A 57671-nucleotide genomic window follows, 5' to 3' on the forward strand; every position below is an offset into this window, starting at 1 on the left:
GGGAAGGATTCGAACCTTCGAAGTCTGTGACGGCAGATTTACAGTCTGCTCCCTTTGGCCGCTCGGGAACCCCACCACTGGCCTTGCTTGCGAAACGTCTGTCTCGGTAAGCGGGGCGCATCATATCAAATGAAGCGCGCGTGTAAAGTATTGAAATGAAGAAAATGAATCGTTTGCCGATTTTTTACCCTTGGCGGTGCATCCCTGAACGAAAGGCACCGCTTTATTGAGCAATTACAGAATAACCGTCCGGTTGCCGTATACAAATACGCGCTGCGCCAACACGTGGTAAAGCGCACGGCTAAGCGCGTTTTTCTCAACGTCACGTCCGGCGCGCATCATATCTTCGGCAGAGTAGGTGTGATCGACGTGGATCACGTCCTGCATGATGATCGGGCCTTCATCCAGATTATCGTTAACGTAGTGCGCCGTGGCGCCGATGATTTTAACGCCGCGCTCGTAAGCCTGATGATAAGGCCTTGCGCCGATAAAGGCCGGCAGGAAGGAGTGGTGAATATTGATTACCTGGTTCGGGTAGTGCTGTACGAATGCTGGCGTCAATACGCGCATATATTTGGCCAGTACCACGTAGTCCGGTTGGTATTGGTCGATCTGGGCCATCATTTTCTGATCGTGCTGATCGCGAGTCAGGCCTTCATGGCTGACCAGATGGAATGGGATGTCGAAACGTTCTACCAGCGTTTGCAGCGTATCGTGGTTGCCGATAACCGCCGCGATCTCCACGTCCAGGCCACCGTAGGCGCTTTTCATCAGCAGGTCGCCCAGGCAATGTGCTTCTTTGGTCACCAGCACGACAATGCGGCGGCGGCCGGAGTTATGCAGTTCACGAACCGAGCCTGCCGGCAGCGCGCTGTCGAGATCCGCCAACAACGTGGTGTCGTTGAAAATGCCTTCCAACTCGGTACGCATAAAGAAACGACCGGTGCGGTGATCGACGAACTCGTTGTTCTGAACAATGTTGAGCTCATGCTTGTAGCAAATATTGGTGATCTTGGCGATCAGGCCTTTGGCATCCGGGCAAATGGTGCGCAAAACTTTTCTTTGTACATTTTGGTGTGGCATGGGGATGAGGATCCTGTCTGATACGGTATGTCCTGTCTGCGCAGGCGAGAATTTTATCGCTTTCATTTTCAGGCCATCGCCTGAAATCTCTTGAGCACGGTGACTGCCGGCTAACGCCCGCAGCACTTTTTATATTTTTTTCCTGAGCCGCATGGGCAAATGGCATTTCTGCCAGGCTGAGGTTTGGTTCCGTCAATATAATACCAGCGTTGGCCAAGCTGAAGGAAGCGCGAGCGTTCGTGCATCGCCCTTTGTTCACCGGTGCTGCCGTCGATGAAGCGGGCAATGAATTCGACAAAACCTTCACTGGCCTCATGGCCGGGTTTTTCTTCCACCACCGTCAGGCCGAGCCATTCGGTGTCTTTGAAACTGTCGACGATGCCATTGCGCCATTCTGCCGCGTGGCAGTCGGGGTGCCAGGTAGCAATCAGATAATCCACGTTGTGTTTTACGTAAGCGCTAAAGCGCGAACGCATTAACTGTCCGGGGGTCGATGGCGTTTGGCTACCGTTGATGTAGGGCTCGCAGCATGCGCTATACTCCACTCCGCCGCCGCAGGGGCATAATTCGGACAAGGTGACTCCTAAAATGGCCGGAACCTAAGGAACGGGCCGATGCCGAAAGAAATTTAGCGCATATGTTACCTAACATTATTCGATCGTGACAATCTACGCTGACAGCGTCATTGATACAATTCACCGTGCAAAAGGCGGAAACTATGCGAAAAATAAAGATTGGATTGGCATTGGGCGCGGGTTCGGCGAAAGGGTGGGCACATATCGGTGTGATCAACGCGCTAAAGAAGTTGGGCGTTGAGGTCGATATAGTAGCTGGCTGCTCGGTGGGTGCCCTGGTGGGGGCCGCTTTTGCCAGCCATCGTTTGCCCGCCATGGAAACCTGGGTGCGTTCGTTCAGCTATTGGGACGTGATCCGATTGATGGACTTGTCCTGGCAACGGGGCGGGCTGCTACGCGGTGAACGGGTTTTCAACGCGGTGGGACAATTGCTGAAGATCGATGATATCGCCGAGTGCTCACTCAAATTCGGCGCTGTGGCAACCAATCTCAGTACCGGGCGTGAGCTGTGGTTGACGGAAGGCGATATTCATCAGGCGGTGCGTGCGTCGTGCAGCATGCCGGGCCTGTTGGCACCTGTCTGGTTTGATGGCTATTGGCTGGTGGATGGCGCAGTGGTGAATCCTGTGCCTATTTCATTGACCCGTGCATTGGGCGCCGACATCGTCATTGCCGTCGATTTGCAGCATGATGCTCATTTAATGCAGCAGGACCTATTCTCGGTGCGCAATCACGATGTAGAGGCGCCGCAAGATCTTCCTGCGCGCAACTGGCGAGGGCGTTTAAGAGAACGAATCAGCAAAATGACGACCAGAAAGCCTAATTTCACCCCAACTGCGATGGAAATCATGGGGACGTCGATCCAGGTTCTGGAAAATCGCCTGAAACGTAACCGCATGGCCGGCGACCCGCCAGATGTGTTGATTCAGCCTTATTGCCCTCAGATTTCGACGCTGGATTTCCATCGCGCCGAGGAGGCGATTGCCGCTGGAAAACTGGCGGTGGAAAAACAGATCGATATGCTGTTGCCGTTGATAAAAAACAAATAACTACCGGTTTGCGGGAAAATACTCCACCGTTGGAAAAATTTCCGGCAAGCATAAATGGCCTTTTTGAGCCACTATTACACTATGGAAAGGGAAGAGGCACGGCTGATGGCATTACCATTGACTCACAAGCGCATTTTGGTGGTTGAGGACGAACTGGTTTTTCGTTCGGTGCTTGTTGGCTATTTGAAATCGTTGGGAGCAGAAACCAGTGAGGCGCCCAATGGTTTGCTGGCCTTGAGTCTGGTGGATGACGTTCATCCGGATTTAATCCTGTGCGATCTGGCGATGCCGGAAATGGACGGGATAGAGTTTGTCGAACATCTGCGCCTGCAGGGCGTGCAAATTCCGGTGTTGGTGATATCGGCAACCGATAAAATGGCCGATATCGCCAAAATGCTGCGGTTAGGCGTACAGGACGTACTGTTAAAGCCGGTGACCGATCTGAACCGCCTGCGTGAAGCTGTGTTGGGCTGTCTGTATCCCAACATGTTTACCTCCCCTGCGATCGAGGAAGTAGAGCTGCTGCAGGACTGGGACGCGCTGAGTAAAAACCCCTCCGAAGCGGTGAAGCTACTCAAACAGTTACAGCCTCCGGTGCAGCAGACCGTTGCCCATTGCCGGATCAATTATCGGCAATTAACCACCGGTGAAAACCCCGGACTGGTACTGGATATTGCGGCGCTGTCGGATAAGGATTTGGCTTTCTATTGTCTGGATGTGACGCGTGCAGGGGATAATGGCGTATTGGCGGCGCTACTGTTGCGAGCTTTATTTAATGGGTTACTGCAAGATCATTTAGCGAATCAGCGTCAAAGGCTGCCGCAAATGAGCGCATTGTTAAAGCAAGTTAATCAATTATTACGCCAAGGCAAGTTGGAAGGGCAATTTCCATTGCTGGTTGGTTATTATCACGCCGAATATAAAAACCTGATTCTGGTCTCCGCCGGTTTGCATGCCAATGTGAATACCGGTGACAATCAAATTCAATTGAGCAACGGTGTGCCGCTCGGCACGCTGGGTGCCACCTACATGAATCAGATCAGCCAACACTGTGCCGCCTGGCAGTGCCAGGTTTGGGGTTCTGGCGGGCGACTGCGTTTGATGCTGAGTGCTGAATAAACCTACCGGGACTTATAGTATTTGAAATTTAGCTATTTGACGTACTTGGTTTCACTTTAAGTGACCCATTAGGTGATTGTCTTAATTTTTTTCTATATCGTGCTGCGATTAATGTCAGAGACACATAAGCTGGTATACTCCGGTGGTTTTGTATAGCAGATAAAGCTCATAAAATGAGCGCTATTAAGAGAGGAAATAATGCCTGCTGTAAATCGTAAAGTCAGAAAGGCTGTGATCCCGGTTGCAGGCTTGGGAACACGGATGTTACCGGCGACAAAAGCCATTCCAAAAGAAATGCTGCCGCTGGTCGACAAACCCTTGATCCAATACGTAGTCAACGAATGTATTGCGGCGGGGATTAACGAGATTGTGCTGGTTACCCATTCCTCCAAGAATTCGATCGAAAACCATTTCGATACCAGCTTTGAATTGGAAGCGATGCTTGAAAAGCGCGTTAAGCGTCAGTTGCTGGACGAAGTGCAGTCCATCTGTCCGAAGGGCGTGACCGTGATGCAGGTACGTCAGGGCGTTGCCAAAGGGCTTGGGCATGCCATTATGTGTGCCTATCCGTTGGTGGGTGACGAGCCGGTGGCCGTGATTTTGCCTGACGTGATCCTTGATGAGTACAGCGCGGATCTTAAAAAAGACAACTTGCACGAAATGCTGCAGCGGTTTGAGCAAACCGGCATCAGCCAGATCATGGTTGAACCGGTTCCGCATAAAGATGTTGGTAATTACGGCGTGGCTGATTGCAAAGGCTATGCACTGCAGCCGGGTGAAAGTGCTCCGATGGTCAGCGTCGTCGAGAAGCCATCACCGGACGAAGCACCTTCCAATCTGGCGATTGTAGGACGCTATGTGCTTTCTGCGGATATTTGGCCGCTGCTGTCGAAAACCCCTCCGGGCGCTGGCAATGAAATCCAGCTTACCGACAGCATCGAAATGCTGATGCAGCAAGAAACGGTAGAAGCCTATCATCTGAAAGGGATCAGCCATGATTGCGGCAATAAGCTCGGCTATATGCAAGCCTTTGTCGAATACGGCATGCGCCATCCTGGGCTGGGCAAAGATTTTACTCAGTGGTTGAATCAGCTGCTGACCGCGGATAAGCAGTGATTTTTTTATCTTTCACCTTAATTTGAAAAACTAGGATTTTCACATGAAAGTGACAGTTTTTGGTATTGGCTATGTTGGCCTGGTGCAGGCTGCAGTGTTGGCTGAGGTCGGTCACGACGTTATGTGCATTGATATAGACGAATGCAAAGTCGAAAACCTGAAGAAAGGGAATATCCCTATTTTTGAGCCAGGATTAACGCCGCTGGTGCAACAAAACTATGAAGCCGGTCGTCTGCATTTTACTACCGATGCCAAGGCTGGGGTTGCGCATGGATCTATCCAGTTTATTGCTGTAGGTACGCCACCGGATGAGGACGGTTCTGCCGACCTGAAATATGTGACTGCCGTTGCGCGTACCATCGCGGAGCACATGACTGAACACAAGGTAGTGGTCGACAAGTCTACCGTGCCGGTCGGTACCGCAGACAAAGTGCGTCAGGTTATGGAAGAAACCTTGCAAAAGCGCGGCAGTAAAGTGCCTTTCGATGTGGTTTCCAACCCCGAGTTCCTGAAGGAAGGGGCAGCGGTAGCAGACTGCATGCGTCCTGAGCGCATCGTAATCGGCACCGATAACAAAGATGTGATCGAGCCTATTCGTGAACTGTACGAGCCGTTTAACCGCAATCATGATCGCATGATCATGATGGATATTCGCAGTGCAGAGTTGACCAAATATGCCGCCAACTGCATGCTGGCGACCAAAATCAGCTTTATGAACGAAATGTCCAACCTGGCCGAAATGCTGGGTGCGGATATTGAGAAAGTGCGCCAGGGTATCGGTTCAGACTCCCGTATTGGTTATCACTTTATCTATCCAGGCTGCGGCTACGGCGGCTCCTGTTTCCCGAAAGACGTTCAAGCGCTGATCCGCACTGCGGAACATATTGGCTACCAGCCAAAACTGTTGCAGGCCGTAGAGCAGGTTAACTACCAGCAGAAATATAAGTTAACCAAGTTCATCAAACACCACTTTGGTGAAGATCTGAAAGGTAAAACCTTTGCGCTTTGGGGGCTGGCTTTCAAGCCGAATACCGATGATATGCGCGAAGCCTCCAGCCGGGTGCTGATGGAGCAACTGTGGGAAGCGGGCGCTATCGTTCAGGCTTACGATCCGGAAGCGATGAATGAAGTGCAACGTATTTACGGTCAACGTGACGATCTGAAGCTGGTAGGGACCAAAGAAGCGGCGCTGCATGGGGCTGATGCGTTGGTTATCTGTACTGAGTGGCAGAACTTCCGTGCGCCGGACTTCGATGTGATTAAGGGCGCGCTGAAGCAGCCGGTGATCTTTGATGGTCGCAACCTGTTTGATCCAGAGCGTCTGGAAAGCCGCGGCTTTACTTATTATGCGATTGGACGCGGTGCGTCCATTCAGCCGGTTATTTAAGGGATACCTATGAAATTCCTGGTTACAGGCGCGGCAGGTTTTATTGGTTATCATACTGCTGAGCGTTTGTTGGCCGCCGGTCATCAGGTTGTCGGTATCGATAACCTGAATGATTATTACGATGTGGGCCTGAAAATGGCCCGTCTTGATCTGCTGGCGGATAAGCCAGCGTTCCAGTTTATTAAGCTGGATTTGGCCGATCGAGAGGGGATGGCGCAGTTATTCGCAGAGCACCAATTCCAACGAGTGATCCATCTGGGCGCGCAAGCTGGCGTGCGCTATTCGCTGGAGAATCCGTTGGCGTATGCGGACTCGAATCTTATCGGGCATTTAAACGTGCTGGAAGGCTGCCGACACAATAAAGTTGAGCATCTGTTATATGCTTCTTCCAGCTCGGTATATGGTCTGAATCGAAAGCTGCCATTTGCGACTGAAGATTCGGTCGACCACCCGATATCATTGTATGCGGCAACCAAGAAAGCCAATGAGTTGATGTCGCACAGCTATTCTCACCTGTATGGTCTCCCAACCACCGGCCTGCGTTTCTTTACCGTCTATGGTCCGTGGGGGCGTCCAGATATGGCGCTGTTCAAATTCACCAAGGCCATATTGGCGGGTGACAGTATCGATGTATATAACCACGGCGAGATGCACCGTGACTTTACCTACATCGACGATATTGCCGAGTCTATTGTCCGCTTGCAGGCGGTTATTCCCCAGCCAAATGCGGACTGGACGGTAGAGCAGGGATCGCCGGCGACCAGTTCTGCTCCATACCATGTTTATAATATCGGCAATAGCAGCCCGGTGAAGCTGATGAAATATATCAGTGCACTGGAGCAGGCGTTGGGGATTGAAGCGCGTAAAAATATGTTGCCTATGCAACCAGGCGATGTGTTGGATACCAGTGCCGATACTGCCGAGCTTTATCGCGTGATTGGATTTAAACCGGAAACCAGCGTTGAAGAAGGTGTGAAACGCTTTGTTGAATGGTATAAGTCGTTTTATAAAGCTCAGTAATTGAGCGATGCGGTAATGCTATAAGGGGCTCCGGCCCCTTTTTTTATGCCTTGTAAAAGAGAGGGGCGTGGTCGTTCGCCAACGGATAAACCGGGTCATCCATTAGGATTATTACGTAAAGGCTGATTGGCGCTCTAAAAAATCTGAAAAATAAGCATAACAAAAAGGCTCCCAAGGGAGCCTTTTTAACATGCAACGGAATGCTATTACAGCAGGAAATCGTCCAGAGATTTACCTTGCTCTTCGATAGCTTTCTTAATCACTGCTGGGGTACGGCCCTGGCCAGTCCAGGTTTTCAGTTCACCGTTTTCGTCTTTATATTGGTATTTAGCCGGACGTGCTGCACGTTTAGCTTTACCTGCGGCTTTAGTTGCAGCCATAGTTTGCAGCAGTTCATTTGGATCAATACCGTCAGCAATCAGCATTTCACGATATTGTTGCAGTTTACGAGTGCGTTCTTCAACTTCTGCTTGAGCCTGGCTGTCTTCTTCGCGACGTTCGTTCACAACAACTTCCAGTTTTTCAAGCATCTCTTCCAGCGTTTCCAGGCTGCATTCTCTGGCCTGAGCGCGTAGAGTACGGATGTTGTTCAAAATCTTTAATGCTTCGCTCATTGTCCTAGTCTCAAATTATATTGGTGGGGGGCGTCTGGATAATAATAGAGTGCTCTTTTCTTTTCTGCAATAGCCAAATTGAAAGGAACACTCAAATTTACCTTTAAAAGACCTAATCGGAACTCTCTGGTTAATATAGGCGGGGGAGATAAGTATTACAACCTCCATTTTTAAGTCAAATTTTCAACAGCGGCGGTATGTTTACTATGCCAGAATGGCATTCATGGCTAAGTTATAATTGTGTTTTATATCAATATTACGCCGAATTCTGTGGGTTAAATCACGCGATTTGTCTGCCAACACTGTAAACAATAGGGGTATATCAGTAAAGGTAACGTCAAGAACTGTACCCTTGGCTGCTTTATGTCATTAAATACTCTGGTATGGAGGCCAAGTGGTGTTAATAGATATAATCTTGCGTCAGCCCGCTGTTGTGGGGCGCTTCACTTCATTGGCATAACCATTAATGCCGGACGCTAATCATTAGTAGTAATTAAATGTGACGGCAGGCAGAAAGCATCTTGTAAATAGATGCAAAAGCTTAACGGGAGCAGACCGAAAAGTTTCATTTGAAAGTCTGGTATTGCTTTGTCCGCGGTATTGATTAATCCGAAGGTGTGAGCCGACGGGCGCCTTATGTTACACTTGGCTTCTGAATCAACCGCTGAATATTTCTTATACCATTGGAGTTGCTGGCCCATGGCTCAACTTTATTTTTATTACTCTGCTATGAATGCAGGGAAATCTACTGCGTTGTTGCAATCTTCATATAATTATCAAGAACGTGGTATGCGTACGCTGGTGTTTACCGCCGAAATAGATCACCGTTTTGGCGTGGGTAAGGTGAGTTCGCGGATCGGCCTGTCTTCCCAGGCACAGCTCTACAATAATGACTCTATGCTATTTGCGATGATTGCCCAAGAACATCAGCAGCAGCCTGTACATTGCGTTCTGCTCGATGAAAGCCAGTTCCTGACCAAACAGCAGGTTGAGCAATTGTGCGATGTTGTCGATCAGTTGGATATTCCGGTGTTGTGCTACGGTTTGCGTACTGATTTCCTGGGGGAACTATTTATTGGCAGTCAATATTTGCTGGCTTGGGCGGACAAACTGGTGGAGTTGAAAACCATTTGTCATTGCGGGCGTAAGGCGAATATGGTGCTGCGGCTCGATGAGAACGGGCAGGCGATGCATGCTGGCGAACAGGTGGTGATTGGCGGGAACGAAAGCTACGTCTCCGTCTGCCGTAAGCATTACAAAGAGGCTATACAGGCCTTGGAATGATTGCCTGAGCGCTACAGAGCGCCTTCTGGCGCGTTTGGGGGCTATTGAACAGACATGGCGGCTTGACCAATGATTTCGCCGCATAAAAAAACCGCCTTTCGGCGGTTTTTTGTTGGCTCATTCAATGAACCGTTATTTTTTGGTCTTCTTTACCGTCTTGGCGACAGCGACAACCGGTGCGGCCAGAACCTCTTCATCAACCGCTTCGCTGAATTTACGTCCGTAGAAGGTATCCAGCATGATTTGCTTGAGTTCAGCAATCAGCGGATAACGTGGGTTAGCACCGGTACATTGGTCGTCAAAGGCGTCTTCAGACAGCTTGTCTACTCTCGCCAGGAAATCGGCTTCCAGCACGCCGGCTTCGCGGATTGAAGCAGGGATGCCTAGTTCGGCCTTGATCTCGTCCAGCCAGGTCAGCAGCTTCTCGATTTTCTGTGCGGTACGGTCACCCGGTGCGCTCAGGCCGAGATGGTCAGCGATTTCAGCGTAGCGGCGACGCGCTTGTGGGCGGTCGTACTGGCTGAAAGCCGTTTGCTTGGTCGGGTTGTCGTTCGCGTTATAGCGAATGACGTTGGAAATCAGCATGGCGTTGGCCAAACCGTGTGGGATATGGAACTCGGAGCCCAGTTTGTGGGCCATTGAGTGGCAAACCCCGAGGAAGGCGTTGGCGAACGCGATACCGGCGATGGTCGCAGCATTGTGCACGCGCTCACGGGCTACCGGGTTCTTGGCACCTTCTTTATAGCTGGTTGGCAGATACTCTTTCAGCAGTTTCAACGCTTGCAGCGCCTGACCGTCGGAGTATTCGTTCGCCAGGACTGAAACATAAGCTTCCAGCGCGTGAGTTACCGCATCCAGGCCACCGAAGGCGCACAGGGATTTCGGCATGTTCATGACCAGGTTGGCGTCAACAATCGCCATGTCTGGTGTCAATGCGTAATCCGCCAGAGGATATTTCTGGCCGGTTACGTCGTCGGTCACTACTGCAAACGGCGTAACTTCTGAACCGGTGCCTGAAGTGGTGGTGACGGCAATCATTTTTGCCTTCACGCCCATTTTCGGGAACTTGTAGATACGCTTACGGATATCCATAAAGCGCAGCGCCAGGTCTTCGAAGTGGGTTTCAGGGTGTTCGTACAGCACCCACATGATCTTTGCAGCATCCATCGGTGAACCGCCGCCAAGCGCGATGATCACGTCTGGCTTGAAGGAGTTCATCTGTTCAGCGCCTTTACGCACGATGGACAGCGTTGGATCCGCTTCAACTTCAAAGAATACTTCTGTTTCAATGCCGTGCGATTTCAGAACGGAGGTGATCTGGTCTGCATAGCCGTTGTTGAACAGGTAGCGGTCGGTCACAATGAAGGCGCGTTTTGCCCCGTCGGTCGCTACTTCTTCCAGCGCGATTGGCAGTGAGCCACGGCGGAAGTAGATTGATTTCGGAAGTTTATGCCACAACATGTTTTCTGCTCGCTTCGCTACAGTTTTCTTGTTGATCAGGTGTTTTGGACCGACGTTTTCAGAGATGGAGTTACCGCCCCAGGAACCGCAGCCCAGCGTCAGAGACGGAGCGAGTTTGAAGTTGTACAGGTCACCGATCCCACCCTGAGAAGCAGGGGTGTTGATCAGGATACGCGCGGTTTTCATCTTGTCGCCGAAGAAGGCTACGCGTTCCGGCTGGTTATCCTGGTCGGTGTACAGACAAGAGGTGTGACCGATACCGCCCATGGCGACCAGTTTTTCCGCTTTGCTGACGGCGTCTTCAAAGTCTTTGGCGCGATACATAGCCAGCGTTGGCGACAGTTTTTCGTGAGCGAAAGGTTCTGACTCATCGACCAGCTTCACTTCACCGATCAGCACTTTAGTGCTTGCCGGGACTTTGATGCCTGCCATTTCAGCGATTTTCGGTGCTGACTGACCGACGATAGCCGCATTGAGGCCACCGTTTTTCAGGATGATGTCCTGTACGGCTTTCAGCTCTTTACCCTGCAGCATGTAGCCGCCATGGGAAGCGAAACGTTCGCGCACTGCGTCATAGATGGAGTCAACCACGATGACGGATTGCTCAGAGGCGCAAATCACACCGCTGTCGAAGGTTTTAGACATCAGAATAGAGGCCACGACGCGTTTGATATCCGCCGTTTCGTCAACCACTACCGGGGTATTACCCGCACCCACGCCGATGGCCGGTTTGCCGGAGCTGTAGGCTGCTTTCACCATGCCTGGGCCACCGGTGGCCAGGATCAGGTTGATGTCAGGGTGGTGCATCAGCTGGTTGGAGAGTTCAACGGTAGGTTGATCGATCCAGCCGACGATGTCTTTTGGCGCACCGGCGGCAATCGCTGCCTGCAGCACGATATCAGCCGCTTTGTTGGTGGCGTTTTTCGCACGTGGGTGCGGAGAGAAGATGATGCCGTTACGGGTTTTCAGGCTGATTAACGCTTTGAAAATGGCCGTCGAAGTTGGGTTGGTGGTGGGTACGATACCGCAAATCAGGCCGATAGGTTCGGCGATGGTGATGGTACCGAAAGTATCGTCTTCAGACAGGATACCGCAGGTTTTTTCATCTTTATAGGCGTTATAGATAAACTCTGATGCGAAGTGGTTCTTGATCACTTTATCTTCAACGATACCCATACCGGATTCTTCAACGGCCATTTTAGCCAGAGGAATACGGGCATCGGCAGCGGCGAGGGCAGCAGCGCGGAAAATTTTATCAACTTGCTCTTGAGTGAAGTTGGCATATTCGCGCTGGGCTTTTTTGACACGTGCAACTAGCTCGTTCAGTTCAGCGACATTTGTTACAGCCATAATGCTCTCCTGATAATGTTAAACTCTTTCAGTAAATCAGCCGTGCGAGCAACTAGTATAGACAGATCGGTGGAAAATGCTGTTTTAAAAACAAAGGTTTCCCATCTTTTTGTGCTGCATGTTGCTGATTTGCTTAAAGAGCTTTACCCGATGCCTCAGCAGGAGAAGACAGCGGGCCGAACAGAGATGCCACTTTTTCCTTAACCTGTTCTACTCCCTGACTACGACTAAGAGCTTAACTACTCTTGGGTAGTGATTATGTGATTTAAATCAAAAAAATCGCATGCTGACACCATTCAGCCATGGGTTTTGAGAATCATTCTTAATAACTGCGATGTCAGGCACTTTTTTCAACATAAAAAATCATAAACCGTACATTACGTTAACAATGGTGATTTGCTTTATCAATACACGTATTAATAGATAAAAATCCTGCTGATGACCAATGGATAACCTGTGGCAATTCCATTACATTAGCGCGCGTAGGCAGTGTCACTTTTAAAGCTATTAAAGCGGAGTCATTTGTGGGCCAATCTCTGTTGGATTTTTCCGGCTACATTAAATTTTTTGTCGGCCTGTTTGCGCTGGTGAACCCGGTGGGCATTTTGCCGGTATTTATCAGCATGACCAGCTACCAGGCAGCTGCCGGGCGCAACAAAACCAACCTGACCGCCAATCTGTCGGTCGCCATTATCCTGTGGACCTCGCTATTTTTGGGGGAAGGGATTTTGCGCATGTTCGGCATCTCAATCGATTCCTTCCGCATTGCCGGTGGCATCCTGGTGGTTACCATTGCAATGTCGATGATCAGCGGCAAACTGGGGGAAGACAAACAGAACAAACAGGAAAAATCAGAAAGCGCGATCCGCGAAAGCATTGGCGTTGTGCCACTGGCACTACCGCTTATGGCCGGGCCGGGTGCGATCAGCTCCACCATCGTTTGGAGTTCCCGCTACCATAGCTGGCAGAACCTGTTGGGCTTTACTCTGGCTATCGCGTTGTTTGCCTTTTGCTGTTGGCTGTTGTTCCGGGCTGCGCCTTTGTTGGTGCGTTTATTGGGGCAAACCGGCATTAACGTCATCACCCGAATCATGGGTTTATTGCTGATGGCTTTAGGTATCGAATTTATCGTTACCGGTATTAAGGCCATATTCCCGGGGCTGTTGTAATCCGGCGAGGGAGTCGTGAATAGGGCGATTCGCGACTCAAATTAATTTTAAAAATTAAAATCAATTATTGGTTCGCATTAATATAGTGCGCAATATGAATGAATTTTATTCACTTGCACCAGGATGTGGCATAAATCTCAATTTGTTGCTCAATAAAAACGCTAAGCGTTGTTTTTACCCCTTATCCTCCCCAGTTTTTGCCCTTTTTCTGCCTCCTAACATCAAATCCGCTGTTAATTTAATCACATCATTCTGTAGGGCTTGTCTCGCTTTCATCCAGGTGTTATTAGTGATTAACCGCACATAAGCAGGTGTTTGTTCTTTGAACGGTCGGTTTGTTAACTGAATGTTTCTTTGTCTGTTTTGCCAGTTTGCTTCGTGCCGTCAGGATAAGGCTTGCTTTATTTTATCTAATTAAAATCAATTGGTTATGTTGTGTGACTGTCACCCTCGTCCGGGGGGTACAGATCGGGCTTGATGCAATAAAAGAGAATTGCTTAACATTTCTGTAAAAATTATTGGCTATGGAATTTGCCTTCTGCTAATTTCCGAGCAACTTTCTACGCGCAATTAACGCGATTGCGTCGTCAAAGTGGGAATGATTTTTGCTGGTGTCTGTTTATTTAGAATTCTTATAAATACTTCACGAATATCGATAAGCAATGCTTGTTGGTGAAAAGGAGCCTCGACCATGCAGCAAACCCGAAAGCGTACTCCATTGGCTATGTTCATTGCCGGCTTGCTGAGTATCAGCGCCGTATATTCTGCTCAGGCGGCCGACGTTCCGGCCGGAGTGCAATTGGCTCAGCAGCAGAACATTGTAATTAACAACGGCACGGAAGTGGCTTCGTTGGATCCGCATAAGGTCGAGGGGATACCGGAAAGTAATATTATTCTTAACCTGTTGGAAGGGCTGGTCAGCACCGATGCCAATGGGCATGTGGTACCGGCGGCGGCAGCCCAATGGGAAAATCAGGATTTCAAAACCTGGACTTTCCACCTGCGTCCGGACGCGGTGTGGAGCGACGGCTCCCCGGTTACCGCACAGGACTTCGTTTATAGCTGGCAGCGCCTGGCCGATCCGAAAACCGGCTCGCCTTACGCCAGCTATCTGCAGTACGCCAAAATTGAAAATATCGACGACATCCTGACCGGCAAGAAAACGCCGCAAAGCCTGGGTATTAAAGCCATCGATGATAAAACGCTGCAGGTCACGCTGAGCGAACCGGTACCTTACTTCATTAGCATGCTGAGCCACACCTCGCTGAAGCCGGTAAAACGTTCGGTGATCGAGAAGTTTGGCGAGAAATGGACGCTGCCGGCGAACTATGTCGGCAATGGAGCCTATCGCTTGAAAGAGTGGGTGGTGAATGAGCGTATTGTGCTTGAACGCAGCCCGAGCTATTGGAACAACAAGAAAACGGTGATCGATAAGGCGACGTTCTTGCCGATCGCCTCCGAGGTCAGTGACGTTAACCGCTTCCGCAGTGGTGAAATTGATATCACCAACAGCGCCATCCCGCCGAACCTGTTCGCGAAGATGAAGAAAGAGATCCCTGAGCAACTGCACGTTAACCCTTATCTGTGCACCTTTTATTACGAGATTAACAACCAGCGTGCGCCCTTTACCGATCCGCGAGTGCGCGCTGCCGTGAAACTTACGCTGGACCGCGACATTATCGCCAACAAAATCATGGGCCAGGGTCAGATCCCGGCGTTCAGTTTCACCCCAACCTTTACTGAGGGCGCCAAATTCACCGCGCCGGCGTGGGCGAGTTGGAGCCAGGAACAGCGCAATGCCGAGGCCAGGAAGCTGCTGGAGCAAGCCGGTTTCAGCGCCGCCAAACCGCTTAAGTTCACGCTGCTGTACAACACCTCCGACCAAAATAAGCAGCAGGCCATCGCCGCCGCTTCGATGTGGAAGAAAAACCTCGGCGCTGAGGTGACACTGCGTAATCAAGAATGGAAAACCTCGCTTGAAAGCCGCCATCAGGGGCAGTACGACATAGCGCGTGCCACCTGGTGCGGTGACTATAACGAGCCGAGCGCATTCCTCAATCTGGTGCTTTCCAACAGCAGCATCAACACCATTTTTTACAAGAGCCCGGCGTTTGACGCCCTGATGGCCAGCACGCTAAAAGCGCCGGACGAGGCTGCACGCGCCGCCCTTTATCAGCAGGCAGAAGCTCAGTTAGATAAAGATTCGGCGTTGATTCCGGTGTATTACCGCGTCAGTGCCCGCCTGATCAGACCGTCGGTGGGGGGCTTTACCGGTAAAGATCCGCTGGACTACACCGATGTGAAAAATCTGTACATCATCAAGCAGTAACGAGGGGTATTACGCCACGCCATCAGCGGTGGAGTAATACAGGGAAGGCCGCCTGCCGTATTCGTTCAGCGGCAGCCGGTATAACAAGGTCCGCTCACGGGCAACGCAGGCTCCACGATGAGCCTGTGATAATAAAAACTGGAGTATACACATGACCAACATCACGAAAAAAACCATCCTTGCGGCCGGCATTATTGCCGCGCTGGGTATCACAGCAACCGGAAGTGCTTTTGCGGCCGACGTGCCGGCGGGCGTGCAACTGGCGGACAAACAAGAGATCGTTAAGAACAACGGTTCGGAAGTGCAATCGCTCGACCCGCATAAAATCGAAGGCGTGCCTGAAAACAACGTAACGCGCGATCTGATGGAAGGCCTGGCCAACAACGGCCTGGATGGTTCCATTGTCCCGGGCGTAGCGGAAAGCTGGGATAACAAAGATTTTAAAGTCTGGACCTTCCATCTGCGTAAAGACGCAAAATGGTCGAACGGCAAGCCGGTCACGGCGCAAGATTTCGTGTATAGCTGGCAGCGCGTGGTGGATCCGAAAACCGCATCACCTTATGCCAGCTACCTGCAATATGCCCACGTAGAAAACGTGGATGACGTCATCGCCGGCAAGAAAGATAAGTCTACCCTGGGCGTGAAAGCCATTGATGACCATACCTTCCAGGTGACTCTGACCGAGCCGGTGCCATACCTGGTTGAAATGACGCCGCACTATGCGATGAAGCCCGTATATAAAGAAGCGGTCGAGAAGTTTGGCGAGAAGTGGACCTTACCGGCCAACTACGTCAGCAACGGCGCTTACAAACTGAAAGATTGGGTGGTTAACGAACGTATTGTGCTGGAACGTAACCCGGAATATTGGGATAACGCGAAAACCATCATCAACAAAGTGACCTTCCTGCCAATATCTTCGGAAGTGACCGACGTTAACCGTTACCGCACCGGCGAAATCGACATGACCTATAACAACATGCCGATCGAACTGTTCCAGAAGTTGAAAAAAGAGATCCCGAAAGAGGTTCACGTAGATCCTTATCTGTGTACCTACTACTACGAAATCAACAACCAGAAAGCGCCATTTACCGACGCACGCGTGCGTGAAGCGCTGAAATTGGGTCTGGATCGCGACATCATCACCAATAAAGTGAAAAACCAGGGCGATCTGCCGGCTTACAGCTTCACACCACCATACACCGACGGCGCCAAACTGACTCCGCCTGAGTGGTTCAGCTGGACGCAAGAAAAACGCAATGAAGTGGCGAAAAAGCTGCTGGCCGATGCAGGCTATGGCCCAGGCAAACCGCTGACTTTCTCCCTGTTGTACAACACTTCAGATCTGCATAAGAAGCTGGCGATTGCCGCAGCCTCCATCTGGAAGAAAAACCTGGGTGTGGATGTGAAGTTGGTGAACCAGGAGTGGAAAACCTTCCTGGATACCCGCCATCAGGGGACCTACGACGTTGCGCGTGCCGGCTGGTGTGCAGACTACAACGAACCTAGCTCGTTCCTGAACATGATGCTGTCTGACAGCAGCAGTAACACCCCGCACTATAAGAGCGCCGAATTCGATAAGCTGATGGCCAATGTGCTGACGGCGAAAACCAAAGAAGAACGTGCCGAGCTGTATCAGAAAGCCGAAGTTCAGCTGGATAAAGATTCTGCCATCGTTCCGGTTTATTACTACGTGAATGCCCGTCTGGTGAAACCTTATGTTGGGGGTTATACCGGTAAAGACCCGCTTGATAACGTGTACGATAAAAACCTGTACATCATCAAGCATTGATACGGTAAGTGCCGGCGGTGTTAACCGCCGGCCCATGTTGTGAATAATAAGCCGTTATCAGGCTGCAACACAGGGTTAGGGCAATGCTTAAATTTATATTTCGTCGCTTATTGGAAGCGATCCCGACGCTTTTTATTCTGATCACCATCTCCTTCTTTATGATGCGCCTGGCGCCCGGCAGCCCATTTACCGGCGAACGCGCGTTGCCGCCGGAAGTGATGGCCAACATTGAAGCCAAATATCATTTGAACGATCCTATCTGGAAACAGTACGGCCATTATCTGGCCCAGCTGTCGCAGGGCGATTTTGGTCCTTCATTCAAATATAAAGATTATTCGGTCAACGATCTGGTGGCTGCTTCATTCCCGGTCTCTGCCAAACTGGGCCTGGCCGCATTTTTGCTGGCGGTGATCCTGGGGGTTAGCGCCGGTGTGGTGGCTGCGCTGAATCAAAATACCAAATGGGACTATACGGTGATGGGTTTTGCCATGACCGGGGTGGTGATCCCCAGTTTCGTGGTGGCGCCGTTACTGGTACTGATCTTCGCCATCACGCTGAAATGGCTGCCGGGTGGGGGCTGGAACGGCGGGGCACCGAAATTTATCATCTTGCCAATGGTGGCGCTGTCGTTGGCCTATATCGCCAGTATCGCCCGTATCACGCGTGGCTCGATGATTGAAGTGCTGCATTCAAACTTTATCCGTACCGCGCGCGCCAAGGGTTTGCCTATGCGCCGCATTATATTGCGCCATGCGTTGAAGCCTGCGTTATTGCCCGTGCTTTCCTATATGGGCCCGGCGTTTGTCGGCATCATCACGGGGTCAATGGTTATCGAAACCATTTACGGCCTGCCGGGTATCGGCCAGCTGTTTGTTAACGGCGCGCTTAACCGCGACTACTCTTTGGTATTGAGTCTGACCATTCTGGTTGGCGCTCTGACTATCCTGTTTAACGCGATCGTGGACGTGCTGTACGCCGTTATCGATCCAAAAATTCGTTATTAAGCTGGAGCACGCAAATGATGTTGACGAAAAAGAACAGCGAGGCTCTGGAGAACTTCAGCGAGAAGCTCGAAGTGGAAGGACGCAGCCTGTGGCAGGATGCCCGTCGCCGCTTTGTGCACAACCGGGCGGCGCTCAGCAGCCTGTTCGTATTGGCTTTGATTACTCTGTTTGTGATTGCGGCGCCGTGGCTGTCGCACTTTGCCTATGACGATACCGATTGGGCGATGATGTCGGCCGCACCAAGTCTCGAATCGGCGCACTACTTCGGTACGGACTCGTCGGGGCGCGATCTGCTGGTGCGCGTGGCAATTGGCGGGCGTATCTCGCTGATGGTTGGCGTGTCGGCTGCGCTGGTGGCGGTGATTGTCGGCACCCTGTACGGCGCAATGTCGGGTTACCTGGGCGGTAAAATCGACTCGGTGATGATGCGTCTGCTGGAGATCCTCAACTCCTTCCCGTTCATGTTCTTCGTGATCCTGCTGGTGACCTTCTTCGGGCAGAATATCCTGCTGATCTTTGTCGCTATCGGCATGGTGTCGTGGCTGGATATGGCGCGTATCGTGCGTGGCCAAACTCTGAGCCTGAAGCGTAAAGAATTTATCGAAGCGGCGTTGGTGTGCGGAGTTTCGAGCCGCAACATCGTGCTGCGCCATATCGTGCCGAACGTGCTGGGTGTGGTGGTGGTTTACGCCTCGCTGCTGGTACCGAGCATGATCTTGTTCGAATCTTTCCTCAGCTTCCTGGGGCTGGGTACGCAAGAGCCGTTAAGCAGCTGGGGTGCATTGCTGAGCGATGGCGCCAACTCGATGGAAGTTTCACCGTGGTTGCTGCTGTTCCCGGCGGGTTTCCTGGTTGTCACTCTGTTTTGTTTCAACTTTATCGGCGATGGCCTGCGTGACGCCCTCGACCCGAAAGATCGTTAAGGAGTGCAATCATGAGCACCATTGAAAATCCGCAGTTGCAAACCGCCGGCAGCGTGAAGTCGTCGCTGTTGCTGGATGTAAAAGATCTGCGCGTGACCTTCGGCACCCCGGACGGTGACGTGACGGCAGTGAACGATCTGAATTTTGATCTGCGCGCCGGTGAAACGCTGGGCATCGTGGGCGAATCCGGTTCCGGCAAATCCCAGACCGCCTTCGCGTTGATGGGACTGCTGGCCAGCAATGGCCGCATTGGCGGTTCGGCCAAATTTAACGGTCGTGAAATCCTCAACCTGCCGGAAAAACAGCTCAACAAGCTGCGGGCAGAAGAAATTTCGATGATTTTCCAGGACCCGATGACCTCGCTCAACCCTTATATGCGCGTTGGTGAGCAGCTGATGGAAGTGCTGATGCTGCATAAAAACATGAGCAAAAGCGAAGCTTTCGAAGAGTCGGTTCGCATGTTAGATGCGGTCAAAATGCCGGAAGCGCGCAAGCGCATGCGCATGTACCCGCATGAGTTTTCCGGCGGCATGCGCCAGCGCGTGATGATCGCCATGGCACTGCTGTGCCGGCCCAAGCTGCTGATTGCCGATGAGCCGACCACCGCATTGGATGTGACGGTGCAGGCGCAGATCATGACGCTGCTGAACGAGCTGAAGCGCGAGTTCAATACCGCGATCATCATGATCACCCACGACCTGGGCGTTGTGGCAGGTATCTGTAATAAGGTCTTGGTGATGTATGCCGGGCGTACCATGGAGTACGGTAGTGCGCGGGATGTGTTCTATCACCCGAGCCATCCTTATTCTATTGGTTTGTTGAATGCGGTACCGCGTCTGGACGCCGAAGGCGAAGCGCTGATGACCATTCCCGGCAACCCGCCGAATCTGCTGCGCCTGCCGAAGGGCTGTCCGTTCCAACCGCGTTGTGCGTACGCGATGGCGCAATGTTCGAGCGCTCCGCCATTGGAGCAGTTTGGTGAAGGGCGCCTGCGCGCCTGCTTTAAACCGGTGGAGGCGTTGGTATGACTGCGGTAACCGACAAGAAAGTGCTGCTCGAAGTGGCCGATTTGAAAGTGCACTTCGACATTCATGATGACAAACAGTGGTTCTGGCAGCCGCCAAAAACGCTCAAGGCCGTTGATGGCGTGACGCTGCGCCTGTTCGAAGGGGAAACCCTGGGCGTGGTGGGCGAGTCAGGTTGTGGCAAATCGACGTTCGCCCGCGCCATTATCGGCCTGGTGAAGGCTACCAGCGGCCGCGTGGCCTGGTTGGGTAAAGACCTGCTTGGCATGAGCGACGTCGACTGGCGCAAAACCCGCAGTGATATCCAGATGATCTTCCAGGATCCACTGGCTTCGCTGAACCCACGCATGACCATCGGTGAAATTATCGCGGAACCGCTGCGCACCTATTACCCAAAAATGCCGCGTCAGGAAGTGAAAGACAAGGTAAAGGCGATGATGCTGAAGGTTGGTCTGTTGCCTAACCTGATCAACCGCTATCCGCATGAGTTCTCTGGCGGTCAGTGCCAGCGTATCGGCATTGCGCGCGCCTTGATCCTCGAACCTAAGTTGGTGATCTGCGATGAGCCGGTCTCGGCGTTAGACGTGTCGATTCAGGCACAGGTGGTGAACCTGCTGCAGCAACTGCAGCGTGAAATGGGTCTGTCGCTGATCTTTATCGCCCACGATCTGGCGGTGGTCAAACACATCTCCGACCGTGTGTTGGTGATGTATCTGGGCCATGCGGTGGAGCTGGGTACGTATGATGAGGTGTACCACAATCCACAGCATCCTTACACCAAAGCGTTGATGTCGGCGGTGCCGATCCCGGATCCGGACAAGGAGAAGGAAAAGCAGATCCAGTTACTGGAAGGGGAACTGCCTTCGCCGATCAACCCGCCATCTGGCTGCGTGTTCCGCACCCGCTGCCCGATCGCCGGGCCGGAATGTGCCAAGACGCGTCCGCTGCTGGAAGGTAGCTTCCGCCATGCCGTGTCCTGTCTGAAGGTCGATCCGCTGTAAACGGCCATTTCATTCCATTTTGTTGCCTGAAGGGTTCATGTTTGCATGAACCCTTTTTTTATGGCATTCCCGCCACAAGGTAAAACCAACAAAAACCACAAATAACTCACGCGGCTAAAAATGAAGTTCATCGTATTTATTTAAAATAATAAATAAAATTCAATGGGTAATTCTATTTCTCTATGATTTTTGCTGTCCCCTTTGCGATTTTAAAGTGTGGCTTTGATGTTGTAATGGTGTGGTTTATGTGGTTTTATTATCACATGTTTCGTGGTGAGAAAACGCGTATGACACAGCTAAATGAAAATGTTGATGTGGTAGTTATCGGAGGCGGCGTAGTGGGATGCGCCGTTTTCCGACGTTTCACCCTGATGGGCGCGAAAACGTTATTGCTGGAGCGTGGCGGCGATATCTTGTCCGGCGCCAGCAAGGCCAACAGCGCGATCCTCCATACCGGTTTTGATGCGCCAACGGGAAGCCTGGAGCTGCAATGCATGCAGGCGGGTTACGACGAGTATTTGGCGATCAGAGAAAAGATGAACCTTCCGCTGTTGCAGACCACGGCCATCGTGGTGGCCTGGAACGAAGAACAACTCGCGGCGCTGCCTGGCATAGTGAAACAGGCACATGAAAATGGGGTGACAGACGTGGCGCAGATTTCTGCCGCCGAAGTTTACCAGAGAGAGCCAAAATTAGCGGAGGGCGTGCTGGGTGGGGTATTAGTCCCCGGTGAATATGTCATCGATCCCTGGAGTGCGCCGCTCGCTTACGTTACGCAGGCCGTGATGCACGGTGGGGCTTACCGTTTTAACTGTGAAGTGACCAAGGTGACGCGCGATGAGCATGGTTGGTTATTGCAGACTAGCCAAGGCAGCGTGCGTACTAAGTTGGTGATCAACTGTGCGGGTAACCATGGCGATTTGATCGATGGCCTGTGGCGGAAACCAGATTATGAAATCCGCCCAAGGAAAGGGCAGTTTCTGGTCTATGACAAAGCCGCCGCGGCGGATATCAATGCCATCATCCTGCCGGTTCCGACGCCCACCACCAAAGGCGTTCTGCTGTGTCGAACCATTTTCGGCAATATGATCCTGGGCCCGACGGCTGAAGAGCAAACCGACCGTAACCGGGCCGATGTCGATGAATCGGTGCTCAAAGGGCTGATTGAAAAAGGCAGCCGGATGTTGCCGACATTGACGCAATACGGCGTGACCGCCACCTACGCCGGACTACGGCCGGCAACGGAAAAGAAAGAGTACCGAATTTATCACTATCCGCAGGAAAATTGGATCAGCGTTGGCGGGATCCGTTCCACCGGGCTGACGGCTGCGTTGGGGATTGCCGCTCATGTAGAAACACTTTATCGCGACCATTTTAATCCGCTCTTTACCGATCAACCGCCTGCTGAGCTCCAGTGGCCGGTGATGCCGATGCTGTCTGATTATCAGCCACGTGATTATGCCTGTTCGGGCAATGGCGGCATTGTCTGTCACTGCGAATTGGTTACGCGGCGTGAGCTGGAGGCGGCATTCCACTCGGCGGTACCGCCTGAATGTATCGGTGGTTTGCGTCGCCGTACCCGCGTCATGATGGGACGCTGCAACGGCTTTTTCTGCAGTAATCAGGTTGCCGAAATCGTGGGCGATCGTCTGGACAACACGCTGGTCGTTGGGAGGGTGGAATGAGTCAGTCATATGACGTGATTATTATTGGCGCCGGGCCGGCCGGTTTGGCCGCCGCCCGCGCTTTATGGGATGAAGGCGTAAATCGCGTTCTGCTGTTGGAAAGAGAAAAACAGGCGGGTGGCGTACCGCGCCATTGCCGTCACCCTACGTTCGGCATGCAGACGTTCTACCGGCCGATGAAAGGGCACCTCTGGGCCAAGCGCATTTTGAATCTGGTGCAAAACAATTGTGAAATCAGAACCGGCACCACGGTGGTAAATATCAAGCCCGGCGGCGAGGTAATCATCTCTGACGATCGGGGCCTTGAAACCTTGCGTGCCAAACGCGTGATTATTGCCACGGGCGTGCGCGAAACGCCACGCCATGCCAGGCTGGTCAGCGGCGTAAGGCCGCAGGGGGTTCTGACCGCAGGGGCGTTACAGCAGTTTATCTATCTGAAAAAACTCAAGCCGGGCATTAAGCCGGTGATCGTCGGGTCTGAGCTGGTCAGCTTTTCCACTATCTGGACGCTGCGCAATGCGGGCATCAAGGCGCTGGCTCTGATTGATGAAAACACCCGGCCAACGGCGTTTCGCGTGGCTGCGTTATATGCCCGCCTTATGGGCGTTAAGCTCTATCTGGGTGCGCATATCACTCAAATCAATGGCGGCGAGCGGGTGGAAAGTATCGAATTTACCGCCGCGGACGGCAGCTCACAACAATTGGCCTGCGACAGCATTATTTTTACCGGCCGCTTTACCGGCGAGTATACGCTGATCCGTAACAGCCATTTGGCCTATGAGCCTGAGACTGGCCGCCCATGGTTCGACCAGCACGGTCGCTGTTCCGATCCGGCCTATTATGTTGCAGGTAATATGACGCACCCCGCCGATATGGGCGATCAGTGTTACCAGGAAGGGTTGCGCGTAGGTCGGCAAGTTGCCCGAACTCTGCAACAGGATGACGCCGTGCGATTTGAGATTCCTATTCAACTGGACGAGGTATTCCGTCTTGCTGCGCCAAATCGGGTTTCCGTGTCAGCACCGGCCGCCGATCGCGTCACGCTCAATGTCCGTGTTAACCGTTACCATAAAGGCGAAATCATCGTACGCGACGGTGAAAAAGAGCTTTACCGCGGAAAGCACCGCTGCTTGCCTGAACGTCGCATTCTTCTTAAAAATATCGATATTTCCGGTCTCACACCGAACAGTCACTTGACCGTTATCGCCCGATAGCGATTTTCCCCACTCAGCACAATGAAAAAGCCTGCATATGCAGGCTTAGTTTATTCTGATGCCCAGAAAGCTATTTGAATTCGTGTTCAACCTCTGACCACAGACTTACGCGTTGATTGCGCGATTGATAGAACTCAATCTCTCGTTTAATGCCTGCGCTTTGATCCCAACCGGGAAGGTCCAAAATAATCAACTCTTCCATCATGGCTAAAAACAGCGCATCCACCGGCGCCCACATTTTGCCAATCTCTGCTTTATCGGTGTTTTGCAACTGCAAATTAATTGGGTGCGACATGGTGACCTGGCTGAAAACCGCATGACCGGCCTCGATGATGTTGGCTGCCACTTTATTGCAGGCGTGAAATCGCTCCTGCACCACGTTCTCATCGGCATGGCTGTAGGGGCAGGCAAGGAATATCTTACGCATGGTGAACCTCATAGGATTACATAAAGAAAGCAGTGCCTGGTTGCCAGGCACTGCTGGGGAATTAAGCGGGAAATTAAACGGCCAGGGGAACGGTTGGCCGATCGTTTTGCGCTGCCGCCTCTTCGCGTGCGTCGCGCTGCTCCATCCGTTGCGCCTCCGGGACGGAAATAAAGATTGCGATGGTCACGGCAATGGCACCGGCAAGGAATTTACCGACCATAATCGGCAGGACCAGGGTGGGCTGGAAGTTGGCGGTAAAGGCCAAATGGTCGCCTAAGGTCGCTTGGGCACAGATGCCAAAGGCCACGCACAGCACTTTGTCACGGGCGCGCATATCTTTGAACAGGTGATAAACGGCAATGATGTTGGCCAGCACCATGACCATGCCAATGGCCCCGGCATCCGTGAGCCGAAGTTGTCGGCCGATAAACTTCATCGGGCGCTGGCAGTACTTCTGGAACAGGTAGCAAATCGGGAAGGTACCCGCCAGCATGATGCCGATATAGCCGGCAATCTCAATCGCCCGGTAAAGTTCTTTTTCGTCGGCGAAAAGAGGATCGAACACCCAACCGCCAAAGACTTTGCTAAAGACCCCGGTGAAGTGCTGAATAATACAGGCGGCCAGCACCATTTTGATAAAGGCATCCATAATCTTGCCAAAGAACAGAAAGCATTTGACCATCCATAGGGTTCGGTATTTCAGCCCTAACGCCAGCAGGATGCAAAAAACGAACAGGGGAGAAAGCAGTTGCAAGGCATTGAAGAAGTCGATGCTTAAATAGTGGTTGGCGGGGGATGCCGTGGAGATGATATCCCGTACCGGAATATTATTAAGCGTGATGATCATCAATGAAATCAGTACGCCAAACGGAATGCTGATTAAGCCTGCCATGGCGCCCAGCGCCAGATATTTGTGGTCTTTTTGCTGTAGCATGACCAGGCCGACCGGAATTAAATAGACGATACTGGCACCGGAGGTGTAGCCAACCAACATGGCTGTGATCCATTGATCACGATTAGCCGCGATCGCGTCTGCCAACTGATAGCCACCCATATCAACGGCGATAATCGACAGGGCGGCAATGGATGCATCCGATCCCATTGATTGGAACAGAGGGCCGACGGTGTAGGTAATAGCGTAAGAAAGAATCGGGATCGCCGCCATAATACCGGCCTGGGCCAGAAATACCGGGCCAATGGAATGAATACCATTGACGAATTCTTTGCCCAATCCGCTTTCGGGTTTGATCACCGAAGCCATGGCGCCGAGCAGGGTCCCGGCCATAATGATATAGATAATGATGTTGCCAATCTCAGACATAATTGCCTCCGTTTTCTTATTATTTATTCGCCGCGCAGGTTGCGGGAACGGGAAATAATGTCCTTATATTTTGCAAAATAAGGAGACAGATCGCGTTCTGCAGGCTCAGTGGTAACGTGTTGTGTTCTGACGTTCATCGGGTGGGTGTTGCCTAAGCCCTTGCGAGCCAGCAAAGCGACACCCTGCGCGGTAATTTCCCGGTTGGCAGGGGTAACGATGCGTTTTTGGATCAGGCTGGCAAGGAACTGCTTAAAGTAGAGGTTGGCCGATAAGCCACCGTCCACCGAAATGGTGTCGCCAATGGGCCGAACTTTGTCCATGGCGTAGATCACCTCGGCCGAGCGCATGGCGATCCCTTCAAGAATGGACTGCAGCATGTCTTTGCGCTCGGTTTCCAGCGACAGCCCAGCCCATAAGCCGGCTGCCGAGCGATCCCAATAGGGGCAACCCAAGCCGGAGAGTGCAGGGATAAAAGCCAAGCCGCGAGCGATGGCCGGTTCATCCGGGAAATCGGAGAACTCCTCGATATCGCTGTACAAGCCGATCTTTTTGGCCCAGTTAATGGCTGATGCCGCGTTATAGACGCCGCCATCCAGGCCGTAGAGCGGAGGCTCGCTCGGTAATTTCCAGCATAATGTCGGGAGCAGCCCTGAGCCTTGCGCGTCGGGAACCTTGGGACCGGTAATCGATTGCAAAAACGCGCCGGTGCCGAAAGTGATTTTCATCTGACCGGGCTGCAGGCAGCCATGACCATAAGTGCCGGCAAATTGATCGACGATGCAGGCCGTCAGCGGCGTGGTATTGCCAGCATAGGTCACGTCGCCAAAATGGCCGGTATTGTCGCGAATGTTTGGCAATGCTTCGATTGGAACGCCAAATAACCGACACAGTTCTTCGTCCCATTGCAGGGTATGAATATTGAATAACGAGGTTCGGGAAGCCGAGTTGTAATCGGTGATGTGTGTCCCGCACAGGTGGAACATGAAAAAACTGTCCATCGTACCGAGTCGCAAATGGCCGCGGCGTGAAAGCTCACGGGACCGGGCACATTGCGCATGATCCATCCCAGCTTGCTTCCGGAAAAATACGTATCCAGTGGCAGGCCGGTCTTCGCCCTGATGGTCTCTTCAAAACCTTCATTGCGCAGTTGACGGATAACGGATTCGGTACGCTGGTCTTGCCAAATAATGGCGTTATAGAGCGGCAGGCCGCTCTGGGCATCCCAGGCGACGACGCTTTCGCCCTGATGCGCCAGGCCAATGGCATCCACCACCCCACACTGGCTAAGACAGGTGCGAATATTGCGCAGGATCTCCATGGGATCATGTTCCACCCAACCAGGATTGGGCGTTAATTGTTTGTGCGCGATGGCGGCGGGGGAAAAATGTTTTCCGTCCTCGCCGAACACCACGACGCGTGTTCCTGTTGTTCCTTGGTCAATGGCTGCATAGCGTTGGTTCAGCATAAAGCCCTCAGGTCTATTTTGTGGTTTATATGTTGTCATTGTGCCCGTTTATATTATTTAGTATCATCACTACACATTAAATCAACATCAAACTCACAATTTTCGATTTAATTGTGACCAACATCTTGGTTTTGGCTTCTGGCAGTGTGGTTATGCTGTGGTTTTAGCCCTGTGAAAAGTGAAATGGGCAGTTGCTTCACGTGAGGAGTTGGTAAACAATTGTCGACCAAGCAATAAAACGCCCTGCAAACCCACACTTTTTATAATGTTAAAAACAGCATAATGGATCAGAAGATGGATTACTCAAACGCATTAGAACGAAGGAACATCATTCTCGATAAGTTGAAAAATAGTGGGCAGGTGTTCGTCAATGAATTGGCTGATGACTTTAATGTTTCTCAGGAAACCATTCGCAGAGATCTGAATAAGCTTGAAGAGCTGAAACACATCAAGAAAATCCATGGTGGGGCGGTTATCGCTCAGTTTGGGTTTGAGCTGGAATTTAATCAGCGGGCCAAATTGGCTGAAGACGACAAAAAGGCCATTGCCATTAAGGCGGCCGAATTGATCAAGCCCGGGGACTCGCTGTTTATCGACTTCGGGACTACGACGCTGGAGTTTGCCAAGCAGATTGCCGGTATTAATCAGCTTACCGTCATCACCAATTCTCCGGTGATCGCCAATCTGTTCCATGACAATTCAACGATTAACCTGATCCTGATTGGTGGCCAATTTGGCCTGTCGAAAATGGAGTGCATTGGCCCGGTGGCATTGCAGGGGATCAGCGCTTTCTATGCGGATTACGCGGTCATCGGTGCTGGGGCGGTGAGCCCAAAGGCAGGGGTGATGGATCAGGATTTGAACGAGGCCGCCATTGCCCGTCAGATGATCAAAAACAGCAACAAAACCATTGTCCTTGCCGATGGGCACAAGTTGAATAGCCATGCGACAGGGCTGGTGGCAGAGTTAAAAGATATCTCGTGGTTGGTGACCAGCGATCCGGAGAAAAAACTGAAGAACTTGGTTTTCCCGGCGAATCTTCAGGTGATTGTGGCCTGAGGAGGGTAAGCAACCCTGCCGGTCGCGATGACCGACAGGGTTATATGAGTATCAGAAGGTTACTCTTTCCACAGGATGTGGCAAAGCTTGTGGTCTTTCTCGCGGCACAGCAGCACGCGGGCAAAAACGTCGTTGATTGGCTCGCCATCGCTGTTTGCCAGACCAATCACTACCTCGGCAAAGAAATCCGGGTTCAGGTCAAAATCCACATGTTCCGACCAGTCTTCCGCAGGGTCATACAGTTCTGCGCCACCGCGCTCCTCAAACTGCAGATTGAACAGCAGAATATCCGCCGGATCCAGATTGTCGCCGGCCAGTTCCAGAAAGATGTCGTAAGCCTGTTCCAGCGTTTCGTCTTCAGTAAGGCGGTTATTCAAATCCATAATTAAATCCTGATCACAAATGATTTGGCGTTATTAAACCATGCCCGCTACGGCATTTATAGCAGCGGGCTGAAAAAGTAGAACAGGCGCTCGACAATCCGATGCCAGAACGGCCGTTTCTGCCACTCCTGGGCGTTCAGCAACTGCGAACGCGCAATGTAATCATCCTGCACACAGGCCAGATCGCTGCCGAAACCGTCATCGTCGATCACCAGCGTGATTTCGAAGTTCAGCCACAGGCTGCGCATGTCCAGGTTCACCGTACCCACCAGGCTGAGCTGACCGTCGACCAACACGCTCTTGGTATGCAGCAGACCGCCTTCGAACTGATAAATCCGCACGCCCGCTTCCAGCAGTTCGGAGAAGAAGGAGCGGCTGGCCCAGCGTACCATCGTCGAGTCGTTCTCGCGTGGGACAATAATGCTGACCTCCACCCCGCGCAGGGCAGCGGTGCAGATAGCATGCAGCAGGTCGTCGCTTGGCACAAAGTAAGGCGTGGTCATGATCAGCTGTTCGCGCGCAGAGTAAACGGCCGTCAGCAGCGCCTGGTGGATCATCTCTTCAGGGAAGCCGGGGCCGGAGGCGATAACCTGGATCGTGTGGCCGCTTTCCTGTTCGAACGGCATGATATTGACGTCTGGCGGCGGCGGCAGGATACGTTTGCCGGTTTCAATTTCCCAATCGCAGGCATAAACGATCCCCATGGTGCTGGCGACCGGGCCCTCCATGCGTGCCATCAAATCGATCCATTGGCCGACGCCGGCATCCTGTTTGAAATAGCGCGGGTCCACCATGTTCATGCTGCCGGTGTAGGCAATATAGTTGTCGATCAGTACCACTTTACGGTGTTGGCGCAAATCCATTCGACGAAGGAATACACGGAACAGGTTGACCTTGAGTGCTTCCACGACTTCGATACCGGCATTACGCATCATGCCGGGATAGGGACTACGGAAGAATTGCAGGCTACCGGCAGAATCCAGCATCAGGCGGCAGTGTACGCCCCGGCGCGCAGCGGCCATCAGCGACTCGGCGACCTGATCCACCAGTCCGCCGGGCTGCCAGATATAAAACACCATCTCTATATTATGGCGAGCCAGCTCAATATCGCGGATAAGCGCTTCCAGCGTTGAATCCGTCGTGGTCAGCAGCTGAAGTTGGTTGCCTTTGACACCATCAATCCCCTGACGGCGATCGCAAAGTTGGAACAAAGGTCTGGCTACCTCGCTGTACTCCGTAGCGAAGATCCGCTGGCTCTCTTTTAATTCGCTCAGCCAGCGTGCGGTAGATGGCCACATGGCCTTGGCGCGTTCGGCCCGGCGTTTGCCCAGGTGCAATTCGCCAAAAGATAAATAAGCCACAATACCAAACAGCGGCAGAATGTAGATAACCAGCAGCCAGGCCATCGCTGACGGTACGGCACGGCGTTTCATCAGAATACGCAGGGTCACACCGGCGATAAGCAGCCAGTAACCGAACACCATGAGCCAACTGATTACGGTATAAAATGTTGTCATAAAGGCGAAAAATCCCGTTCGCAAACCACCAACGATGAGTGTACGCACAGAATGGTAAAGGGGAAACCTTTTCTCCGCGCTTATGTTGCAAAAATATGATTGTCTTAAGGCACTTGCTGTAAACGAAAAGGACATTTTGGGCTAACTGCCGCGTTGTCGGGGCAGAGTAAAATACGAAAAACTGTGGCTTGGATCGCACGGTGAAAGGGCTATAATGCCCGCCGTTGGCTTTTGACGAATGAGTGACGAAACGATGAGACGCAGTAGAAACGAAGTGGGCCGCTGGCGGATGTTGCGGCAGAGCCAGCGCCGCAGGCATCGCTGGTTGGAACGCCAGTCATGCAGCAATCGGCATATCATTCGGGTGCGGCGTCGCCTGGACGATCAGCACCGACGTTCGTTGCTGTTTGTGGTGTCATACGAGTGGTAAAACGAAAACAGTCCCTGAGGGGACTGTTTTGTTAGCGGAGACTGGGGGTTATTTACCCAGATAGGCGTTAAGCATCCACACCTGTTTTTCCTGCTCTTTGATGTAGTCGCTCATCAGGGAAGCAGTCCCTTCATCACCGGCATCGGCAGCCAGCGTCAGCAGTTCACGCTGTTGTTGCAGCAGCACCGAATAGCCGTGCAACAAACCGCTTAGCGTGCCTTTATCGTCGGTGACGTTGGTGTCTTCCTTGATGTCGGAAGTTTTCAGGTAATCGCTAAAAGCATGACGCGGTTGTGAACCCAGGGTCAAAATACGCTCTGCCAATTCATCGACTTTGGTCAGCAGGTCGTTATAGGTTTCTTCAAATTTGACGTGCAGCTCGAAGAAGTGCGGGCCTGAAATGTTCCAGTGGTAGCCGCGTACGTTCATATACAGCACCTGATAATTCGCCAGCAGCGCATTCAAGGCTTCCGAGAGTTTTGCCGATTGTTTGCTGTCCAGGCCGATATGGTTTTTTGCTGCTTTCTTCGTCGTTGCCATAATAATCTTCTCCTGATTATTTGATTCGATGATTTACACAATATCCATAACAAACACAGTAACCGGATTTATCGCAGGGTTAAAGACGTTCAAAAGCATCAATGCAATCGTCAAAACCAATATCGATAAATCCGCGAAGCAAATTGCCAAATCAGTTTAAGCAGAATGCGTTAACAACAACAGCAGCTTTCGACCATTACTTGCGCAATGCCATTTTTGCCACGCCGGCGCCCAGTGCCATCAGCGTAGCGGCTGCAATCAGCACGACGATAAATGCGCGGTCGAATGCCAGGCGCGCCAGCTGTTTAAGCTGTTCAGCCTGATCGGCTGCCAGATTGGCGGCCAGCCTCAACGCCTCGTCGATGCTGTCGTAGGCGATATCACTTACCGGCAGGCTGTCAGGCAGAGCCAGGCTGTGGCTATAGATGGCGGTCATCAATCCGCCAAGTAAGGTGATGCCCAGAACCCCGCCCAGTTCATAGGAAACGTCTTCGATCGACGCTGCCATACCTGACTTCTCTTCCGGCGCGTTAAGCATGATGGCGGTTGAGGCTGCTGTGATCACGGCGCCAAGACCAAAACCGGCGATGAACAGGCAAATCAGCTGCAACACCAGGCTACTTTGGTAAAGCAGAGCCAGGCCTGCGATACCCAAGCCGGTCAGAGTAAATCCGCCGAGTATCATGCTGCGCTCACCGAAGCGCGGCAGCAGTAAGCCGGTTAACGGGCCTGCCAGCGCTGACGCCAGCGGGATCGGCAGAATAAACAGCGCGGCCTGCAAAGGGGTAAGTTCAAGCACCAGCTGCAGCCGTTGAGTCAGTACCAGCTCTACGCCGACTAACGCAATCATCGACACTAACGCTACCCCGACGCCACCGGCAAACAGACGATTCTGGAACAATGAGAAGTCGATCATCGGATAGCGTGCCCGCCGTTGGCGGCGAACAAACAGCCAGAGCGAGACAACGCCGATCGCGGCGGCAATCGCCAACGCGGTAAAGGAGGGTGCCGCTTTGCTTAGTTCCTTTAACGCATAGATACAACCAACCAGACCGGCCATGATCTGTACCGAGCCGATGATATCGTAAGGGCTTTTGTTTTCGCCGCCGCAGTGTGGAATCAAACGCCATGCAAACGGCAGTACTGCCAACACCACAGGGACGTTGATCAAAAACACCGAGCCCCACCAGAAATATTCCAGCAGCACGCCGCCAACCACCGGTCCAATAGCCGCCCCGCCAGAGGCCACCGCTGCCCAGATGCCTATGGCCAAGGCGCGTTCACGCTCATCAGTAAAGACATGACGGACAATGGAAAGGGTAGCCGGCATCATCATCGCGGCACCTACCGCAAGGAATACCCGGGCGGCGATCAGCCATTCGGCCGACGGGGAAAAGGCCGCGCAAAGCGAGGCGACGGCAAACACCGGCAACCCGGCTATAAACAATCGTTTATGACCAATGCGATCGCTCAACATGCCTGCACCAGGCAGTAAACCCGCTACAACCAGTGGATAGGCATTTACGATCCATAATTTTTGCGAAGCGCTGGCATCCAGCGCCAGGGTCAGCCGTGGCAAAGCGGTGTAAAGTACCGTCATGTCGATAATAATCAAAAATAGCGCGCTGGAAATCATTGCCAGGATCAACCAGCGGTTGTTTACGTGCATAATATTATTCCAAAAAAACAAGCTACGCGGGGGCGTAGCTATAAGATCGTCACCACTCAGGATTGCCGGGTGGTATACTGGCGTAATATATATCCATACGTATGTATTGAAAAGAGGGTTTCTCAATGGGACGTCAACGCAGCATCGATCGTGACAAGGTTCTGGACGTGGCGGAAGAGATTGTCGCCACGCAGGGTGCCGCCGGGCTGACCATTGATTCTGTTGCCAGAGCGATGGGGATTTCAAAAGGTGGCGTGCAATATTGCTTTGGCAGCAAAGACGCGATGATCGATGCGATGTTCGATCGCTGGGGTAAAGCCTATGAACGAGTATTCGATGAGATTGCCGGCGAAAACCCCTCGGCCACGACGAGTGTGCAAGCGCATCTGCAGGCAACCAGAAGCTCCGATCAGGCCTCCAGCGCCAAGGCTGCCGGACTGATGGCGACCCTGATCCAAACCCCGGAGCATCTGGACAGTACGCGTGAATGGTACCGCAGCCGGATTGCCGGACTGGATTTAACCACTGAGGAAGGCAAGCGTGCGCGGCTGGCGTTTTTGGCCACCGAAGGAGCATTTATGCTGCGCTACTTTGGCTTGATGGAGATTGATTCGGCGGAGTGGGATGCCATGTTTGCGGATATGCAGACATTGATTTTGCAAAATGCGCAGAGTCGCTGAAGATTTTTAGTGGTTCAGGATTAACGCGGCCCGAGTCACCGCCGCGTTAATACGCCATTTGAGTATTCAGGCGTTATTTGTAGGCCACGGCATTGATGGTTTCGAAGGAGGTTTTCCCTTCGCGACCGATAATCACATAGTATTTCCCGCCTTTTTCATCGACCGCTTTAGACAATCTTGCGTGATCGATGCCCACGGTATCATCACCATCTTGTGAGATGGTCACCGGACCAATTTCGGTGTGTTTTGCGGCTTCTTCCTTGGTGATTTCAATGGCCGCCATGGAAGAGAAGGAGGCGAATGCCAGTACAGCCAACAGATATTTAGTTGCTTTCATCACTATTCCTTTTACGTAGAGAACGAATGGATAAGTTCGAACATGACTACGGCTTAAGTGTAGGTCGCAGCTGTAGGTTTTCCATGCAGTGGTAAAAATAAGCGGTACAGGCGGTGCCTATCGCACCGATAGATGGCGAATTCAGCGGGGAAGGGAGTATGTTTATCGAACAAGATATTCCCTCGAAGAACCCTTTAGCCAGCCACTCCGTGCTGGCTTTTTTTTGTCCGCAACGAAAAGCCGCGATCCTCCGCGGCTGTTGTCGGTGTTAAGTTTTTATACCTGACGCATATAAACATCGGTAATACGCAGGTCGAAGTTACTTTTCATTTTTGACACATCAATCAGTAGAAAAGCATGAGTTGCCCAGTCAGGAGCGCGTTCAAAGTTGGGCGGCTGAGTGGTGTAACCTTGCATTTGGCCAGGTATAGTCACGGTTTTCAGTTCAGATTCAACGCCACTGAAATTAAAGGTGTACGAGTGACCTGTCTGCTGCAGCAGTATTTGGGGCTCTCTATCTTGCTGTGCACCAAATTCGTTCAGTTTTGCCCATACAATTTTTACCTGGCAGCTTTGTCCATCACCAGCGAAAGTATTGGCGCGAAGATGATGAATGACGCTGCCGTAGCCTTTTAGCTTTATTGTCCCTAACACGGCTTGAAACACGCCGCTGCCTGCGGAGACGTTACGCCCCAGTGAGACAAAGTCGGCCTGCCGGATGAGGCTAAAATTGGTGCTGCTTGCGGTTCCCCAGCCGTAACGAGATTTGCGCACGCTGTTAATCCCTCCTGGCGGAAGAACCCAAACCTCCTCGGTCCATTTCTCATTGCCAGTGCCACTGGTATAGGTTGTGCTGTCGAGCCAGTTGTCCTGAATACCGCTATCGGTACGAACCTGTGTCAGCAAATAGGGCCAGGCAATAGGCAATTGAGTATCATGTAATGATGCCGAGCCGCCGCCATCAATCCAACCGCTGACGTTCGCATCCCCACCTTGCTGCATCTGTCCAATATTAACCTTCTCAAACACGACACGGGCCAGGTTGCCAAAATAAAATGGATTACTCGTGGTGGGATAGGTAGATGGGCTACCTCCTGCTTTAAAGGTGAACAGACCGCCAATAAAGTTAACCTTGCAGCTTTTATTATCCGGAATGTTGACGATGTAATTCTGTGGGCCATAGCCTTCAACGTGGCAATCGCGGAAAATGTGCTGTCCGCCTTCAATATGAATATATTTCCCCAGGCTGTCCGTCGATGTCTGCTGCCCATTTTTTCCGTAGATATAATCAAAGGAACAGTTGAAGAAATAGCTATACCCTCCCTGAAGATTCACGCCGCAGTTACTTTGCGCGAAGACACAGCTGTGAAAGTTCATCTCTTCACCGGAGTCTGTAGTGTTGTTTGGGAAGAAGTAACAGATGTCGCAATGATTGAAGGTAAAAGCATACATGCGTAGGAAATAGAAATTAGTGGTGCCTGTCAGGCCATGGGCGAACCCCTCAAGACCACCACCGGTGAACGTTAGAGAATTACGTGGGTAACTTTTCGAAAGCGAAGTGGAAAATGTCATCCCATCGACAAAAGTGTCAGCCCCAGGACCCAGCATACGCAGATTTTTAACACTAAGATTGCCTTGAGCATAGCCGGCATCATTTTGCCATCCGATGGCGGTATTACGCTTATCTTGGCTGCCGTGAGCCATATCCGTGAAATCCAGCAATGCGCCGGAAAAATCATAGTCGACGGTTTTGGTGTCAAAGATCAGTTTCTTTGTACACTTGAAACGGCCATTGCCAAAAATTAGGTTACCGTTTTTCAACACGCGGGAGCCACTGGCACTGGCCAACGAACTGGCATAGTCATGCGCTTTTTGGATCGCATCCGTATCGTCAGCAAGACCATCGCCTTTAGCACCGTACAGATAAGGTGAAACTGTACCTGCCACCTCCAATATACGCAGCCAAACCCACGACGAGTTAGGGCGAATAAACATGCCACCGTCGTCTGCCGGTGTCGATTGTGCTTTAGCGACAAAGATGCCACCGCCTGCAGGTTGGCCGTTACTGCTGCTCCAGCTTGAATCATAGGCGGTTACTGCGATCAGCTCACCGGCAAGGGTAGGTACGGTGCTTCTCAATGTGGCAATATCAGGGCAGGTGTTCATCATTTGATCCTCATAGGGAAAATTGGAGTTACTGTATTTATATACAGCACTCAGAGTCTATGAGCGCATCGCATCATGCACAATAGCGTGAAAGGTGAAGGACGTTGTGCCAGTCAAGGCTAAACCAAGAAGGAGATATATACGTAAGGCCAATCGTCGGCGTAGCCGGCCATGCTTTGTGGTCACAACCCACTGAGGGGGAGTTCAGTGGGCTGTCTTCGCGCTAGAACACCTGTTTGAACGGTTTGACCGTTACGTCACCATAAACGCCAGCTGCGACGTAGGGATCTTGTTCAGCCCAGGCTTGTGCGTCTGCCAGTGAAGCAAATTCCGCAATGACCGTAGATCCACTGAAACCTGCGCTACCCGGATCGTTACTGTCGATGGCGGGGTTGGGGCCGGCAACCACCAAACGGCCCGCATCACGCAGTGCCTGCAGGCGCGCCAGGTGCGCGGGGCGTACTGACAGGCGGTTTTCCAATGAGTTGGGGACGTCTTGCGCGTAGATCAGATAAAGCATGTTTCACCTTTAAAATCATTGCTATAGAACGGTAAATTTAAAGTAGCGCAAAAGACGAGACAAGGGAATGCCCGCCCGCTGGAATTTAGCCATGGCTGGCGCTTATGCCTTGAAGCCGCTAGTGTTTATTCGTATAGTGCGGCCGCGCGATTCATCGGACAAGGTTTGTGAGGTAGAGAAATGACGGAACTGGTTAGAGAGAAACTCAACTTGCCCGAGGGCAAAAGCAAACTGCTGCTGCACTCCTGCTGTGCTCCCTGTTCCGGTGAGGTGATGGAAGCCATTCAAGCCTCCGGCATCGAGTACGCCATTTTCTTCTATAACCCGAACATCCATCCGCAAAAGGAATACCTGCTGCGTAAAGACGAGAACATCCGTTTTGCCGAGCAGCATGGCGTACCCATTATTGACGCCGATTACGATACCGATAACTGGTTTGCTCGCGCCAAAGGGATGGAGCATGAACCCGAGCGCGGCATCCGTTGCACGATGTGCTTCGACATGCGTTTCGAACGTACCGCGCTGTATGCGCACGAAAATGGCTACGATACCATTTCCAGTTCGCTGGGCATCTCCCGCTGGAAGAACATGCAGCAAATCACCGACTGCGGCGTGCGTGCGGCAGAAAAATACCCGGATCTTGAGTACTGGGATTACAACTGGCGTAAAAAAGGCGGTGCCTCGCGGATGATCGACATCAGCAAGCGCGAGCGCTTCTATCAACAGGAGTACTGCGGTTGCGTTTATTCACTTCGTGACACCAACCTGCACCGCAAAGCACAGGGCCGGCCGTTGATCAAACTGGGCGTGCTGTATTACGGCGATGAAGAATAACGCCACATTGATAACGAATAACCCGCTACGGCGGGTTTTTTGCTTCTTGGCGGCGGTAAATCAGGTTAATGAAGCGTGTAAAAGCCTCGGTGAAAAGGCAAATGAAAGGTTAATATCCCCATGAGTTTGCAGGTTTTAGCGATGAATAACGACGATTAGAGCGATAGTTTGCCATTCGTTATTGAATATGATTGCTATTTGCATTTAAACTTGGCGAACCAGAGGAAACAGAATCATTATGCCGCTAAAAAAGATGTTCCTTAATCGCCGTTTGTCCGTGCCGATTGTCCTGTCCGTTGGCTTACATAGCGCCCTGGTGGCGGGTCTGCTCTATGCTTCTGTCAAAGAAGTGATGGAGTTGCCGAAACCTGAAGATGCGCCAATCAGCGTCATGATGGTCAATACCGCCGCGATGGCGGAGCCGCCACCTCCTGCGCCGGCCGAGCCGGAGCCAGAACCGCAGGTGGAGCCTGAACCCGAGCCGGAACCAGAACCGATCCCGGAGCCGCCGCCGAAGGCAATACTGAAACCTGAGCCGGTAAAACCCAAACCGAAGCCAAAACCTAAGCCGAAGGTCGAAAAAACGGTCAAGCGTGAACCGCAGAAAACTGAGCCGCGTGAGCCTTCGCCGTTTGAAAATAACCAGCCGGCCAAGCCTATCGACAAAGCGCCAGTTAAGCAGGCACCGTCAGCCCCGGTGTCGGGTAATTCGCGTGATGTGGCACCGAGGGCGCTCAGCCGTGTCGATCCGATTTATCCGCCGCGTGCCAGAGCATTGCAGATTGAAGGCAATGTACGGGTACAGTTCGATATCGACAGCGACGGCCGTGTGAGCAACGTGCGTATTCTGTCTGCGGAACCGCGCAATATGTTCGAGCGTGAAGTGAAGCAGGCAATGCGTAAGTGGCGTTATGAAGCCAAAGAAGCGAAAGATCGTACCGTGAATATTCGCTTTAAAATTAACGGCACCACGGAAATGAACTGACCGACAGGTTAGGGTTAATTAAAGACAAGGGTCGCTTCGGCGGCCCTTTTTGCTGCCTGAAATTCGCTATGCGTTGCCTTAATCCTGCAATACGTTTTATTGAAGCTAAATGGTGTAACGATAAACCTTTATAAGTCCTGCTATAGAAAACCTGCCTCACTGCGCCTGACAGTGAAACACGCACCTAAACCTGATTTATTGAACAAAAGCCGATCGCTCTCTCACTTCACGCAACATTAACGCTCATTTAACTTAATTGTGAACCCGATCACTTCAACTTTTCGGCGCATAAAACAAAATGAAATGGTGTAACGTTAAACCTTTTCGGGGAAAACCATGAGTTCTTACCAAGCCAGCTTACTGTCTGTCTCATTTATGACCTATATGGTGATGGCGGGTCTCCTCACTCAGATAGGCATTGTTATTAAACCGATGTCAGTTTATCTGGGTATGGGCATCACGGACGCCGCGGCGATGTTTTCTTACCTGACCGGCGGCACGCTTTTGGGAACGTTCATCTCGATGGCGGTGTATTCCCGATTTGAGATCCGTCACATCCTGCGCGTCACCTATGCCATTTTCCTGGTTGTTCTGGCCGCATTGGTGTTTCTGGATGTCAGAAATCCGTTTGTTGTTTCGTTCTATCTTTTTGTTTTGGGCACCTGCTGCGGCACCGGTTTGTCGGGCGGCGCAGTGCTTATCTCCAAAGTTTTCAACGAAAACAAACGTGCTTCTGCCTTTATCGCCACTGATTGTGCATTTAGCGCTTCCGGTTTTATCTTTCCCTCGATGGCGACAATGATCATTGCGGCCAATATGCAATGGACTACCGCCTACGGACTGGCGGGCGTGATTGCCGCGCTGGTGTTTATCAGTACCTTTATATTGAAATATCCGAAAGGGGATTTGGCCGAAGCCGATAAAGCAAACACCCCAGGCGCCAGGTTTAACTGGAAAGAGGTGATGACCCCCAGAGTGGTTTTAATGGGGTTTGCGCTCGGTGTTTACCTGTTTGCTCAGAGTACTTTCCTGACCTGGTCGCCCAGTTACTTGCAGCAGACGTTTGGTTTATCCGCGGTGGAATCGGGTGCGGCAGTGGGCAACTATTGGGGGCCATCCGTGTTTGGTTTGATCACCGCGGCCGTCTTGGTTAACAGGATCCCGGCGCGAAAAATGCTGGTGGCAGTCTCTATCATCGCCATTGTGCTGACCTTTTACTTAAGCATGACCCCCAATCCGAAAGTTTTCCTGAGCCTCACACTCGGCTTCGGTTTCCTGACCTCGTGCGTCTATAAATTAGGCATTTCCGTTGGCTCTCAACAGGTGAAAAATTCTCCGGCCGTGCTGGTTACCTTTTTACTGACGTGCGGAACCGTGGGCAGCACGATTTCTCCGGCTTTGTCTGCCGCCATCGTTGATCGGTTCGGGGTGGCCAGCGCGATGGTCATGACGGTCCTGGGCTTTACCGCCGTCTGTATCGCCATTGTTGCCTGTCTGATACTTGAGAAGATTGAAAACACCAAATCCACAAAGGAAATATATTCATGAAGAGAAAAGTCATTTTTGATACGGATCCCGGCATTGACGACAGCATGGCGATGCTGCTGGCACATGCCAGTTCCGAGATAGAGCTGATGGGGATTACCACCGTTTTTGGCAATGCGACTATCGAGAATGCCACCAGAAATGCGCTGTATATCAAGCAGCGGTTTGGTCTGACTGCGGATGTTGCGATGGGTGCAGATACCCCGCTGGTCGTCGCGGCGGGTGAGCCAACCACTTTTGTCCATGGGTTAAATGGATTGGGGGATATAGATATTCCTGCGGGGGAGTATCACGGCATCGATAAGCGAGCGGCTCATGACTACATTATCGATAGCGTAAAAGCCCATCCGGGCGAGATTACCTTAATCGCCGTCGGCAGGTTAACCAATCTGGCTTTGGCGGTTGAAAAGGATCCCAGCATTGCCGGCCTGGTCAAAGAAGTGATTGTGATGGGCGGAGCATTTGGCCATAACGGCCATACGGGCAATGTGACTCCCTTCGCGGAAGCCAATATCATCGGCGACCCGCATGCGGCCGACAGGGTGATGACCGCTGACTGGCCGGTGACTGTCGTTGGGCTGGACGTTACTCAGCAAACGGTAATGACCGGCGAATATATTGATCGACTACGTCTGGATTCAGCCCGATACGGTGAGTTCATTTATCGCATAACGCGCTTTTATGCGGACTTTCATCAACGGGAAGTGGGTATGGAAGGGTTTTATGTGCACGACTCTTCGGCCATTGCCTATGCGATTGCCCCTGAGCTGTTCGACGTCAAAGTCGGCGCTATACGGGTGATTACTGAAGGGCCGGCCATCGGGCATACCCTGCTTAAAGAGGGGGGGAAACGTTACCCGATTGATGAGTGGAGCGGGAAACCGAAGCAACGTGTTTGCGTTCAGGTTGATCACCAGGGGGTGCTTGACCTCTATATGGCGACCATGGTGGAGAAGGCGACGGTTTAGTTTCTGAACGTCATTTTCCGAAATCGACGGGTTCACTGACCGATCCCCGGACGACCAGACTAGGTGTTATTGATATTATGGCTTTACTCCCTGGATGAGACATTTTCATGGTCAGGCCTTCCAGGGCTTGGTAAGCAATGTCGTCCAAAGGAATTCTAACCGTGGAGAGTGACGGGAAAGACAATTTGGACATTTCTATATCATCGTAACCCATGACTGAAAGCTCCCTGGGGATCTTCAAGCCCAGTTCATTCGCCGCATTCTGTACGCCAATGGCCATTAAATCGTTATGACAGATAATGGCCGTTGGTAACGCTGCGGAGGAGAAAAGTTGATACATGGCGTCAACGCCGCTCTGATAGGTGTAGTTTCCTTCGATATAGTCGACGGAGTCTTCAGGCAGGTTAAATTCCCCCAGTGCTTTTTTCAGACCCGCGATACGGTTTGTTGTGGTCTTTAACGCTTTGGGCCCGGTCACACAGGCAATTTTTTTGTGCCCTTTGGACAGCAAGAACCGTCCTGCTATATAGCCGCCAGTCTCATTATGTAAATTGAACTCTGTACCCCCGCACAAACTCATCACATCACCGATATCGAAAGCGATAGCCACCACCGGCACCGCATGGATCTGTTTGATTACGGTATCAATTTTGTCGCGCTTCAACGATATGAGGATGATGCCGTCCACGCGGCCCGACATTAAATTAATGTAGGTATGCAAATCCTCTTTATCGGCATGGCGGAAGCAGGAGATAACGGTAAAGTCCTGCTTGAAGCATTCATTTTCCAGCTTGAAAAACAGCTCGGAGAAAAAGGGGTTTTGGTCGACGATAGAAATGATGCCAATGCTTTTTAAACTGGCAGAGTTTTTCTTGAGTGAGGCGGCCAAGGCATTGTGTCGGTAGCCGGTAGCCTGAATGGCTTCCAGAATGCTCTGCCGGGTATCATCTTTTAGCTTTTTTTTATTATTAATAAAGTTAGATACGGTTGTTACAGAGACACCGGCATGGCGTGCAACGTCTTTAAGGGTAGCCATTCTCTACTTATAACCTCAGTTTTATGCCACAAGATGAATTGATAGGCGGAGCACTGACCAAGATAGCGATAGGCCGACTCTGGCGTCCCACGTCGTGAGGGTACCCGGTTGATTATACACAAGCAAAATCAAGATACAGGCCTTTAACCGCCAAAAGGCGTTATTGAAACGCGTTGATTAACCTGCAGCAATAAAAAAGCCCGATGGGGTGCATCGGGCTAATTGAAAACGAATTTTGTCGCTACGGCTTATTCATCGAAACCTACACGGAAATTCATTTTTCCGTCGGGCAGGGCCCGTGAGTTGCCCTCATCGTCCACCGCGACATAGGTAAATACTGCCTCGGTTGCGCGATAACGCTGGCCTATCGGGGCGGAGGACACTTTCTTGACCCACACTTCGATATTGATGGTGATAGAACTGCGCCCGGTACGGATACAGTGCGCATAGCAACATACCACATCACCCACGGCGACAGGTTTCAGGAAGGTCATACCATCGACGCGTACTGTTACTACGCGTCCCTCGGCAATTTCTTTTGCCTGAATAGCGCCGCCGATGTCCATCTGCGACATCAGCCAGCCGCCAAAAATATCACCGTTGGCGTTGGTATCAGCCGGCATCGCCAGCGTGCGCAGCACCATTTCGCCACTGGGTAAAGGTCGTTGTTGAGTCATAGCTGTCTGCTTATCAAAGAAGGGATTTCACTATACTGCCCGTAGCAAGGACTACGGGCATTAACAATTTTGTAACTATTTTTTCTGTTCTTCCGGCATGTGCCGATAAATATAAATACCGCTTAGCAGGGTAAATACCAGCGTCAGCGCGGTCAGGCCGAACACCTTAAAATTGACCCAAACGCTTTGAGGCAGCCAGAAAGCGACGTAGATGTTCGCCAGGCCGCAGACCAGGAAGAAAACCGCCCAGGCCAGATTGAGGTTGTTCCAGACTTTATCCGGCAGCGTCAGCTCTTTCCCCAGCATGCGCTGCACCAACGGCTTCTTGAGCACCAGTTGGCTGATCAGCAGCGCCAGCGCGAACAGCGTGTAGATGATGGTCACTTTCCATTTGATAAACAAATCGTTATGGAACACCAACGTCAGGGTGCCGAACACCAGCACCATCAGGAAGGTGATCAGCGTCATCTTCTCGATTTTGCGGTACTTGAACCAGGTGAACACCAGTGCCAGGGCGGTGGCGACAATCAGCGCGCCAGAGGCCACGTAAATATCGTAGAGCTTATAAAAGGCGAAAAAGACAATTAGCGGGAGGAAATCAAGAAACTGCTTCATAAATCAATCCATCATCTGTTCATCGGCCGACTATACCGGATTTGGCGGGTTCTGTGTACCGCTGGGAAGCGCTGATTATCGGCGTTTGGCCAACGGATTTCCGCCATGAAAGCAGGAATTTGCATAAACTTACGATTGAAGTCGCGAGTTCGCAGCGTGTGGATTGCCAGCGCGGCATTGGCATCGCATGATACGCCCAATAATAGCCGGATAATTTATAACGGAAAACAGGTTATGCAGTGGAAATCTCTCCAGGCGCTAACGCCCGGTTTGACGCATTTATTAGGGTATCAACGCAGTTGGCTTAAACCGGACATTCGTGCCGGCCTTTCCGTTGCCGCCGTTGCCTTGCCGGTGGCAATTGCCTATGCCGAATTGGCCGGGGTTAGTCCGGTGGTGGGGCTTTATTCCTGTATTTTGCCGATGGTTGCCTATGCCTTCTTCGGTTCCTCACGCCAGCTCATTGTCGGGCCGGATGCTGCAACCTGTGCGGTCATTGCCGCGGTGGTGACGCCGCTGGCGGCGGGCAACATGGAACGCCACTGGCAGCTTACCATCATGATGACGGCGATGATGGGCGCCTGGTGTCTGTTAGCCAGCCGTTTCAAGCTGGGCGCGCTTGCTGACTTGCTCTCCAGACCGATACTCAGCGGGCTGCTCAACGGGGTGGCTATTACCATCATGGTCGATCAGATTGGCAAGGTACTGGGTTTCGGCATGCATCCGGCGCAGTTGATCGAGCGAATCTACGCTTTACCGGGCAATCTGATGCACAGCGATGTATTGACCATGGCGGTTTCGCTGCTGACCCTGGTTACGCTGATCGGGTTCAAAAAATGGCGGCCTAACTGGCCAGCTCCGCTGTTTGCCATCGTTTTGGCGGCCTTTGTTACCTGGGCCGGTGGGCTGCAGCAGCACGGCGTAGTGACGGTTGGCGGTTTTAGCGACGTATTGCCGATCGTGCAGTGGCCGGATTTTCAGCCAGGCTTGCTGCGCGATATGGTGATCCCGGCGCTTAACCTGGCGGTCGTGAGCTTCGTCAGCATGATGCTGACCGCCCGCAGCTTTGCGGCCAAGAACGGCTATGAGGTTAATGCGGACGCGGAGTTTCGCGCACTGGGGCTGGTGAACATCGTCTCGGCGTTATCGCAGGGTTTCGCCATCAGCGGGGCGGATTCGCGCACGGCTGTCAATGACGCCAACGGTGGCAAGAGCCAACTGGTGTCGATCATTGCGGCAGGGGTGATTGCCTTCGTGTTGCTGTTTCTGATGGCTCCATTGCAGTTTATTCCGGTGGCAGGTCTGGGGGTGGTACTGATGTATGCCGCCTGGTCGCTGTTGGATATTCGCGGTATCTGGATCATGCGGCGCCGCAATGCGCAGGCCTTCAGGTTGGCGATGTTTACCTTCCTTTGTGTACTGCTGGTGGGGGTAATCAGCGGTATTGGCCTGGCGGTATTACTGGGGTTGATGCAGTTCTTGCGCACGGTATTCCGCCCGACGGAGCAGCTGTTGGGCGTCAATGACGAAGGCATGATCCACTCGATGGGCAACAATAACGGCATTAAGCCGGTGCCTGGGGTGATGATGTATCGCTTCAACTCGCCGTTGACCTATTTCAACGTGGCGTATTTCAAACGACGGATCCTGAACCTGGTGGATAGCACGCCGTTTCAACCGCGCTGGGTGGTGGTGGACGCCGTGGCCAGCTTTACCCATGCCGATATCAGCGTCCTGGCGGCAATTGATGAGTTGAAACGTGATTTGTTACAGCGTAACGTTAAATTGGTGTTGGCAGGGCGACGCACCGAATTGACGCGCTGGTTCCGCATCAACCGGGTAGGACGCGATCGGGAATTAATACTGGTACCGGATTTGTACCTGGCACTGAAGCTGATTCAAAGCAAGGAGCAGGCGGAACCAGCCGCGGCCTCATAAGCAAAAAGGCACGCAGAAGCGTGCCTTTTTTGCATCCTGTCGCAAGATCAGCTGCGCAGCAGCATATACAGGCGGAACAGGTAAATCAGCAACAGGGCGGAAACCAGGTTGCTCAGAGCCGTCAGAACCACGCTGGCGACGTTCGGGGTCAGCACCGACAGGTGGCTCACCATAAACAGCACCAGCAGCTTGGCTGCCAGCCACAGCATCATTGCCGGAACAATCACGCGCGCATTGGCGAAAGCCAGTTTGCAGCTCAGTTTGATCGACGCGAACACGCCTTTCTTGTCGGCGGTGGTGATTACCGGGGCCAGCGAGAAGGCGATCGCCATAATCACACCCGGCACGACAAACAGCGTCAGCCCCAGTTGGATCAGCAGCGTGCAAATAAACAGCAGCAGCAGCAAGCGCGGCAGTTCCGGCGCGGAAGCCCCGATAGCGCGCAGGGCGCTCAGGCGTTGCCCCTGAGAAACCAGGCGAACCAGCGTCAACATCCCGCCTACCAGCAGCACGTTACCCACTAACGCAGAGAAAGTGGCGGCGGCTGAGACCTTCAATAACACCATCTGCTGTTCAGGCGTCATTTGTTGAATGATTTCCTGGATCCCCATACCGGCGGACGCAGCAAAGTCACCTTCCGTTGCGCTCAGAATCTTCAACTGCTCGATGTCAGGGCTGAAAACCTGATTGAGCATCACAGAGATGAACGCAGTCAACAGCGCCAGTATCAGAATACTGGCCAGTTGGTTACGGAAAAAATTAAAACTGTCACGGTACAACGTGTTGGCCGTGATAGGCATGCAGACTCCTTGGCATCGAGAAACAGAGATAAATCAAAATCAGTGGGCGATTGTACCCTGTTCCACGTCGCTGTGGCACCCCGCGAATTGCACTACGGCTATTTCTTCGTCGATCTTGGCGATCGGTAAAGAAAGTGGCAACGGAACCGGCAATGGCGGCAGGCCATAACGTTCGCGAGCGCGGTCGCACGCTTCGTTACGCAGGCCATTCTCTCCCGACTGATCGAACTCACGGCAGGGGCTGGGGCGATTAAGATAAATAGAACAGGAAACCGCTTTGCCGATTTCGCCGTCGAGTGCGGTGCAGCGTGGGGACTTGCTGTTGGTCCCCTGCATACAGCGCAGGAAGGGGGTTAACGGCTCTGTTAGGGATAAAGGAACCACGCCGCCGCCATCTTCCGCTTCGGCCCAATAGAATGACACTCGAAAATAGCCGCAGCATGCGCCGCAACTGACACAGGGATTTTGAATTTCGCTCATCTTGATTGCCCGCCGACTCCTTACGACACCAACCAAAACCAACACGGAAGATGAAATTACGCAGCGGCGTTTTTTTTAGCAACTGATATTTGAACATGTAAATAATTTGCAACAAAAAGCGTTTTTTGATTCAGATCAATTCTCGATTTATTAGTCTCTTAGGTAACCTTGTTTTTAGTAGGAATTAAAATTTTTACACATAAGATGTGATCTCGATGGGATCATAAATACCCGTAAGTAGGTATATTCCCCTTGGATGATAACCACACAAATGGAATGGATAATGAAAAAGACAACTCTGGTGGTATTGGCGGCGATGATGGCCCCTATGTTGGCAAGTGCGCATCAGGCAGGCGATTTTCTTTTCCGTGCAGGTTCTGCGACCGTACGACCAAATGCCGGATCGGATGATGTACTTGGGCAGGGCTCATTCAGCGCCAATAATAACACCCAGCTTGGCCTGACCTTCGGCTATATGGTTACGGACAATATTGGTGTCGAACTGCTGGCCGCAACGCCGTTTCGCCACAAGGTGGGCTTGAACGGTTCCGCCGTGAACGGTGATATCGCTACGGTGCACGACTTGCCGCCGAGCCTGATGGCGCAGTATTACTTTGGCGACAAGCAGGACAAACTGCGTCCGTATCTGGGCGTGGGCGTGAACTACACCACCTTCTTCGATGAAAAATTCAACGACAACGGCAAAGATGCCGGGTTGAGCAACCTGAGTTTGAAAGACTCCTGGGGTGTGGCCGCGCAGGCGGGCCTGGATTACAACCTGGATGAGCACTGGATGCTGAACATGTCAGTCTGGTGGATGAACATCGAAACCAAAACACGCTTTGACGATGCGGCCGGTAATCATCACAGCATAGATACGCGTTTGGATCCGTGGGTATTTATGTTCGGGGCAGGTTATCGTTTCTGATAGCGGTGGAACAGGGAGGCGCATACAGCGCCTCCGTTTTATTTTTACTTGATCTGCATGACGTTCTCGACGGATTTCACACCCGCTACGCCACGAGTTACCTGCACCGCACGGTTGGCATCGGCGCTCGAAGTGACAAAGCCACTCAATTGCACACGACCTTTAAAGGTCTCGACGCTGATTTCGGTAGATTTGATGGTTTTATCCGCCAGCAGCGCTGACTTCACCTTGGTCGTCACTACCGTGTCATCAATATAACCGCCAGTCCCTTCAGATTTCGCTGTTGGCGCGCAGGCACTCACTGCGAATGCCACAACGGCAGCCATGCATAAGACTGAAAGGGTTTTAAATAGCTTCATAAATTACTCTCCATGCAATGTTATTGTTGAAACTACATTCGGGTTTTCACCTGAAGACGTAGTGCACCCCTAAAAATAAAGAAATGCCCGACGCGCAACGCTAAGTGTGAGACAAGAATTGGGTTTGTTCAAACTTTAGATGTAAAAAAAATCGCACAACTTTGAGGGTAAACAAGATGTTATCGGCAGGCGCAATCTTCTGCACCCGCCGTTGAAGCCTTATGCCCGGGTAGCCGCTTTCATTTCACGCGTAAAACTCGCCAGTTTCGTCAGCATTTCTGTCGGATTAGCTTGATTCTGCTCGATAATTTTAACGATAGCCGAACCGGATATCGCCCCGGCAGCACCGGCCTGCAGCGCATCGCGTACCTGCGCCGGTTCGGAAATGCCAAACCCTTGCAGCGGCGGTGCCGCATGATATTCGCGCAATTTATTCACCAGGTGATGAAGTGGCAATTCAGCGCGACTTTCGGTGCCGGTGACGCCCGCACGAGACAACAGGTAGGTGTAGCCACGGCCGTGTGAGGATATTTCACGCAGTAAATCGTCGTCTGCATTGGGTGGGCAGATAAAGATAGGTGCAATGCCATGGCGCGTTGCTGCAGCACGGAATGGCGCGGACTCTTCATATGGCACGTCGGCAATCAGTACCGAATCAACGCCGACTTCGGCACAGCGTTGGTAAAACGCATCGATGCCTTTATGGAACACCAGGTTGGCGTACATCAGCAGACCGATAGGAATGCTCGGGTGTTTCTGGCGGATCGCCGCCAGCATTTCGAAGCACTGGGTTGGCGTCACGCCTGAGGCGAAGGCGCGCAGCGCAGCACTTTGAATCGTTGGGCCATCGGCCAGCGGATCGGAGAACGGAATGCCCAGTTCCAGCGCGTCGGCACCGGCTTCCACCAGGGTATCGACGATCTGCAACGAAAGCGCCGGGTTCGGATCGCCGAGGGTAACGAACGGGACGAACGCGCCTTCTTTCTTATCTGCCAGACGGTTGAACAGTTGTTGGTAACGTTCCATCAGATTTCTCCCCGAGCTTTCAGAATGTCGTGAACGGTAAATATGTCTTTGTCGCCGCGGCCGGACAGGTTAACCACCAGAATCTGTTCTTTTTGCGGCGTTTCACGGATCATTTTCAGTGCGTGCGCCAGAGCATGGGAAGACTCCAGCGCCGGGATAATCCCTTCGCTACGCGACAGCGCTTTGAAAGCGTCCAGCGCTTCGTCATCGGTAATAGACACGTATTCAGCCCGACCGATGCTGTTCAGATAGGCGTGTTGCGGCCCGACTGAAGGGAAGTCCAAGCCGGCGGAAATCGAGTAGGACTCTTCGATCTGGCCTTCGGAAGTCTGCATCATCGGCGCCTTCATGCCGAAATAGATGCCCACGTGACCGTGTTTGAGCGGTGCGCCGTGCTGGCCGGTTTCAATCCCTAAACCTGCAGGTTCAACGCCGATCAACCCAACGCTGGTATCGTCGATAAAGTCGGCAAACATACCGATGGCGTTCGAGCCACCGCCAACGCAGGCCAGTACGGCATCCGGCAGACGGCCTTCACGTTCCAGCATTTGTGCTTTGGTTTCTTCGCCGATCATGCGCTGGAATTCACGCACAATCGTCGGATACGGGTGCGGACCTGCAGCGGTACCCAGCATATAGTGGGCGGTTTTGTAGCTGCCGGACCAGTCGCGCAGCGCTTCGTTACAGGCATCTTTCAGCGTGGAGGAACCGCTGTGCACCGGGATCACTTCTGCTCCCATCAGGCGCATGCGGAAGACGTTGGGTGACTGGCGCTCGATATCTTTGGCGCCCATATAAATGCGGCACTTCAGGCCGAGCAGAGCACAGGCCAGTGCGGAGGCAACGCCGTGTTGACCGGCACCGGTCTCGGCGATGATTTCGGTTTTGCCCATGCGCTTGGCCAACAGCGCCTGACCCAATACCTGGTTAGTTTTGTGCGCGCCACCGTGCAGCAGATCTTCACGCTTCAGATATAGCTTGGTTTTGGTACCGGCAGTGAGGTTTTTGCACAGCGTCAAAGCCGTCGGGCGACCGGCGTAGTTTTTCAACAGGTCGATAAATTCAGCCTGGAATTCTGGATCGCGCTGGGCGCTGACAAAGGCTTCTTCCAGTTGTTTTAAGGCCGGCATCAGAATCTGCGGCACATATTGGCCACCAAATTCGCCGAAGTAGGGGTTAAGCAGCGTCATTTTAGTTCCCGTTATTATCCGTTAATCATAATTAGTAAGCGCGCAGGGTCTGGAACACCGCCGCCAGGCGGGCAGGATCCTTAATGCCGGGCTGGCTCTCTACGCCGGAGTTAAAGTCCAACCCGGCACAGCCGAGTTTGGCTGCGTCAACGCAGTTGTCTGCGCTCAGGCCACCGGCCAGCATCACGTTTTCCAGGTTTTCGCCGTGCAGTACCGACCAGTCGAAACGCTGCCCGGTGCCACCCGCGCCGTTATCCAGCAGATAACGGTCAACGTGCTGCAAATCGCGCTGCGGTAAATGGTCTTTTACGCTCAAGGCTTTCCAAATCTGGCACTCGGCAGGCAGTTCGGCGCGCAGGGCGCTGATATAGGCCTGATCTTCCGAACCGTGCAGTTGCACCGCTTTCAGCCCCAGGCGTTCGACGGTTTTAACCAGGGTCTCTACCTGCGCGTCGCAGAATACGCCGACATATTTCAGGGGGGCACTCGAGATAACTTCACGGGCGCGGTTGATATCAACATAGCGCGGTGAACGCCCGACGAAAATCAGTCCGCCATACACCGCACCTGCCTGATAGGCCGCGCTGGCATCCTGCGGACGGGTCAGCCCGCAGACTTTGTTGTCGCCCAGGATCACCCGGCGAACGGCGGCACGGAGATCGGTTTCCGACATTAATGCGCTGCCAATCAGGAAACCGTTGGCAAAGTGGCTCAGTTCGCGGATCTGACCGTAATTGTTGATGCCGGATTCGCTGATCACCGTCACCCCGTGTGGGACGCGAGGCGCCAACTGGCGAGTGCGATCCAGATCGATACTCAGGTCACGCAGATCGCGGTTATTGATACCGACCACGCGCGCTTCCAAAGCAATGGCCCGTTGCAGCTCTTCTTCGCTGATCACTTCGGTCAGCACGCCCATGTTCAGGCTGTGCGCAACCGCAGCCAATTGACGGTACTGATCGTCGTTCAGCACGGACAGCATCAGCAGAATGGCGTCGGCCTGATAGAAGCGCGCCAGATAGATCTGATACGGGTCGATAATAAAGTCTTTGCACAGCACCGGCTGTGTCACCGTCTTGCTGACCAGCGGCAGGAAGTCGAAGCTGCCCTGGAAGTATTTTTCATCGGTCAACACCGAGATCGCCGAGGCGAAATCTTTGTAGACCGAAGCAATTTCCACGGGATCGAAATTCTCGCGGATTAATCCTTTGGAAGGGGATGCCTTTTTACATTCAAGAATAAACGCCGTTCTGGCACCCTGCAGCGCGTGATAAAAGCCACGCTCGCTGGGGACGATTTCATTTTGAAAACTGGCCAGTGGCTGTTGTTGCTGTCGTGCTGCGACCCATTGCGCTTTATCACGAACAATCTTGTTGAGCACGGTTTCCTGCATCATTTATCCTCTTGCTGCCAGTGCGGTTACGCGCTCGTAAGCTTTCCCGCTGTGAATCATGTCCAGTGCCTGCTGCGCGTTTTGGCGCAGGTCTTCATGCCCGAATAACTTCAGCAGCAGCGCCACGTTAGCGGCCACCGCAGCGGCGTGCGCCGGGTCACCTTTACCTTGTAACAACCTTGCCAGAATGTCACGATTTTCTTCCGGCGAACCGCCCAGCAGGGCCTCCAGCGGGTAGCGTTGCAGCCCGAAGGATTCTGGCGTCAGCTGATAGCTTTCAATTTCGCCGTTGTTCAGCTCGGCCACGTGGGTCGCGGTGTGGATCGCCACTTCATCCATGCCACCGCCGTGCACAACAGCGGCTCGTTGGTAACCCAGCACGCGCAGGGTTTCGGCAATCGGCAGCACCAATTCCGGGCTATAAACGCCGATCAGCGCCAGCGGCGGACGCGCCGGGTTGATCAATGGGCCAAGTACGTTGAATACCGTACGGGTTTTCAACTGCTGACGTACCGGCATCGCATGGCGGAAACCGGTGTGATACTGCGGCGCAAACAGGAAGCATACGCCCAGGTCATCCAGCGCTTGGCGCGCCTGTTCCGCTGGCAGATCCAGACGAATGCCGAACGCCGCCAGCAGATCGGATGATCCTGACCGGCTGGAAACGCTGCGGTTACCGTGTTTTGCCACTTTGGCGCCGCACGCGGCCGCCACAAAGGCGCTGGCGGTGGAAATATTAATGCTGTTGGTGCCGTCACCGCCGGTGCCGACGATATCGGCAAACGGGTAGTCCGGGCGCGGGAACGGCAGGGCATCGGCCAGCAGCGCTTTAGCCGCGCCGGCGATCTCTTCCGGACGTTCGCCGCGAATTTTCATGCTGATCAGCGCCGCGGCCAACTGGCTTGGCTCCAGCTCACCGCGAACAATGGCGCTGAACAACTGCTGGCTTTCCTGCTGATTCATCGACTCTGAGCGGTACAGTTTTTCAAGAATAGTTTGCATCGTCGTTTCCTCTCGTTATTTCGCCAGCGCCCAGGCCAGAGTTTGCTCAAGCAAACGCGCGCCGTGAGTGGTCAGGATAGATTCCGGATGGAACTGGAAACCGCATACGCGATGCTTGTCATGACGTACTGCCATCACCATGTCGCCGAAGTGGGCGTTAACGGTGAGTTCGGCCGGGATATTGCTGCCGACCAGGGAATGATAACGGGCTACCGGCAGTGGGTTCACCATACCGGCAAACATCCCTTCGCCATCGTGGCTGATGGCCGACGCCTTGCCATGCAGGATTTCCCCAGCCTGGCCGACGTGCCCGCCATAGGCTTCGACGATTGCCTGATGGCCCAGACAGATGCCGATAATGGGTAACTGGCCGCGCAGGCGCTGCAACAGTTCCGGCATGCAACCGGCTTCGGCCGGTGTGCCCGGGCCAGGAGACAGCATCAGCACCGGTTGGGTCAGTTGCTGCAGGCGCTCGATAATCACCTCGGCAGAAATTTGGTTGCGATAGATCACCACCTGGTGGCCGCTGGCGCGCAGCTGATCGACCAGGTTGTAGGTAAAGGAATCAACGTTATCGAGCAGTAAGATATCGGCCATCAGAACACCTCCTTGGCCTGGTGCGCACTGGCAATGGCGCGCAGCACGGCACGTGCCTTATTACGGGTTTCATCGGCTTCCGCCTGTGGTACAGAATCCAGCACTACGCCGGCACCGGCTTGCACGGTGGCAATGCCGTCTTCAACATACGCGGAACGGATGACAATACAGGTATCCAAATCACCGGTGGCGGTGAAGTAACCCACTGCGCCGCCGTAGCTGCCACGACGGGTGCCTTCGGAAGCGGCGATCAGCTGCATGGCGCGCACTTTAGGTGCACCGCTCAGCGTGCCCATGTTCATACAGGCCTGATAGGCGTGCAGCACGTCAAGGTCGGCGCGCAAGGTGCCGATCACACGGGAAACCAGGTGCATTACGAAAGAGTAGCGGTCCACTTTGGTCAGATCGGCCACGTAGCGGCTGCCAGCCTGGCAGATGCGCGCCAGATCGTTTCGCGCCAGATCGACCAGCATCAGGTGCTCGGCCAGCTCTTTATGGTCAGTACGCATTTCTAGCTCGATACGGCTGTCCAGATCCAGGTCCAGTGAACCGTCGGCACGACGACCGCGTGGGCGGGTACCGGCAATCGGGTAGATTTCAATCTGGCGGTTGTTGGCGTCGTATTTCAAGGCACTTTCCGGCGACGCGCCGAACAGGGTGAACTCGTCATCCTGCATAAAGAACATATAGGGGCTTGGGTTGTTGTCTTTCAGCGTCTGATACGCGGCCAGCGGGGCCGGGCAGGGCAGCGAGAAACGACGCGACGGCACCACCTGGAAAATTTCACCCTGACGAATGGCCTGTTGCAGCTCGCTGACCACGGCACCGTATTCTTCATCGGTCTGGTTGCAGCTCAGCTGCATGTTTTCCAGCTTCTGGTGAGGAATGGGCTGCGGCGTCTGTTTCAATTGAACCTGCAGCTGTTCCAGGCGCAGTTGCAGGCGTTGCTCCTCGGTCGGGTCGGCCGTGAATACGCTGGCCTGCAGACGGGCGACGCCGCGTTGGTGATCCAGCACCAACAGGGTTTCCGCCAAATAGAAGCAGAAGTCCGGGCAGCGCTGATCCTGACGCAGTGCCGGCAGGTCTTCGAAGCCAGCGACCAAATCGTAAGCAAACAAGCCACCAAGCATGACGGCTTCACGTTCGTCGGCGGGAGAATCCACCAATGTTAGCAGGGTGCGCAGCGCGTCAAATACCGACAGCGACCGCAGGCGAGCGTCTTCATCCTGGATAGCGTCAATCGGCGGGAAAGTCAGTTCCCGGCCGTTAGGGCGCACCTGAATCTGTACTTCAGGCGGCAGCGCCTCATCCAGTAGCGGCAGCATTGCCGCACCGTTGGCGGTCAGCGCCTGCAGGGTGACGATACGACCCAGTGCGGTGATACGCAGGGCACTGTCGATCACCAGCAGGCTTTGCAGGTTTTGTTTGCTGTTGATTTCAGCGGATTCCAACAGTAGGGTCGCCGGACGCGCGCCACACAACTGGTGGAAAATAGTGGTCGGATCGCCCCGGTAACTGGCCTCCGCCTTCAGTAATTTAAGCTGTGGTTTGATGTTCATCTTGGGTCTTCCAGTTAAAATTTGTCCATAAAAAAGCCCGCGTTACCAGCGGGCTTAGGGAATCTGCAGTGTCAGATGACAGGTATGCGTGATTACACCGCCCGCGAAAGGGAGGTACGCCACCAACGAAGAAGAGAAGTTTGCTTATTCATTTCTGTGCTCTCTTGTTTATCATCCAACCAGGGTATCGCCCTGAACTTGTGTACTAGTTAACTGGTTCGCGAGAATAAAGTCAACCCTCTTTTCACACAATGTTTTAGCCGCAAGCGTGAATAATTTTCATCGAGAGGAACAGGCCGTCGGCCAGAATAGATTTCCGTCCTGCGGGCGAACGCGGGTATGATAGAAGGCCAAACCTTTGACGGATATTTCTTTTGACAGACAGCAGCCCCCAGCCTTCCGCCTTTACCCTGTACGATCTCCACAGCCATACCACCGCCTCTGACGGCTATTTGACGCCGGCGCAGTTGGTGCAACGGGCCGTCGAGATGCGGGTAGGCGTATTGGCGATTACCGACCACGACACCACCGAAGGTTTAGCCGCCGCAGCCGCAACCATTGCCGAGCTGTCGTTACCGCTGCAGTTGGTGAACGGGGTGGAAATCTCCACGCTGTGGGAAAATCATGAGATTCATATCGTGGGTCTGGGGATTGAAACTGCACATCCGGCGATGGTGCAATTGTTGGCCGAGCAGACTGAGCGCCGCAACCTGCGCGCACAGGAAATTGGCGTCCGGCTGGCGAAAGCACGTATTGACGGTGCATTTGAAGGCGCGCAAAAGTTGGCGGACGGTGGGGCGGTGACGCGTGGTCACTTCGCCCGTTATCTGGTGCAGATTGGCATCGCAGACAATATGGCTCAGGTGTTCAAGAAATACCTGGCCAAAGGCAAAACCGGCTACGTTCCGCCACAGTGGTGTACAATAAAACAAGCCATTGATGTGATTCATCAATCCGGCGGTCAGGCGGTGATAGCGCATCCGGGCCGTTACGACCTGACGGCCAAATGGCTGAAACGGTTGTTGGCGCACTTTGCCGAACAAGGGGGGGATGCCATGGAGGTTGCCCAGTGTCAGCAGGCACCGCATGAGCGTTCGCAACTGGCAAAGTATGCGCAGGAATATCAATTATTGGCGTCGCAGGGCTCTGACTTTCATCAGCCCTGCTCGTGGATCGAACTGGGCCGCAAACTGTGGTTACCCGGCGGGGTTGAACCCGTATGGCGTGACTGGCCACAACCGCAGCAGGGCAAGGTCAGTTGATTTAACGTGGGCGATGCCGCCCGCGTGCATCATTTTTAGGAGCAAGTCATGAGTCAGCTTTTTTATATCCATCCAGATAACCCACAACCGCGCCTGATCAACCAGGCGGTGGATGTGCTGCGTAAAGGTGGGGTGATCGTCTATCCTACCGATTCCGGCTACGCGTTGGGTTGCAAGCTGGAAGACAAGACGGCCATGGAACGCATCTGCCGTATCCGTCAATTGGACAGCAATCATAATTTTACCTTGATGTGCCGCGATCTGTCCGAGCTGTCTACTTACGCTTATGTCGACAATACCGCGTTTCGACTGATCAAGAACAACACCCCCGGCAACTACACGTTCATTTTGAAAGCGACCAAAGAAGTCCCGCGTCGCCTGATGAACGACAAGCGTAAAACCATCGGTCTGCGCGTGCCGTCTAACCCGATTGCGTTGGCGTTGCTGGAAGTGCTGAATGAGCCGATGATGTCGACCACGTTGATGCTGCCAGGCAATGATTTTGCCGAATCCGATCCGGAAGAGATCAACGATCATCTGGGCAAGCAGGTGGATCTGGTGATCCACGGCGGCTTCCTGGGCCAGCAACCGACCACGGTGATTGATCTGACCGAGTCCGCGCCGGAAGTGGTGCGTGAAGGGGCAGGCGACGCAACGCCTTTCCGTTGATGCATAATTACGCTGCCGCTTTTGCTCATTTTCTGAAAAGTGGCGGTAACGGCGTCATTTGCCGGTAAAGCCGCTATCCTACAATATCAAAAACTGATAATAGGCAGGATGCGTAGCAATGATTAAGCGGATTTCTCTTTTGGTGGCCATATTGTTTTCCTCTGCGGCCAGCGCGGGTTTTTATTCCGGCAGCGCCTTGCTGTCGGAAACCAGCGGCTATGTGAAAAATAAGAACGGAGCGGCTACCGTCGCCGAAGCGCTCGATGGCGGGATGTTTATGGGCTATGTGGCCGGCGTATTCGATACCTTCTCAATGCAGGGCAATCGTAGCATTTGTCCGGATGCCGGGATGAGCGTGGGGATGGCGGCCGACGCGGTGATGCAGTATTTAAATGAACACCCGGAACAGCTTCACTATTCCGCGCCTTCGGTGATTATGCTGGCATTAACCGCCGCTTATCCCTGTGAACGGCATTAATCGCGTTTATTTAGTGCGTATTTTTTCATTCGGTGCGAAGCCCCTTATTTAGCATCTATTCCAATAGATGAAACTGACGAAGGTTGTCATTTTACTGCTAATGCACAAATCCCCTTATCGTGGGGGATATGACGTTTAGGAGACAAAATGACAGCGTTTCGCCATGGCACCCTTTCTCTCGATTATCATGATTCCGGTTCAGGCCCGCTGACGTTGGTCCTGCTGCCCGGTTGGTGTGAACCAAAAACCGTATTTGCCCCCTTTACCGCACTGGCGTCGCAAAAGTATCGGGTGATCAGCCTCGACTGGCGGGGGCACGCCCTGTCTGATCGCGATGCCGGACTCTCCCTTGGCGCACAGGATCTGCTGGCAGATCTCCAGCAATTGCTGCTTGAGTTGCAAGTGGAGCGGTTTGTGACGCTGTCGGTAGCGCACGCCAGTTGGATAGCGGTGGCGTTGGCCGAGAACATGCCGCAGCAGATGCAGGGAATGGTGTTTCTCGATTGGATCATGACCCAGCCTGAGCCTGCATTTTTCGATTCCGTTCAGCAAATGCAGCGGCCTGAACACTGGCTGGCGGCGCGGGATGATTTATTCACATTCTGGCAGGGCGGTATTG

General features: G+C 52.8%; 52 protein-coding genes, 2 pseudogenes and 1 other annotated feature (1 of these 55 running past the window's edge). Of the genes and pseudogenes, 28 read left to right on the forward strand and 26 right to left on the reverse strand.

What is annotated here, in order from left to right; translation table 11 throughout:
- Positions 1–234: 234 nt before the first annotated feature.
- Together purU and AC1RKC_RS00010 are read right to left on the reverse strand one after the other, a co-directional pair.
- Complete coding sequence (gene purU / locus AC1RKC_RS00005) at positions 235–1083, reverse strand: formyltetrahydrofolate deformylase (RefSeq protein WP_020827197.1); 849 nt, start codon at positions 1081–1083, stop codon at positions 235–237.
- A 110-nt stretch (positions 1084–1193) separates the two neighbouring features.
- Positions 1194–1658, reverse strand: coding sequence for a YchJ family protein (locus tag AC1RKC_RS00010; protein ID WP_046373374.1), 465 nt, complete (start codon positions 1656–1658; stop codon positions 1194–1196).
- Positions 1659–1801: 143 nt separating this feature from the next.
- Here AC1RKC_RS00010 and rssA point away from each other — a divergent pair, with 143 nt between their 5' ends.
- The 5 genes from rssA (at position 1802) to AC1RKC_RS00035 (ending at position 7349) form a co-directional block, all read left to right on the forward strand.
- Positions 1802–2707, forward strand: a complete 906-nt coding sequence (gene rssA / locus AC1RKC_RS00015) for a patatin-like phospholipase RssA (RefSeq protein WP_020827195.1) — start codon at positions 1802–1804, stop codon at positions 2705–2707.
- A gap of 105 nt (positions 2708–2812) precedes the next feature.
- Positions 2813–3826 (forward strand): two-component system response regulator RssB, encoded by a 1014-nt coding sequence (gene rssB, locus AC1RKC_RS00020; RefSeq protein ID WP_041415428.1) that lies wholly within the window; start codon positions 2813–2815, stop codon positions 3824–3826.
- Between the two features lie 198 nt (positions 3827–4024).
- Positions 4025–4942, forward strand: coding sequence for a UTP--glucose-1-phosphate uridylyltransferase GalU (gene galU, locus AC1RKC_RS00025; protein WP_261135438.1), 918 nt, complete (start codon positions 4025–4027; stop codon positions 4940–4942).
- 43 nt (positions 4943–4985) lie between these two features.
- On the forward strand, positions 4986–6329 hold the full coding sequence (locus AC1RKC_RS00030; protein ID WP_116690338.1) for a UDP-glucose dehydrogenase family protein: 1344 nt from the start codon (positions 4986–4988) through the stop codon (positions 6327–6329).
- A gap of 9 nt (positions 6330–6338) precedes the next feature.
- Positions 6339–7349 (forward strand): NAD-dependent epimerase, encoded by a 1011-nt coding sequence (locus AC1RKC_RS00035; RefSeq protein WP_115058678.1) that lies wholly within the window; start codon positions 6339–6341, stop codon positions 7347–7349.
- Positions 7350–7555: 206 nt separating this feature from the next.
- Here AC1RKC_RS00035 and hns read toward each other — a convergent pair whose 3' ends face one another.
- A complete protein-coding gene (gene hns, locus AC1RKC_RS00040) occupies positions 7556–7963 on the reverse strand; it encodes a histone-like nucleoid-structuring protein H-NS (protein WP_006321188.1) in 408 nt (135 codons plus the stop codon).
- Between the two features lie 699 nt (positions 7964–8662).
- On the opposite strand from hns, the gene AC1RKC_RS00045 reads away from it, so the two are divergent.
- Entirely contained in the window at positions 8663–9247 is a 585-nt protein-coding gene (locus AC1RKC_RS00045; RefSeq protein WP_020827190.1) for a thymidine kinase, read from the forward strand.
- A gap of 132 nt (positions 9248–9379) precedes the next feature.
- Here the strand turns inward: AC1RKC_RS00045 and adhE are convergent, their stop codons facing one another.
- Positions 9380–12058 carry a bifunctional acetaldehyde-CoA/alcohol dehydrogenase gene (adhE, locus tag AC1RKC_RS00050; RefSeq protein WP_261135436.1) on the reverse strand — a complete coding sequence of 893 codons (2679 nt, stop codon included), beginning with the start codon at positions 12056–12058 and terminating at the stop codon, positions 9380–9382.
- Positions 12059–12582: 524 nt separating this feature from the next.
- On the opposite strand from adhE, the gene AC1RKC_RS00055 reads away from it, so the two are divergent.
- The 9 genes from AC1RKC_RS00055 to AC1RKC_RS00095 all read left to right on the forward strand — a co-directional run bounded on the left by AC1RKC_RS00055 (position 12583) and on the right by AC1RKC_RS00095 (position 24197).
- Positions 12583–13227: a YchE family NAAT transporter gene (locus AC1RKC_RS00055; protein WP_020827188.1), complete on the forward strand. Its 645-nt coding sequence runs from the start codon at positions 12583–12585 to the stop codon at positions 13225–13227.
- Between the two features lie 691 nt (positions 13228–13918).
- Positions 13919–15556 carry an ABC transporter substrate-binding protein gene (locus AC1RKC_RS00060; protein WP_046373378.1) on the forward strand — a complete coding sequence of 546 codons (1638 nt, stop codon included), beginning with the start codon at positions 13919–13921 and terminating at the stop codon, positions 15554–15556.
- 151 nt (positions 15557–15707) lie between these two features.
- A complete protein-coding gene (gene oppA, locus AC1RKC_RS00065; protein WP_020827186.1) occupies positions 15708–17345 on the forward strand; it encodes an oligopeptide ABC transporter substrate-binding protein OppA in 1638 nt (545 codons plus the stop codon).
- Positions 17346–17428: 83 nt separating this feature from the next.
- On the forward strand, positions 17429–18349 hold the full coding sequence (oppB, locus tag AC1RKC_RS00070; RefSeq protein WP_020827185.1) for an oligopeptide ABC transporter permease OppB: 921 nt from the start codon (positions 17429–17431) through the stop codon (positions 18347–18349).
- 14 nt (positions 18350–18363) lie between these two features.
- Positions 18364–19272, forward strand: a complete 909-nt coding sequence (gene oppC / locus AC1RKC_RS00075) for an oligopeptide ABC transporter permease OppC (protein WP_493092254.1) — start codon at positions 18364–18366, stop codon at positions 19270–19272.
- An 11-nt stretch (positions 19273–19283) separates the two neighbouring features.
- Positions 19284–20300 (forward strand): ABC transporter ATP-binding protein, encoded by a 1017-nt coding sequence (locus AC1RKC_RS00080; protein ID WP_020827183.1) that lies wholly within the window; start codon positions 19284–19286, stop codon positions 20298–20300.
- Entirely contained in the window at positions 20297–21298 is a 1002-nt protein-coding gene (gene oppF / locus AC1RKC_RS00085; protein WP_020827182.1) for a murein tripeptide/oligopeptide ABC transporter ATP binding protein OppF, read from the forward strand. The genes AC1RKC_RS00080 and oppF overlap by 4 nt, the downstream gene beginning before the upstream one ends.
- 287 nt (positions 21299–21585) lie before the next feature.
- The gene (locus tag AC1RKC_RS00090) at positions 21586–22983 is read left to right on the forward strand and encodes an NAD(P)/FAD-dependent oxidoreductase (RefSeq protein ID WP_493092253.1); all 1398 of its coding nucleotides are present in this window, start codon (positions 21586–21588) and stop codon (positions 22981–22983) included.
- Positions 22980–24197 (forward strand): FAD-dependent oxidoreductase, encoded by a 1218-nt coding sequence (locus AC1RKC_RS00095; protein WP_116690341.1) that lies wholly within the window; start codon positions 22980–22982, stop codon positions 24195–24197. The genes AC1RKC_RS00090 and AC1RKC_RS00095 overlap by 4 nt, the downstream gene beginning before the upstream one ends.
- Positions 24198–24267: 70 nt before the next feature.
- Here AC1RKC_RS00095 and AC1RKC_RS00100 read toward each other — a convergent pair whose 3' ends face one another.
- From AC1RKC_RS00100 to AC1RKC_RS00115, 4 genes and pseudogenes are all read right to left on the reverse strand, one after another.
- A complete protein-coding gene (locus tag AC1RKC_RS00100; RefSeq protein WP_261135435.1) occupies positions 24268–24624 on the reverse strand; it encodes a DUF1937 family protein in 357 nt (118 codons plus the stop codon).
- Positions 24625–24697: 73 nt separating this feature from the next.
- Complete coding sequence (eutH, locus tag AC1RKC_RS00105; RefSeq protein WP_020827178.1) at positions 24698–25945, reverse strand: ethanolamine utilization protein EutH; 1248 nt, start codon at positions 25943–25945, stop codon at positions 24698–24700.
- A gap of 23 nt (positions 25946–25968) precedes the next feature.
- Positions 25969–26928, reverse strand: a complete 960-nt coding sequence (locus AC1RKC_RS00110; protein ID WP_493092252.1) for an FGGY-family carbohydrate kinase — start codon at positions 26926–26928, stop codon at positions 25969–25971.
- Positions 26929–27044: 116 nt separating this feature from the next.
- Positions 27045–27449: pseudogene (locus AC1RKC_RS00115) on the reverse strand (FGGY family carbohydrate kinase); the annotation flags it as partial.
- 255 nt (positions 27450–27704) lie between these two features.
- Between AC1RKC_RS00115 and AC1RKC_RS00120 the strand changes: the two are divergent.
- A complete protein-coding gene (locus tag AC1RKC_RS00120; RefSeq protein WP_261135432.1) occupies positions 27705–28469 on the forward strand; it encodes a DeoR/GlpR family DNA-binding transcription regulator in 765 nt (254 codons plus the stop codon).
- Between the two features lie 59 nt (positions 28470–28528).
- Here the strand turns inward: AC1RKC_RS00120 and AC1RKC_RS00125 are convergent, their stop codons facing one another.
- Together AC1RKC_RS00125 and cls are read right to left on the reverse strand one after the other, a co-directional pair.
- The gene (locus AC1RKC_RS00125) at positions 28529–28852 is read right to left on the reverse strand and encodes an HI1450 family dsDNA-mimic protein (RefSeq protein WP_261135431.1); all 324 of its coding nucleotides are present in this window, start codon (positions 28850–28852) and stop codon (positions 28529–28531) included.
- 56 nt (positions 28853–28908) lie between these two features.
- A complete protein-coding gene (gene cls / locus AC1RKC_RS00130) occupies positions 28909–30369 on the reverse strand; it encodes a cardiolipin synthase (RefSeq protein ID WP_261135430.1) in 1461 nt (486 codons plus the stop codon).
- Positions 30370–30622: 253 nt separating this feature from the next.
- On the opposite strand from cls, the gene AC1RKC_RS00135 reads away from it, so the two are divergent.
- Positions 30623–30799, forward strand: a complete 177-nt coding sequence (locus AC1RKC_RS00135) for a YciY family protein (protein WP_071827036.1) — start codon at positions 30623–30625, stop codon at positions 30797–30799.
- Between the two features lie 48 nt (positions 30800–30847).
- Here the strand turns inward: AC1RKC_RS00135 and AC1RKC_RS00140 are convergent, their stop codons facing one another.
- Entirely contained in the window at positions 30848–31339 is a 492-nt protein-coding gene (locus tag AC1RKC_RS00140) for a Dps family protein (RefSeq protein ID WP_020827174.1), read from the reverse strand.
- A 196-nt stretch (positions 31340–31535) separates the two neighbouring features.
- The gene (locus tag AC1RKC_RS00145) at positions 31536–33008 is read right to left on the reverse strand and encodes an MFS transporter (RefSeq protein ID WP_174574326.1); all 1473 of its coding nucleotides are present in this window, start codon (positions 33006–33008) and stop codon (positions 31536–31538) included.
- 125 nt (positions 33009–33133) lie between these two features.
- Between AC1RKC_RS00145 and AC1RKC_RS00150 the strand changes: the two genes are divergently transcribed.
- On the forward strand, positions 33134–33688 hold the full coding sequence (locus AC1RKC_RS00150; RefSeq protein WP_261135428.1) for a TetR/AcrR family transcriptional regulator: 555 nt from the start codon (positions 33134–33136) through the stop codon (positions 33686–33688).
- Between the two features lie 73 nt (positions 33689–33761).
- Here AC1RKC_RS00150 and AC1RKC_RS00155 read toward each other — a convergent pair whose 3' ends face one another.
- From AC1RKC_RS00155 to AC1RKC_RS00165, 3 genes are all read right to left on the reverse strand, one after another.
- Positions 33762–34025 carry a DUF1471 domain-containing protein gene (locus AC1RKC_RS00155; protein ID WP_048758642.1) on the reverse strand — a complete coding sequence of 88 codons (264 nt, stop codon included), beginning with the start codon at positions 34023–34025 and terminating at the stop codon, positions 33762–33764.
- 276 nt (positions 34026–34301) lie between these two features.
- Entirely contained in the window at positions 34302–36194 is a 1893-nt protein-coding gene (locus tag AC1RKC_RS00160) for a putative phage tail protein (protein ID WP_261135427.1), read from the reverse strand.
- A 220-nt stretch (positions 36195–36414) separates the two neighbouring features.
- Complete coding sequence (locus tag AC1RKC_RS00165) at positions 36415–36711, reverse strand: YciI family protein (protein WP_020827169.1); 297 nt, start codon at positions 36709–36711, stop codon at positions 36415–36417.
- 180 nt (positions 36712–36891) lie between these two features.
- On the opposite strand from AC1RKC_RS00165, the gene AC1RKC_RS00170 reads away from it, so the two are divergent.
- From AC1RKC_RS00170 to AC1RKC_RS00185, 4 genes are all read left to right on the forward strand, one after another.
- Entirely contained in the window at positions 36892–37545 is a 654-nt protein-coding gene (locus AC1RKC_RS00170; protein ID WP_020827168.1) for an epoxyqueuosine reductase QueH, read from the forward strand.
- Positions 37546–37783: 238 nt separating this feature from the next.
- Positions 37784–38530 carry a TonB system transport protein TonB gene (tonB, locus tag AC1RKC_RS00175; RefSeq protein WP_261135426.1) on the forward strand — a complete coding sequence of 249 codons (747 nt, stop codon included), beginning with the start codon at positions 37784–37786 and terminating at the stop codon, positions 38528–38530.
- A gap of 336 nt (positions 38531–38866) precedes the next feature.
- Entirely contained in the window at positions 38867–40078 is a 1212-nt protein-coding gene (gene tsgA / locus AC1RKC_RS00180; protein WP_149573162.1) for an MFS transporter TsgA, read from the forward strand.
- On the forward strand, positions 40075–41043 hold the full coding sequence (locus AC1RKC_RS00185; RefSeq protein ID WP_392455960.1) for a nucleoside hydrolase: 969 nt from the start codon (positions 40075–40077) through the stop codon (positions 41041–41043). The genes tsgA and AC1RKC_RS00185 overlap by 4 nt, the downstream gene beginning before the upstream one ends.
- Positions 41044–41053: 10 nt before the next feature.
- Here AC1RKC_RS00185 and AC1RKC_RS00190 read toward each other — a convergent pair whose 3' ends face one another.
- The 3 genes from AC1RKC_RS00190 to AC1RKC_RS00200 all read right to left on the reverse strand — a co-directional run bounded on the left by AC1RKC_RS00190 (position 41054) and on the right by AC1RKC_RS00200 (position 43371).
- Positions 41054–42079 (reverse strand): LacI family DNA-binding transcriptional regulator, encoded by a 1026-nt coding sequence (locus tag AC1RKC_RS00190; RefSeq protein WP_046373386.1) that lies wholly within the window; start codon positions 42077–42079, stop codon positions 41054–41056.
- 248 nt (positions 42080–42327) lie between these two features.
- Positions 42328–42756 carry an acyl-CoA thioester hydrolase YciA gene (yciA, locus tag AC1RKC_RS00195; protein ID WP_020827163.1) on the reverse strand — a complete coding sequence of 143 codons (429 nt, stop codon included), beginning with the start codon at positions 42754–42756 and terminating at the stop codon, positions 42328–42330.
- A 75-nt stretch (positions 42757–42831) separates the two neighbouring features.
- Complete coding sequence (locus AC1RKC_RS00200; RefSeq protein WP_020827162.1) at positions 42832–43371, reverse strand: septation protein A; 540 nt, start codon at positions 43369–43371, stop codon at positions 42832–42834.
- A 234-nt stretch (positions 43372–43605) separates the two neighbouring features.
- Between AC1RKC_RS00200 and AC1RKC_RS00205 the strand changes: the two genes are divergently transcribed.
- Positions 43606–45309, forward strand: coding sequence for a SulP family inorganic anion transporter (locus AC1RKC_RS00205; protein ID WP_142815113.1), 1704 nt, complete (start codon positions 43606–43608; stop codon positions 45307–45309).
- A 47-nt stretch (positions 45310–45356) separates the two neighbouring features.
- Here the strand turns inward: AC1RKC_RS00205 and AC1RKC_RS00210 are convergent, their stop codons facing one another.
- Together AC1RKC_RS00210 and AC1RKC_RS00215 are read right to left on the reverse strand one after the other, a co-directional pair.
- Positions 45357–46109 carry a YciC family protein gene (locus AC1RKC_RS00210; protein ID WP_020827160.1) on the reverse strand — a complete coding sequence of 251 codons (753 nt, stop codon included), beginning with the start codon at positions 46107–46109 and terminating at the stop codon, positions 45357–45359.
- Between the two features lie 39 nt (positions 46110–46148).
- Entirely contained in the window at positions 46149–46589 is a 441-nt protein-coding gene (locus tag AC1RKC_RS00215) for a YkgJ family cysteine cluster protein (protein ID WP_020827159.1), read from the reverse strand.
- Positions 46590–46872: 283 nt separating this feature from the next.
- Here AC1RKC_RS00215 and ompW point away from each other — a divergent pair, with 283 nt between their 5' ends.
- A complete protein-coding gene (ompW, locus tag AC1RKC_RS00220; protein WP_020827158.1) occupies positions 46873–47517 on the forward strand; it encodes an outer membrane protein OmpW in 645 nt (214 codons plus the stop codon).
- A 44-nt stretch (positions 47518–47561) separates the two neighbouring features.
- Here ompW and AC1RKC_RS00225 read toward each other — a convergent pair whose 3' ends face one another.
- From AC1RKC_RS00225 to AC1RKC_RS00250, 6 genes and pseudogenes are all read right to left on the reverse strand, one after another.
- The gene (locus AC1RKC_RS00225; protein ID WP_020827157.1) at positions 47562–47876 is read right to left on the reverse strand and encodes a BON domain-containing protein; all 315 of its coding nucleotides are present in this window, start codon (positions 47874–47876) and stop codon (positions 47562–47564) included.
- A 219-nt stretch (positions 47877–48095) separates the two neighbouring features.
- A complete protein-coding gene (gene trpA, locus AC1RKC_RS00230) occupies positions 48096–48902 on the reverse strand; it encodes a tryptophan synthase subunit alpha (protein WP_020827156.1) in 807 nt (268 codons plus the stop codon).
- Positions 48902–50092: a tryptophan synthase subunit beta gene (trpB, locus tag AC1RKC_RS00235; protein WP_020827155.1), complete on the reverse strand. Its 1191-nt coding sequence runs from the start codon at positions 50090–50092 to the stop codon at positions 48902–48904. The genes trpA and trpB overlap by 1 nt, the downstream gene beginning before the upstream one ends.
- Before the next feature lie 31 nt (positions 50093–50123).
- Positions 50124–51485 carry a bifunctional indole-3-glycerol-phosphate synthase TrpC/phosphoribosylanthranilate isomerase TrpF gene (gene trpCF / locus AC1RKC_RS00240; RefSeq protein WP_493092266.1) on the reverse strand — a complete coding sequence of 454 codons (1362 nt, stop codon included), beginning with the start codon at positions 51483–51485 and terminating at the stop codon, positions 50124–50126.
- 3 nt (positions 51486–51488) lie between these two features.
- Positions 51489–53084 (reverse strand): annotated as a pseudogene (trpD, locus tag AC1RKC_RS00245) (bifunctional anthranilate synthase glutamate amidotransferase component TrpG/anthranilate phosphoribosyltransferase TrpD).
- Positions 53084–54643 (reverse strand): anthranilate synthase component 1, encoded by a 1560-nt coding sequence (locus AC1RKC_RS00250; protein ID WP_048758655.1) that lies wholly within the window; start codon positions 54641–54643, stop codon positions 53084–53086. Before AC1RKC_RS00250 ends, trpD begins: the two are co-directional and overlap by 1 nt.
- Before the next feature lie 27 nt (positions 54644–54670).
- Positions 54671–54774 (reverse strand) — a sequence feature (Trp leader region).
- 243 nt (positions 54775–55017) lie between these two features.
- Here AC1RKC_RS00250 and rnm point away from each other — a divergent pair.
- The 4 genes from rnm to AC1RKC_RS00270 all read left to right on the forward strand — a co-directional run.
- Positions 55018–55905: an RNase RNM gene (rnm, locus tag AC1RKC_RS00255; protein WP_046373391.1), complete on the forward strand. Its 888-nt coding sequence runs from the start codon at positions 55018–55020 to the stop codon at positions 55903–55905.
- 48 nt (positions 55906–55953) lie between these two features.
- Positions 55954–56574 (forward strand): L-threonylcarbamoyladenylate synthase, encoded by a 621-nt coding sequence (locus AC1RKC_RS00260; protein WP_020827149.1) that lies wholly within the window; start codon positions 55954–55956, stop codon positions 56572–56574.
- Positions 56575–56692: 118 nt separating this feature from the next.
- Positions 56693–57052 carry a Rap1a/Tai family immunity protein gene (locus AC1RKC_RS00265; protein WP_020827148.1) on the forward strand — a complete coding sequence of 120 codons (360 nt, stop codon included), beginning with the start codon at positions 56693–56695 and terminating at the stop codon, positions 57050–57052.
- A gap of 147 nt (positions 57053–57199) precedes the next feature.
- Positions 57200–57671 carry the 5' portion of an alpha/beta fold hydrolase gene (locus AC1RKC_RS00270; protein WP_261135423.1) on the forward strand. It continues 326 nt past the right edge of the window, so 472 of the gene's 798 nt are visible here — the first part of the coding sequence; its start codon is at positions 57200–57202; the stop codon falls past the right edge of the window.

This window comes from Serratia sp. GW822-FHT06E05, assembly GCF_058799445.1.

Coding starts and splice junctions, on each gene's coding strand:
- cls (WP_261135430.1), bottom strand. CDS start 30,369: ATGACAACATTTTATACCGTAATCAGTTGGCTCATGGTGTTCGGTTAC.
- AC1RKC_RS00210 (WP_020827160.1), bottom strand. CDS start 46,109: ATGCCTATCACGGCCAACACGTTGTACCGTGACAGTTTTAATTTTTTC.
- AC1RKC_RS00190 (WP_046373386.1), bottom strand. CDS start 42,079: ATGGCTACCCTTAAAGACGTTGCACGCCATGCCGGTGTCTCTGTAACA.
- AC1RKC_RS00185 (WP_392455960.1), top strand. CDS start 40,075: ATGAAGAGAAAAGTCATTTTTGATACGGATCCCGGCATTGACGACAGC.
- eutH (WP_020827178.1), bottom strand. CDS start 25,945: ATGTCTGAGATTGGCAACATCATTATCTATATCATTATGGCCGGGACC.
- rssB (WP_041415428.1), top strand. CDS start 2,813: ATGGCATTACCATTGACTCACAAGCGCATTTTGGTGGTTGAGGACGAA.
- AC1RKC_RS00155 (WP_048758642.1), bottom strand. CDS start 34,025: ATGAAAGCAACTAAATATCTGTTGGCTGTACTGGCATTCGCCTCCTTC.
- trpB (WP_020827155.1), bottom strand. CDS start 50,092: ATGACGCTGCTTAACCCCTACTTCGGCGAATTTGGTGGCCAATATGTG.
- tonB (WP_261135426.1), top strand. CDS start 37,784: ATGCCGCTAAAAAAGATGTTCCTTAATCGCCGTTTGTCCGTGCCGATT.
- AC1RKC_RS00170 (WP_020827168.1), top strand. CDS start 36,892: ATGACGGAACTGGTTAGAGAGAAACTCAACTTGCCCGAGGGCAAAAGC.
- rssA (WP_020827195.1), top strand. CDS start 1,802: ATGCGAAAAATAAAGATTGGATTGGCATTGGGCGCGGGTTCGGCGAAA.
- AC1RKC_RS00160 (WP_261135427.1), bottom strand. CDS start 36,194: ATGATGAACACCTGCCCTGATATTGCCACATTGAGAAGCACCGTACCT.
- AC1RKC_RS00125 (WP_261135431.1), bottom strand. CDS start 28,852: ATGGATTTGAATAACCGCCTTACTGAAGACGAAACGCTGGAACAGGCT.
- AC1RKC_RS00095 (WP_116690341.1), top strand. CDS start 22,980: ATGAGTCAGTCATATGACGTGATTATTATTGGCGCCGGGCCGGCCGGT.
- AC1RKC_RS00120 (WP_261135432.1), top strand. CDS start 27,705: ATGGATTACTCAAACGCATTAGAACGAAGGAACATCATTCTCGATAAG.
- AC1RKC_RS00205 (WP_142815113.1), top strand. CDS start 43,606: ATGCAGTGGAAATCTCTCCAGGCGCTAACGCCCGGTTTGACGCATTTA.
- AC1RKC_RS00110 (WP_493092252.1), bottom strand. CDS start 26,928: ATGTTCCACCTGTGCGGGACACACATCACCGATTACAACTCGGCTTCC.
- AC1RKC_RS00080 (WP_020827183.1), top strand. CDS start 19,284: ATGAGCACCATTGAAAATCCGCAGTTGCAAACCGCCGGCAGCGTGAAG.
- hns (WP_006321188.1), bottom strand. CDS start 7,963: ATGAGCGAAGCATTAAAGATTTTGAACAACATCCGTACTCTACGCGCT.
- oppC (WP_493092254.1), top strand. CDS start 18,364: ATGATGTTGACGAAAAAGAACAGCGAGGCTCTGGAGAACTTCAGCGAG.
- AC1RKC_RS00200 (WP_020827162.1), bottom strand. CDS start 43,371: ATGAAGCAGTTTCTTGATTTCCTCCCGCTAATTGTCTTTTTCGCCTTT.
- oppA (WP_020827186.1), top strand. CDS start 15,708: ATGACCAACATCACGAAAAAAACCATCCTTGCGGCCGGCATTATTGCC.
- oppF (WP_020827182.1), top strand. CDS start 20,297: ATGACTGCGGTAACCGACAAGAAAGTGCTGCTCGAAGTGGCCGATTTG.
- AC1RKC_RS00260 (WP_020827149.1), top strand. CDS start 55,954: ATGAGTCAGCTTTTTTATATCCATCCAGATAACCCACAACCGCGCCTG.
- AC1RKC_RS00100 (WP_261135435.1), bottom strand. CDS start 24,624: ATGCGTAAGATATTCCTTGCCTGCCCCTACAGCCATGCCGATGAGAAC.
- AC1RKC_RS00135 (WP_071827036.1), top strand. CDS start 30,623: ATGAGACGCAGTAGAAACGAAGTGGGCCGCTGGCGGATGTTGCGGCAG.
- AC1RKC_RS00090 (WP_493092253.1), top strand. CDS start 21,586: ATGACACAGCTAAATGAAAATGTTGATGTGGTAGTTATCGGAGGCGGC.
- AC1RKC_RS00030 (WP_116690338.1), top strand. CDS start 4,986: ATGAAAGTGACAGTTTTTGGTATTGGCTATGTTGGCCTGGTGCAGGCT.
- trpA (WP_020827156.1), bottom strand. CDS start 48,902: ATGGAACGTTACCAACAACTGTTCAACCGTCTGGCAGATAAGAAAGAA.
- ompW (WP_020827158.1), top strand. CDS start 46,873: ATGAAAAAGACAACTCTGGTGGTATTGGCGGCGATGATGGCCCCTATG.
- tsgA (WP_149573162.1), top strand. CDS start 38,867: ATGAGTTCTTACCAAGCCAGCTTACTGTCTGTCTCATTTATGACCTAT.
- AC1RKC_RS00060 (WP_046373378.1), top strand. CDS start 13,919: ATGCAGCAAACCCGAAAGCGTACTCCATTGGCTATGTTCATTGCCGGC.
- AC1RKC_RS00145 (WP_174574326.1), bottom strand. CDS start 33,008: ATGCACGTAAACAACCGCTGGTTGATCCTGGCAATGATTTCCAGCGCG.
- AC1RKC_RS00265 (WP_020827148.1), top strand. CDS start 56,693: ATGATTAAGCGGATTTCTCTTTTGGTGGCCATATTGTTTTCCTCTGCG.
- AC1RKC_RS00150 (WP_261135428.1), top strand. CDS start 33,134: ATGGGACGTCAACGCAGCATCGATCGTGACAAGGTTCTGGACGTGGCG.
- oppB (WP_020827185.1), top strand. CDS start 17,429: ATGCTTAAATTTATATTTCGTCGCTTATTGGAAGCGATCCCGACGCTT.
- AC1RKC_RS00140 (WP_020827174.1), bottom strand. CDS start 31,339: ATGGCAACGACGAAGAAAGCAGCAAAAAACCATATCGGCCTGGACAGC.
- yciA (WP_020827163.1), bottom strand. CDS start 42,756: ATGACTCAACAACGACCTTTACCCAGTGGCGAAATGGTGCTGCGCACG.
- AC1RKC_RS00225 (WP_020827157.1), bottom strand. CDS start 47,876: ATGAAGCTATTTAAAACCCTTTCAGTCTTATGCATGGCTGCCGTTGTG.
- purU (WP_020827197.1), bottom strand. CDS start 1,083: ATGCCACACCAAAATGTACAAAGAAAAGTTTTGCGCACCATTTGCCCG.
- trpCF (WP_493092266.1), bottom strand. CDS start 51,485: ATGCAGGAAACCGTGCTCAACAAGATTGTTCGTGATAAAGCGCAATGG.
- AC1RKC_RS00250 (WP_048758655.1), bottom strand. CDS start 54,643: ATGAACATCAAACCACAGCTTAAATTACTGAAGGCGGAGGCCAGTTAC.
- AC1RKC_RS00045 (WP_020827190.1), top strand. CDS start 8,663: ATGGCTCAACTTTATTTTTATTACTCTGCTATGAATGCAGGGAAATCT.
- galU (WP_261135438.1), top strand. CDS start 4,025: ATGCCTGCTGTAAATCGTAAAGTCAGAAAGGCTGTGATCCCGGTTGCA.
- AC1RKC_RS00215 (WP_020827159.1), bottom strand. CDS start 46,589: ATGAGCGAAATTCAAAATCCCTGTGTCAGTTGCGGCGCATGCTGCGGC.
- AC1RKC_RS00165 (WP_020827169.1), bottom strand. CDS start 36,711: ATGCTTTATCTGATCTACGCGCAAGACGTCCCCAACTCATTGGAAAAC.
- AC1RKC_RS00035 (WP_115058678.1), top strand. CDS start 6,339: ATGAAATTCCTGGTTACAGGCGCGGCAGGTTTTATTGGTTATCATACT.
- adhE (WP_261135436.1), bottom strand. CDS start 12,058: ATGGCTGTAACAAATGTCGCTGAACTGAACGAGCTAGTTGCACGTGTC.